Source organism: Kitasatospora sp. NPDC096204 (assembly GCF_044763205.1).
GTDB lineage: Bacteria > Actinomycetota > Actinomycetes > Streptomycetales > Streptomycetaceae > Kitasatospora.
Window position 1 is genome coordinate 57,672 of record NZ_JBIWFT010000003.1, and the last position, 57,671, is coordinate 115,342.

The following is a 57,671-nucleotide window of genomic DNA, read 5'->3' on the forward strand; positions in this document are numbered from 1 at the left end:
ACCCGGTCGGCGGCCTGGTCCAGATCCCCTGCATCGAGCGCAACGGCATGGCCTCGGTCAAGGCCGTCACCGCGGCCCGGATGGCGCTGCGCGGCGACGGGCGGCACCACGTCTCGCTGGACAAGGCGATCAAGACGATGAAGGAGACCGGCGCCGACATGAAGATCAAGTACAAGGAGACCTCGCGCGGCGGCCTCGCCGTGAACGTCATCGAGTGCTGATCGCGGCTGCCTGAAGGCCCCCGGGCGGAGTCCACCTCCGCCCGGGGGCCTTCGCGTTCCCCTGTTCCTCCGCGGGTTCTCCCTGGATCCTCCCCGGGTTCTCGCCCGCTCGGGGCTCTCCCCGGCTCAGGCCGCGAACGGGCGGGCCCGGCGGGCGTCCCGCAACGCCTGGGCCCACCAGGTGAGCTGGTCCAGCATGGTCTTGGCGGCCGCGTCGGCGGCCGGGTCGACCGCCTTGCCGTCGGCGTCGAAGCGCTGCGCGGCGTTGTGGAAGCTGACCGTGTTGCGGATCGTCGCGGCGTTCAACTCGGCCATCACCACGCGGAGTTGCTCGACGGCGCGGAGGCCGCCCGACAGGCCGCCGTACGAGACGAAACCGACCGGCTTGCCGTGCCACTGCCGGTTGTGCCAGTCGATGGCGTTCTTCAGCGGGGCCGGGAAGCTGTGGTTGTACTCGGGCGTGACGATCACGAACGCGTCGGCCGCCTCCAGTCGGGGCGACACGGCCGCCAGCAACTCGGCGTCACCCGGCGCCAGTTCACCGCCGAAGGACGGGAAGGTGACGGGCAGCGGGGTCTCCACCAGGTCGATCAGGTCGGCGGTCAGGTCGCCGCGCGCTTCGAGGTGGCCGAGCAGCCAGTCGGCGACCACCGGGCCGAAGCGGCCCTCGCGGGTGCTGCCGACGAGGACGGCGACCTTCAGGTTCTGCTCCGTGGACATGGGGATCCCCCTCCGGGATGGGCACTGGGCACGGTGTATCCGGCGAATACAACGTACACATCGACGCGTACGCCGTCTACTGTGGATACGGCGTACACAAGAGGTGCTACGGTGAGAGCGATACCGGCCGGAAGGAGCCCGCCCCATGCCCGCCCAGCAGGCCCCCAGTGGTGACAGCGACAGAACCCAGGTCCCGCTCTGGGAGCGCCTGGCCCGCCCGGCCCCCGCGCCGCGCACCACCCTGACCCCGCACCGGATCGCCGAGACCGCGGTCGCCATCGCCGACGCCGAGGGCCTGGACGCCGTCACCATGCGTCGGCTCGCCGCCGAACTCGGCGTCGCCCCGATGGCCGCCTACCGGTACGTCTCCGGCAAGGACGAACTCATCGAGCTGATGGTCGACTTCGCCTACGGCCGGCTCCCGCTCGACGCCCCCGCCGAGGACTGGCGGGACACCATGCGCACCCTGGCCGTCCACCTGCGGGCCATGCACCTGGCCCACCCCTGGACCGTCCGGGCGGCCACCCCGTTCTCCCTCAGCCCCAACCAACTGGCCGTCCCCGAGCACGCGTTCGCCGCCCTCGCCGAACACGGCCTGGACGCCGACACCACCATGGCGGTGTTCCGCACCGTCACCGGCTACGTCCACGGCTCGGTCACCACCGAGATCACCCTCGCGACCCTGCGCCGCGAACGCGGCTGGTCCGACGGCGACCAGACCCGGGCCGGCCTGGCCCCCCGGATGAGCTGGCTGATGGGCACCGGCCGCTACCCCAACTACCAGCAGTACCTCCGCCGGGCCACCCGCAAGGACGACCCCGACTGGCAGTTCGAGACCGGCCTCGACTGCGTCCTCGACGGCATCGCCGCCCACTTCGGCCTCTGACCGGCCGGCGCGGCGCGGGTGCCATGCGGGTGCCGCGTGGGCGCCGCGCCCATTGGTGCGCATACGTGTCGCCCGCTCGGCGAACGGGGATGGCGGCTTCCCCTGCGGGCGGAGAGGTTGCCTCCGGAACCGAACCGGCCCGGGCCCGGCCCTCGCTCCCAAGGAGTCGGCATGCGACGCCGCACGGGAAGTCGGCCCGTCCGACGTCCCGCGCGGCGGCCGTAGCCGGACCCGCCGGCCTACTCGCCCGCCGGCTCGCCCGCGACGATCAGGCGGTAGCCGTAGTCCATGTCCTCCCGGTCGAGCAGGTCGGCGTACCGCCGGTGCCACTCCCCCGAGGCGAGGTCGGCCCGCAGCCGCTCGACCGCCGGCTCCACCACCTCCGGCGGCAGCGTCGCGAAGGTCGAACTGGCCTGCCGGACGGTCCGGTCGAGGTAGAGCTCGGGCCGCCGCCAGTAAGCCGCCTGGTAGCCGTCGGTGAAGTCGTGCGGGATGGGGAACGGCAGCACGGTGTAGGCGTCCAGGGCCTCCACCACCTCGGCGAGCGGGGTGAAGCGGCTCTCCTCCAGCTCCCGGATCTCCGGCAGGTAGTCCTCCATCAGCCACAGTTGCGGGCGGTGCGCCGGATCCCAGGTGAACACCACCTGCCGCCGCGCGACCCGCCGAAGCTCGGCGAGCCCCTGCCGCGGGTCCGGCCAGTGGTGGACGGTCAGCACGGCCATCGCCGCATCGAACGCCCCGTCCGGGAAGGGGAGTTGCGAGGCCGAAGCCTTGACCTTCCGCCGCCCGGGGTGCTGGTCGAGCATGACCTGCGACGGATCGACGGCCGTGACCTCGGCACCCTCCGGCTCGTACGACCCAGCCCCCGCCCCGACGTTGACCACCGTACGCGCCCCCCGCAGCGCGGCCCCGATCAACGCGTGCAGCCGCGGATCCGGCCGCCGGATCCGCCGGTACCCGACACCGATGCGGTCGTAGGTCGGCGGTCCGCTCTGTTCTTCCACGTGTCCCATCCGGCCAGCCCAACAGACGGGCCCGCCGCCCACAACCGCTTCGCCCCATCGCACGGGAAGTCGGCCGGTCCGACTTCCCGCGCGAGGCGGGTGGCTGCGGGCAGGGAGACCCGCTCCTTCGGATCCTGCGGGAGCGCCTAGGCTGCCGCCATGACGGAGCCCCGTGGATTCGGCGCGATGCTGGTCCGGTTACTGGAGAACCGCGGCCTCGGCGTGCCGGAGCTCACCGACCGTGTCGGGGTGAAGGCCTCGGACATCCGGGCGGTGCTCGCCGGGGTGCCCCCGAGCGCGGGGCTGCTCCGATCACTCGCCGCCGCGTTGGGGCTGCACACCGTCGACATGTTCGTCCTCGCCGGGGCGCCCGTCCCGGACAAGCTGACGCCGCTGGACACCGGGGCCGCACGGTGGGCCCCGTCCATCGTGCAGGACGGGGTACACCTCTCGGCCGCGGGTCGACGCGAACTCCTGCGGCTCATCCGTTCCTTGCCGCAGGAAGAGCGGCCTTCTTTCCTCGAACCGGTGCGGATCGGACCCCTCTCGGACACTCCGGGCGGGAACGTCATCCGCATGCTCCGCCACCGGAACCTGAGTCTGTCCGGCCTGGCGCGGACCCTCGCGGTGGTGACGCCGAGCTACCTGGCCGCCGCCACCTACGGCGCGATCGGCGGCGGCCGCAAGGAGCTGACACCGCGCCTGGTCATGGACTTCGCCGCCCTGCTGGGCATCGACGCCCGCGACCTCTCCGTGGTGACGGGCATCGCACTCTCCGAGCCGCCCCCGCCGGCGGCGCCGGAGGCTGTGGACGCCGCCGTGCTGCTGTGGGAGGCGCGGCGCCTGTCCGCCGCCCAGGCCCGGCACGTCGCGGAGCTGGCGCGCGCGATGCGACCGGAGCCCCGCAGCCACTACTGCCTCGACCTGGCGGGATCGTGACGACCGCCGGCACCGACACCCGCCAAGGCGCCGCGCCCGGACGTCGCCTCCGCAACCCGCCCACCACGACGCCGCGCGGGAAGTCGGCCGGTCCGACTTCCCGCGCGAGGCGGGTGGCTAGCGGCGTGCCGGGAGCGCCAGGAAGGCCAGGCCTCCGGCCAGGACGGCGAGGCCGCACCAGGAGACGGCGGGGAGGCGCTCGCCGAGGGCGGCCACGCCGAGGACGGCGGCGACGGCCGGTTCGGCGAGGGTCAGGGTGGTGGCGGTCTGGGCGGTGGTGTGCCGCAGGCCGTGGCCGAACAGCCGGTAGGCGACGAACGTGGTGACCACCGCGAGGTGCAGCACCACGCCCGCCCCGCGCGCCGAGGCGAGCCACGCCAGGTCGCCGGTGAGGAGCACCGGCAGGACGATCAGCGCTCCGCCGCCGAACATGGCGCCCATCACCCCGCCCGAGGGGTGCCCGGCCGCGATCAGCCGTCCGCCGATCAGCGAGTAGACCGCGTACGAGAGCCCCGAGAGCGCCGCCAGCAGCACGCCCAGCGGGTCCACCGCCGTGCCGCGCCCGGCGAGTTCGGGGCCCAGGACGAGCACCGCGCAGCCGAGTACGGCGAGCGCCGTGGCCCCGGCCCATCGCCCGCCGGGCCGGCCCTGCCGGGCGAGCCAGCCGAGCAGTCCGGTGAACACCGGCGCGCTGCCGAGCGCGATCACGGTGGCGACGGCCACGCCGGTACGGCTCACCGCCGGGTAGAAGGTCAGCGGGTACCCGGCCACCGCGACGGCTCCGGCCGCGAGCAGCCACCGCTCGCGCGGTGCGCACACCCGGGGCAACTCCCGGGCGGTGCGGTCGGTGAGGAACAGCAGCAGTCCGCCGAGCACCAGCCCGGCGGCGCCGATCCCGGCCGCCGGGGCGCCGGAGGGCGCCAGCGAGCCGGCCGTCCCGGTGGTGCCCCAGAGGACGGCGGCGATCAGGATCGGCACCGCGCCACCGTGGGGACGGGCGCGGCGGGGGGCCTGGGGAACGGAGGGAACGGAGGGAACGCTACGGGCAGGGGAGGACAAACGATTCGGCACAGTCGTGAACTTCCGTCGTCGAAGACCGTCAGGAGAGGGGTTCCGAGAACGGGCGCACGCCACCGGCCCACGGCGGCCGCCATCGGGCCGGGCCGGGGTCGTAGGGGATCAAGCCACCGAAGCGCGCGCCCGATCAGGCGCTGAGCGGTGGCAGCACGACGTGCCAGTACAGGTTCACGGGCCCGATGCTAGCCGCCCGCGTGGGAAGTCGACAGGGCCGACTTCTCGCGCAGGCGCCCCACCTGCCCCCAGGAGGGCGTCCCGCCCCTTCCGGGGGCGCGTCGCCGCTCGCGCACACCCACTGGCGGCCCAGCGCCCGGCTTTCACCCATAGCGGATCGTCGATCAGTCCCTACGCTGAGTGTCGGCCCGTCGGCTCACCGGAAGGACCCGCTCATGCGCCGCTCCCGCCTCGTGCTGCCCCTGGTCCTGGCCGTCGTGGTCGGCTCCGGCCTGGTCGCCGCCGACGTCGCACAGGACGAGCCGTACCTGTCGGTGACCCTGCCGGTGCTCCGGGACCCGGAGGCCCAGCTGCTGCTCCACCGCATGACGGACCCGGTGCAGGACTGGGTGGAGTCCGGGGATCCGGCGGCGGCCGGCTACGCGGGGACGGTGATCGACGCGTCCAACCAGCACGCCGACATCTACTGGAAGGGCGAGGCCCCGGCCAGGGTCCGGTCCCTGTTGGAGGCGAACGCCCGCGCCGACTACACCGTCGACGTCCGCCACAGCCCGCACTCCCGGGCGGAGATGCGCGCCTCGATCGACCGGTTCACCGCCGCCGTGGCCCGCGACGCCTGGACGTCGATCGGCCCGCAGGAGGACGGCACCGCCATCGCGATCACGTACGCGCCGGATTCGGCGGCGGCGAAGCGGCTCACCGGCGCTGACGCGACCGTGCAGGCGTACTCCTCGCGGGCCGCCGAGATCGCCGGGATGCCGGTGACGGCCAGCGTCGAGGGAACCCCGGTGGCGCTGTCCGGCAGCCGGCACTCCGACAGCGCGCCGTACTACGCGGGCGCCGAGGTGAGCACGGCGAAGGCGTCGTTCTGCTCGACGGCGTTCAGCGGCTGGAAGGGCGGGACGAAGGTGGTACTGACCGCCGCACACTGCGGCGGCGGCCGGTACTACAACGGCACCGGCAGCTACATCGGCGACCTGTCCTCGGTCGGTGACGGCCTGGACGTCGGCATGGTCGCCGTCAACGGCAGCGGCGGCGGCCGGTTCTACGACGGCGCCTGGTCGGACCAGGGCGGCTCGTCCCGGCACACGTACGGGGCCGGGCGGAACAACGTCGGGGACCTGGTCTGCCTGAGCGGCGCCCAGTCCGGGTGGAAATGCGACGTGCAGATCAAGCGGGTCGACGTGGAGACGACGAACGACGAGGGCACGAAGATCAGGCCGGTGGACGTCGCCGAGTCGAAGGGCGGCGACCGCCGGGCGATCGCCGCCCAGGGCGACAGTGGCGGCCCGGCGGTGGCCAACCCGTCCGGCCCGAACGGCGACATGGAGGCCCGCGGCGTGATCGTGGCGGCGAGGTCCGAGGTCGGCTGCCCGGCCGGGTCCACGGCGCACCCGGCCAAGTGCTACTCGCAGGTGCTGTACGTGCCGATGACGCCGGTGGTCAACCAGATGGGCTTCTCACTGTCCTGACCCGGGGGTCGCCCTTTACGGCTGCGCCTCTCCACCCCCGATGGCGAGCGCGAGCTTCCACATACCGGTGGACGGATTGACCTCGTGCTCCTTCCCCGAGTCAGCCAGTTGCTCTTCATCCCCCCGCGCCGCCACGGCGCTGGCAAAATCGTCGTCGATGTACGGCACTCCGCCGTAGCTCCCGCTGAGGTACCGCCGCTCGCGGTTCTCCTCCTGGCGCGGCTTGAAGTCGGCGAGGGCGAACAGCTCCGTCTCGCCGTGTTCGTTCTTCTCCACGAACCAGACCTGGTCCCGCCGCAGGATCTCCTCCCCACCGATCCGGCCGAGCAGGCTGGAGTCGTGCGAGGTGAAGATCAACTGGGCGCCGGTCGGATTGGTGGCGGAATCCTGGAACAGCCCGATCAGGCGTGCCGTGAGAATCGGGTGGAGGCTCGAATCGATTTCGTCCACCACGAAGGTGCCGCCCCGACGGAGCGCCCCTGTGATGAGGGGCGCCTGCCGCAGCAATGCCTGTGTGCCCTCGGACTCCTCGGACAGGTCCATCCTGACGATCCCGTCGCGCCCGCGGTGTCCTATCCACGGGCGCATGACCTCGCGCGGCCCGTTCTCTTCGAGGTCTGCCAACCGCCACGGCAGAATGCGCGCACCGTAGCGCTTCCGCAGCTCCCCCTCGTCCTCCAGCACGCACTCCGTGCCGCAGTCGGCGATCCCGAGGTCCGCGGCACGCAACAGCTCGATGAACTCCGGGTACCGGTCCGGGTTTTCAAGAATTCGCGCCGCACCACCGCGCCCCGTGACCAACAGCCGCCGGCTGAACTGGAGGCTCCGGGCGAACCAGTCGTACACCGGGCGGAAGTCGTCCTGCCGGGAGCGCGCCGCAAGGGACATGAAGAGGACGTTGGGTTCGGTGATGTTCTCGACCAGCTCCAGTTCTCGTCGGTGCTGTGAGTCACCGATCTCCACCCCGTCGGCCGAACGCTCGAAGATCTTGCGCTTCCTGCCATGGGGAAAGCTGTGCAGCCACTCGTCGACCACCCGGTCGTCGTCCACGCTGAACCCGTAGGTGTAGCGGATCCCGTCGATCAGCAGGTCCACCACGTACCAGGACGGTTCCCCGCGCGCCGCCTCTTCGAGACGGAAGGGCTGCCGGGCCACACCACCGTCCGGCTCCGCGTCCCGGTGCGAGTTGACGACCATCCTGCCCATGTACGCCAGGGCATCGATCACGTTCGACTTGCCGGCGGCATTGGCCCCGAAGATGCCCGCCACGGGGACCGCTTCCCAGTGCGTCCCCGGCGGCCTGTCCGCTTCGTAGACCGGGTTGAGCTGGAGCGATTGCTCGTCTCTGATCGAGCGGTGGTTCGCGACCCTGAAGTTCAGCAACATCTGTGATCCCCCCTTCGCCGAACAGGCTGCCACGGGCCAGTGGCGCCTGCCCCGTTGCGCGGGAAGTCGGCCCGGCCGACTTCCCGCGCAACATCGGCTTCACGCCGTTCAGCCGGAGGATCCGAGAACGGTCACCGCGCAGCCGGGTGCAAGCGTCCGATCGGCCACCGGGGGCCGTCGTTCGGGTCGCCCTGCCAGGCCCACTGGGCGTCCGGGGTGACGGTGACGCCGTAGTCGTGGAGATCGGGGCGGCCGAGTTCCTCCCACTGGGACCAGGCGGCCAGCAGCTCGTCGCCGAGGCGGCGCGGCCCGCCCTGCGACAGCAGCGGCCTGCCGTCCGCGTCCGGACGGATCTCGGCCCACGAACGGGCACCGTCGTGGACCAGGGTGGCCGGCCCGGCCTGGCCGGTGGACAGCACGGCGTCCGGGATGGCGACGCGCAGCGCGAACCTGAGGTGCCAGTCCTCCAGGCCTGCCGGGTCGCGGTCCAGTGCCCGGCAGGCCTCGGGTTCGGCATCGCCGCGCACCTGCGCGTACGCGGCGGGCCCACTGCTCGGCTGGGCCGGAGCGTGCCGGTCGCCCATGAACCGGGCCAGGCCGTGGACCCAGCCGTGCGCGGCGGCGCCGTCGTCGGCGACGGTGAGGGCGACGTATCCGAGTCGCCCCCAGGGATAGACGATCCGTCCGCCCGGGTGCACCGCCTCCACCCAGGACCAGGGGACGGTTTCCACGGCGTAGGTGGCGTGGAGGCGGTCGACTCGGCCGCCGCCCGGCACCCCGCCGCCGGTGCCGTCCCCTGCCGCCGCATGGACGGCGAGCCCGGCGTCCGCGAGCCGGGCCCGAGCGACGGCGGCCAGGTGCTCGTCGACCTCCGTGGTCACCACCAGGCCCGGCCCGGCTCGCCAGGCGGCCAGCGCCGCCGTCCAGCCCTGGCCGGTGCCGACGTCCCACACCCGGTGCCCCGGCTCCACCCTGAGGCTGTCCAGCATGTCCGCCACCACGGAGGGCGCGGACAGTGAGGACGACGGGCGGCCGTCGGTGAGCTGGGTGACGGCCGACGCGTCGACGCCGGAGTACAACTCGACGGCCCAGCCGTCCGGGTCGTCGGCGCGGTCGACCGACACGTAGGCCCTGCCGTTCCACCGCCACAGCCGGTCCGGCGCGAACCGGTCGCGCGGCAGCGCGGCGAAGGCCTCGCGCAGCCACGGCGAATCCTCCGGCCACGCCCCTCGCCGCTCCATCTCCGCGTCCAGGCGTGCCCGGTGCTCGGCCAGGCGCCCGTCGTCGCTCGCCATCACTTCTTCTTGTGCTTGCCGTTGCTCGGCGGCGGCAGGGGGACCTTGCTATCGGAATTGTCCGGCGGCGGAGTCCCCTGGCCCGGGTCCTTCGGCGGCTTCGAGTGCTCTCCCATGCTGTGCTCCAGTTGATGAGACGGATGCGGCCGGTCGCCACCCTGTCCCGGCACCGCCGGAGGCGGTAGAGGCGTGCGGCAGCGCCCGGAGGGCGCGCACGAGAAGTCGGCCCACCCGACTTCTCGTGCAGTCGGTGGGGTCGGGCTCAGGCGTGGGGGTCGAGTGGGGTGGGGAGGGCGAGTTCGCACCAGATGGTCTTGCCGATGTAGCCGTCGCCACGGAGGTGGGCGCCCCAGGAGGTGGCGAGGGCGGCGACGAGTTCGAGGCCCCGGCCGGACTCGTCCTCGGGGGTGGCCTGGCGGACGGCCGGGAGGTCGGAGTTGGCGTCCGAGACCTCGATGCGGAGCACGGAAGGGGTGGGGAGGAGAACGCGCACGCCGATCATCCGGTCACGCGGGCCGCGGGCGTGGCTGCAGGCGTTGGTGACGAGTTCGCTGAGGAGGATCAGGGCGGTCTCGGCGGCGTCGACGGGCACCTCCCACTCGAAGGCCTGCCGGATGAAGCGGATGCGGGCACGGCCGGCGCTGCGGGGGAGGCGGGGGAACATCCACTCGACGAGGTCGACGGGCTGAGTGAGCATCAGAGTCCTTGGGGGTTTACGGACGGCGTCACTCGCGAGGGCTGAGTTCGGCCATTTCACCCTTCAAGCGTCGACAGGCGGGCATAGCCTCAGGAGTAACGCCGTACGTACGGCGGACGCTTTGACCGCCCTGCGACCAGGGCAGGAAGGGGTGCGGGGCCGTGAGCACGCCGAAGCAGAACCCGATGTCGTGGAGGTACTGCGGCGATCAGGTCAAGCGCTGGCGCACCCTCGCGGGCGTGAGCCGGGAGCAGCTGAGTCAGGCCGCTCACTACGACATCGAGAGCGTGCGCTCGATGGAGGCGGGGAGGCGCAAACCGACGCTCCAACTGCTTGAGGCTGCAGATGAGTTGTGCGATGCGAAGGGGATGCTGCTGGGAGCGGCTACCTTCATGACGCCCGAGAAGTTCTCGTCCTACTCGCGGGAATACACAGAGGCCGAGCGCGAGGCGATCGCGTTCCACGCTTACTCGTCCCTGTTGATCCCGGGCCTGCTCCAGACGGAGGAGTACGCCCGCGAGACAATCAGCAACTCATACCCGCCGCTGGACGACGAGACGGTCGCCGCACGCGTTGCCGGTCGGATGCAACGGCAGGAACGGCTGCGCAGCCGGCCAACCACACTTCACGGCTTCGTGATCCACGAAGCCGCACTCAGGGCTGCAGTCGGCACCAAGGACCTCATGAAACGGCAGCTCAACCACCTGATCGATGTCGGCGAACTCCGCAACGTATCCATCCAGGCTCTACCGATTGATCGGGCTGCCTACGCAGCGCTCAACGGCCCGATGATCCTGTTGGAAACCCCTGATCATGAACAACTCGCTTATGTCGAGGGGCAGGGCACAGGGATCCTGCACAGCGACCCCGAGCGAGTGAACCTTCTCGCACAACGCCATGGCATGATCCGCATGCAGGCCCTCAGCGTTGAGGAATCGAAGGCTTTCATCAGACAGAAGGCAGAAGAGCTATGAGCGCCATGCTTCAGTGGTCCAAGTCCAGCTACAGCACCACGGATGGCGGCGAGTGCGTCGAGGTGGCCTCCTGCCCCTCCGCCATCCACGTCCGCGACTCCAAGGACAAGGCCGGGCCGACCCTCACCTTCTCCCCCGAGGCCTGGTCCGCCTTCGTCGCCTTCGCCTCCGAAGCTCAAGCCACACGGGCCGAGTGACCCTCAATGGAATGGGTGGGTAACCACCTTCCAACCACCCCTGTGCGCAGCAGATATGACTTATCGTCACGACTTTTCCACAGGCGGTTTCCCCCTGTAGCGTGCGCAGCAAGAAACAACCCCCGCCGGTGTTACCAGCACCGAACGGGGGTCTGACCGGCACGATCGAATCGAGCTCGATCCTGTGGCTACCCACAACCCTACCGCCATGGCCGCCCCCGGGTACGGCAAGCAGTCCGCCCCGGAGCAACTCCCCCGCTCCGCGAGCGACTTCGCCCACCTCCCCGCCCGCGAGGCGTACCTCGCCTCGCTCGTCGACCACCTCCCCGACGGCGCCGCCATGGACGTCAAGACCCTCGCCGCCCTCCAGCCCCACTACGGGCAGATGGCCTGCCGCACCGCCCTCAACAACCTCTCCACCGCAGGTCATCTGCGTCGCATCCGGGAGCGCGTCAGCTCCAAGGAGTGCCGCTGGGTGTTCCGCACCTACTTCTCCCGCACACCCCGCTCCGACGCCTGGTGGACGCGCTTCGTCATGACCGGCGAGACGTCAACGCCCGCCGCACTCGATCCCCCCAAGGAGCGAACGCTCAACCGCACGTCCCCCACCTCGGCCGCCTACGCCGCCCTCGCGGGCCTCGGCCTCGCCGACCCCCGCCTCGCCCTCTCAGCCGCCGACTGCACCACGCTCGAACCGCTGGCCGCCGAGTGGCTGGCCCGGGGCACCTCTCCGGCCCTCTTCACGGCCGCCCTCACCGGCGGCCTCCCGCCGGACGTCCACAGCCCGGCCGCCTTCACCCGCCGCCGCCTGCTCGACAAGATGCCCCCGGAACGCCACCCCCAGCCGGTCCCACCCTCGCAACAGCACCCCGCCCGCGTCATCGAGTGCACCGCCTGCCGCACCCCCTGCCGCCCCCAGGCCCTCCTCGGCGGCCTCTGCCGCACCTGCCGCGACGGCACCCCCGGCACTCCGCCACCCCGCCGGCACCTCTCCCCCGCCGCCGTGCGCGCACACGCCGCCCGAGTCCGCCAAGCCATGGTCACATCGCCGTGATCATGAATATTCACAGGCGATGGCGTTAACCTATGCAAATTCCAAAGGTGAACTAGGTAACAGACCTTGCATTCCAAGCCATCCGGTTTGCCCACATGCTGAGATCCGTGCGATAGTCAGAGCAGCCCAACGGCGGGCGACACAGCACGCCGCCCTGGGTCGATGACTTCGGCGGGCCCGACCTGGCACTGCCGACGCCCATCGCGCGGCACGCACCCCCTTGGCCGACGCGATGACCTGCAGGGGCCCCCATCCGCCGGACCACGGCGAATCCGGGGGCCCTGCGTGTTTCCCGGGGAACACGGGGAACAGCGCTTCACCCGCCCTCAGGGCCGCTCGCGCACCTTCAGCTCGAACCACACGCCCTTGCCGCGCGGCAGCAGGTCCGCGCCCCAGCGGTCGGCGAGGTCGTCGACGATCCTCAGCCCCCGCCCGCGCTCGTTCACCGGCCTGGCCTCGGCGAGGATCATGCACGGCAGCGCCCGCGAGGAGTCCCTGACCTCGATCCGCAGCCACCCGGGCTTGCGGCTGACGTGCAGGCCGATGGTGCGCCCGGCCGCGTGCCGGACCGCGTTGCTGACCAGCTCACTGGTCAGCAACTCCCCGGCCTCCAGGTGCTGGTGGAGGTCCCAGGACTCCAGGACGGAGAGCACCAGCCTGCGGGCCACCGGGCCCGACTCGGGCCGGGACGGCAGCCGTACCTCGTTGGGGGCCGACGGGTCGCGGAGTCTGCCGGAGTACAGCTCCTCCAGCTCCTCGGAGGTGAGCCGCTCCAGTGCCGAGAGCCCACCGCTGCGGACGTCGATCCAGGATGCCTCGGCCACCACTCCGGCCCCGGGAACCACCGACTGATCTGCTTCGCCCCAACCCGCCATGCGGACCATCATTGCGGAACGCAAGCAGCCGCGTACGGACAATGAGCAAACGATCACGTCGCGTCGGCATATGCCGGATGCAAGAAGGGGTCGCCCCGGGCCGAATTCCGTCAAGCCCGGGTTGACCCCTCCCCCACCTCAGCGGCCGTTCACCAGGTGCTCCACGGCGCGTTCCAGCCGCTCAGCCCGTTCGACGGGTCGAGCGTCTCCTTCCTCGTCGAGTTCTTCACGACCATCACGTCGCCGACCAGCGTGCCGTCGTAGAACTTGCCCATCGAGGTGTTGGCGCCGCCGCCCTGGACGTCCTTGAGGCCCACGCAGCCGTGGCTGACGTTGTCCTCGCCGAAGGTGCTGCTACTGCTCCAGTAGTTGCCGTGCACGTACGTGCCGGAGTCGGTGAGCCGCATCGAGTGCGGGACCTGGAGGTCGTACGGCGCACCGGTCATGCCGGGCAGGGTGCTGGACTGCATCCGCACCACGCCCTCCTTGGACATGACCACCATCGTCCCGTTCCAGGTGGGGTGTTCGGGCGCGCCGGCACTGATGTCGATGTCACTCGTCTGACCTGCAGATACGACCGTCATCTTGTGCGTCGCGGCGTCAACCGTCGAAATCTGGGACCGCCCGATCGTGAAGGGCTCGTCCCGGTCCCCGCCGTACACCCCGGGGGCGATCTCGACGCTCTTGAGGCGGTAGTGCACGACCACCTTGGTCCCGGGCGTCCAGTACTGCTCCGGGCGGAAGTCCAGCCGGCGGTCGCCGAACCAGTGGCCCTTCACCACGGTGCCGTTGCTGGTCTCGAAGCTGATGCCCCGGGCGACCTCGTCCTTGTTCGCGACGTCCTTGCTGAAGTTCACCGAGACGATCATGCCGACGCCGTACGTCGCGTCGTTGTCCACGTTGTCCGAGGCCTTGGCGAGCGCCGTCGGGGTCAGCGTGGAGAAGCTGCTGTCCGCCGTGGCGACCGCGCCGTCGGCGTCCGCGGCCATCGCGCTGACCTGGTAGGCGGTGCCCACCTCCAGGCCGGCCGTGGGCGTCCAGGAGGCGCCGTCGGCGGAGATGGTGCCGGGGACCTCCTTGCCCGCCTTGTCGTTCACCTTGACGGTGGTGAGCTTGCCCCCGGTCGCGCCGATCTTCAGCGCGTTCGGCGCCACGTCCACCGAGCCCGGCCTGGGCTCGATGCTCACGGCCGCCTTGGAGACCTTCGGCGCCGTGCCGGTGGACGCCGCCGCGCTGGGCGCCGCCGCGGGCTTGGCACTGGCCGCGCCCGCCCCCAGATCGGCCTTGGCCGCACCGCCCGCCGCGCTCCCGCCGCCCCCGCCGCCCCCACCGCAGGCGGCCGTCAGCGCCATCGCGCCGCCGACCAGACCCACCGCCACCACTCTGCGTATCGACCTCAACGTCGATCCCTCCCTCAGAAACCCCGTGATCCCCGTGAATCCGACGGACCCGACCGTCACACGCTCCGGGCCACCGGAAAGGTTGCGCCATTCGTGGGGCTCGTCGCCCCGGAAACCGCGGCGGCCCGACCCCAACGGGTGAGGATCGGGCCGCACGACGGCAAACTCGCCGCAAGGCCCGGAACAGCCGGGCCCGCTACCGGGAAGGGCCTACCAGGCGGCCCAGTCCACGTTCCAGCCGCCCAGCCCGTTGGAGGGCGCGACGGTCTTCTCCTTGGTGTTCACGACCTTGATCGGGTCGCCGACCATCGAGTCGTTGAAGAACTTGCCGGCGACGGAGGAGTCGCTGCCGCCCTTCACGTCCTGCATCGACACGCAGCCGTGGCTCGCGTTGGTCTTGCCGAACGGGCTGGCCCAGTAGTTGCCGTGCACGAAGGTGCCGGAGGTGGTCAGCCGCATCGCGTGCGGGACGTCCTTGATGTCGTACTCGCCGCCGAGACCCACGGTCTGCGAGTTCATCCGGGTGACCTTCTCCTTGGACATGACCACCATCGTCCCGCCCCAGGACGGCGTGGCGTCAGCCCCGAGGGTGACCGGCACGGTGGTGCTCTGGCCGTCCCGCTCGATGGTCATCTGGTGCGACTTGGCGTCCGCGGTGGAGACCATCGACCGGCCGATGGTGAACGGCTCGTCCTTGTCCACGTCGCCGTAGATGCCGGGGGCGACCTCGACGTTCTTCAGCCGGTACTTGACGGTCACCTTGGTGCCCGGCGCCCAGTACTTCTCCGGACGGAAGTCCACCCGGCGGTCGCCGAACCAGTGGCCCTTGACCACGGTGCCGTTGTTGGACTCGATGCTGATGCCCTTGAGGACGGCGTCCTTGTTCTTGACGTCCTTGTTGAAGTTCACCGAGACGATCATGCCGACGCCGTAGGTGGCGCCGTCGCTGATGTTGTCGTTGGTGGAGACCTTCTTCTCCGGCGTCAGCGTGGTGAAGGTGGTGGTGGACGCGGCCACCAGCCCCTCCGCGTCCTTGGCCTGCGCGTTCACCTTGTACACCATGCCGACGGCGAGCGCCCCCGCGGGCTTCCAGCCGGTGCCGTCCGGGGTGATCGCGCCCTCGACCGGCTTGCCGTCCTTGTCGGTCACCTCGACCGTGCTGAGCTTGCCGTTGGAGACGGCCACCTCCAGCCCGTTCGGCGCGACGTCCTGGGCGCCGTCGGCCGGCTGCACGGCGAACACCGCGGCCGAGGGCTTCGGCGTCGCCGAGCCGCCGCCCGCGTCCGCCGCCGGCGCGGAGGCCGCGTTGCCGCCGCCGGTACCCCCCGAGCCGCCGCCCTTGTCGTCGTTGCAGGCGGCCGTCAGCAGCAGCACCCCGCCCATGACCAGCGCCATCGCACTCCGGCGCCCGTAGCGGTTGGTGGTGCGTATCGCTGCGCCGACCGTCGTACCCGTCTTCACGGTTTCTCCCCTCCCGGTATTTCACTCACTTGACGCGTTGAGTGCCCCCATGAGTTGCACCGTCCGGCCGATCTTTCCGGCCGGATCCCGGACGCGCCGGAGCAGGATAGCTAAGCCGTCCGAGTGAATCCTGAGAGGAGTCGGGTTGACGAGAAGTGAAGGTTCGGAGGAGGCCTACGGAACCGGCCGCAGCGCGCTCCCGGCCACCCACTGGTCCCAGGGCACGTTCCAGCCGTTGAGCCCGTTCTGCGGCGGCACGAAGTCCCCGGCGGAGGCCTTCACCTCCAGCACGTCCCCCGGGACGGTGTGCTCGAACAGCCAGCCCGCCGGGGAGTCCTTGCTCGCTCCGCCCTTGGCGTCGGCCAGCCCGATGCAGCCGTGGCTGGTGTTGGTGGTGCCGAACACCTCGGGATCCGCCCAGTAGTTGCCGTGCACGAAGGTGCCGGAGGTGGTCAGCCGCATCGCGTGCGGGACGTCCTCGATGTCGTACTCGTCGCCCATGCCGACGGTCTGCGAGCTCATCCGGGTCATCCTGTACTTCTCCGACACCACCATCACCCCCCGGTAGGTGGAGTGGTCGGGGCTGCCGCCGGAGATCTTCAGCACCCGGACCACCTGGCCGCCCCGGCCCGCCCGGACGGTCATGGTGTGGGCGTCCAGGTCGACGGTGGAGACCTGCGCCCGGCCGACGGTGAAGTGCAGGTCCCGGCTCTGCGTCCCGAACGCCCCCGGCGCCCCCTGCACGTCCTTGAGCCGCAGCGCCACCGTCACCCTGGTGCCCGCCGCCCAGTACTGCTCCGGACGGAAGTCCAGCCGCTGCCCGTCGAACCAGTGCGCGGCCACCGGCACCGGCGGGTCGGCGACGACCTGGACGGCCTTCTCCACCGCCGCCCGGTCGGTGATCGGACGGCTGAAGCGCAGCGAGACCGGCATGCCGACGCCGACCGTGGAGCCGTCCTCCGGGGTGAAGAACGCCACGAAGGTGTGCGCCCGCGCGACGGTCGTGAACGCCGAGTGCCAGGCCGCCTTGCGCCCCTGGTCGTCCTCCGCGACGGAGTCCAGCGTGAACGCCGTCCCGAGCGGCAACGGCCCGTCAGGCACCCAGCCGCCGCCGTCGGCCGCGATCGTCCCCGGCACCTCGGCGCCCTTGCCGTCCGCCAGCCGCACGGACACCAGCCGCCCCTGCGTCACCGCCACCCGGACGGCGCCCTCCGGCTGCACGTCCTGCGCCCCGTCGGCCGGCTGCACCGCGAGCACCGCCCGGGACGGCGCCGCCGGCACCGCCCGCGCACCGCCCTCGGCCGCGTCCCCCTCCGACACCCCCGCCGGACCACCACAACCCGCCAGGACGACCAGACAGCAGGCCACCGCCGCCACGCCCCGCGCCCACACCCGTCCTCGGCGCCGCATCCCGGGGCCCCTCCCACTGTTCACAACCGACGCCCGGAACAACGATGGCCCTCGACAGGGGGACACGCCGATCACCCGGAATCCCCCGACCCACAAAAACCCCCACCGCTTCTGCCGGACGCAATCCGGGAAAGAAAAGGTGAATGGACCCGGAACACCCCGCCCAGGAAGGCCACCGCCATGGCGTCGGCACCGCACCTGAACCCCGGCAACTGGCAACCCCTGGGCGCCCGCCTCCGCACCGACCGCCGAGGCCGCCGGGGCACCGACTTCGCCCTCTGGGCGGCCGGCGCCGAAGCCGTGGAACTCTGCCTGTTCGACGAGGAGGGGCACGAGACCCGCCACCCCCTCACCGAGCAGGACGCCGAGGTCTGGCACGGCTTCCTCCCCGGCGTGCTCCCGGGCACCCGCTACGGCTTCCGCGTGCACGGCCGCTGGGACCCGTGGACCGGCGCCCGCTGGAACCCCGCCAAGCTGCTGCTCGACCCGTACGCCCGCGCCGTCGACGGCTGTTACACCTCCCACGACGCCGCCTGCGCCGCCGTCCGCAACTGGCCCGAGGCGGACGTCGCCGACACCGTCCGGGACAACCGCGACTCCGCGCCGTACGTCCCGAGATCGGTGGTCGTCCACGACGACGGCCTGACCGACGGTGCCCAGGACGACGACCGGCGCCCGAACACCCCCTGGTCCGAGACGGTCCTCTACGAGCTCCACGTGCGCGGCTTCACCATGCGCCACCCGGAGATCCCCCCGCACCTGCGCGGCACCTACGCCGGCCTCGCCCACCCCGCCGCCCTCGCCCACCTCACCCGCCTCGGCGTGACGGCCGTCGAGCTGCTGCCCGTGCACCAGTACGCCAGCGAGGACCACCTCCAGGCCCGCGGACTGGTCAACTACTGGGGCTACAACACGATCGGCTACTTCGCCCCGCACGCCGGCTACTCCGCCTCCGGCTCCCGCGGCGGCCAGGTCGGCGAGTTCAGGCGGATGGTCCGCGCCCTGCACGCCGCCGGGATCGAGGTGATCCTCGACGTGGTGTTCAACCACACCGCCGAGGGCGGCGCCCTCGGCCCGTCGCTCTCACTGCGCGGCATCGACAACGCCGCCTACTACCGCCTCCCGCCCAACCACCCGCGCGGCTACGCCGACTACACCGGCTGCGGCAACACCCTGGACACCCGCCGCCCGCAGGTGGTTCGGCTGATCACCGACTCGCTGCGCTACTGGGTCACCGAGATGGGCGTGGACGGCTTCCGCTTCGACCTCGCCGCCGCCCTGGCCCGCGGCGGCCCGAGCGGCGGCGACGCCGTCGACATGGACCACCCCTTCCTCACCGCCGTCTCCCAGGACCCGCTGCTCGGCCGGGTGAAGCTGATCGCCGAGCCCTGGGACGTCGGCCCGGGCGGCTACCAGGTCGGCGGCTTCCCCCCGCTGTGGGCCGAGTGGAACGACAGGTACCGCGACACCGTACGGGACTTCTGGCGCGGCGCCCGCCCGGACGTGCGCGAACTCGGCTACCGCCTCTGCGGCTCCTCCGACCTCTACCAGCGGGCCGGCCGCCGCCCGTACGCCTCCGTCAACTACGTGACGGCGCACGACGGTTTCACCCTGCGCGACCTCGTCTCCTACGACCGCAAGCACAACGGGGCCAACGGCGAGGACAACCGCGACGGCACCGACGACAACCGCTCCTGGAACCACGGCGCCGAGGGCGAGACGACCGACCCGGCGGTCAACGCGCTGCGGCTGCGCCAACTGCGCAACCTGACGGCCACCCTGCTGCTCTCCGCCGGCGTCCCGATGCTCACCGCCGGGGACGAACTGGGCCGCACCCAGGGCGGCAACAACAACGCCTACTGCCAGGACAACGAGGTCGGCTGGCTGGACTGGTCCCTGCTGGAGCAGCCCGGCTGGCAGGAGCTGTGCGCGTTCACCGCCCGGCTGGTCCGGCTGCGCCGGGCCCACCCGGTGCTGCACCGGCGGGCGTTCTTCTCCGGCCGGGCCACCACCCCGGGCGGCCGGCCCGACCTCACCTGGTTCACCCCGCACGGCACCGAGATGACCGAGGCCGACTGGTTCGCACCCACCGCCTGCCTCGGCATGCTGCTCTCCGGCACCGCGCTGCCCGACCGGGACGAGGACGGGCCCGCGCCCGGCGACGACAGCTTCCTGCTGATGCTCAACGCGGGCCACGAACCGGTGGTGTTCACCCTGCCCGGCGAACCCTGGGCGCCGGCGGCGGCCCCGTACGAGAGCGTGGTCGACACCGCGGACCCGGGCGCGGGCGGCACCGTCGCCGCGGACGGCGCCGTCGTCCTGGGCGGGCGCTCGCTGCGCCTGCTCCGCTCCCCCGCCCAGGAGACGTAGGCATCAGCTGCCGGCGTGCCCGACCTCGACGTTCTCCAGCACACCGATCGCGTCCGGCACCAGCACCGCAGCCGAGTAGTAGGTGCTGACCAGGTACGAGGCGATCGCCTTCTCGTCGATGCCCATGAACCGGACGTTCAGGCCCGGCTCCACCTCGTCCGGGATGCCGATCTGGGTGAGGCCGACCACGCCCTGGTTGTCCTCGCCGACGCGCATCGCGATGAACGCGCTGGTCTGCTGGTCGGACACCCGGATCTTGTTGCACGGGAAGATCGGCACCCCGCGCCAGGTCGGCCGGTGCCTGCCGAGGACGTCGACCGTGGACGGGTAGACGCCGACCCGGTTGCACTCCCGCTCGAAGGCCGCGATCGCCCGCGGGTGGGCGAACAGGAAGTCGGTGTCGCGGCGCATGCTCAGCAGCTCGTCCAGGTCGTCCGGGGTGGGCGCCCCGGTGCGGGTCTGGATCCGCTGGTCGAAGTCGGCGTTGCCGAGCAGCCCGAACTCCGGGTTGTTGATGATCTCGTACTCCTGCCGCTCCCGCAGGGCCTCGATGGTCAGCCGCAGCTGCTCCTCGGTCTGGTTCATCGGCTTGTTGTAGAGGTCCGCGACCCGGGTGTGCACCTTGAGGACGGTCTGCGCGACGCTCAGCTCGTACTCGCGCGGCGTCAGCTCGTAGTCCACGAAGGCGCCGGGCAGCCCGTACTCGCCCCGGTGGCCGGCCGAGAGGTCGATCGCGGCCTCGCCGTGCTCGTTCTGCGCCTGCGCGGCGTCGGCGGCGAAGCCCAGCAGCTGCTCGCGCAGCGACTCGGAGCGGCCGATCAGCTCCTGGAGCACCGGCCAGGACAGCGCCATCGCGACCCCGGAGGTGGCCGCCTTCACGGTGTACGGCCAGGTGCCGCCGCCCTCGGTGATCGCCTCGTCGCCGAGGTGGTCGCCGTCCGCGAGCGAGCCCAGCACGGCCTGCTCGCCGTACTTGCCGGTGCCGATCCGGTCCACCTTGCCGTGCGCGATCAGGAACACCTCGTCGATCGGCGCCCCCTCCTGCACCAGCACGTCGCCCTGCGTGAAGTCCCGCTGCACGAACCGGCGGGCCATCTCGGCGAGCACCTCCTCGTCCTCGAAGCCGCGCAGCGCCGGCACCTCGGCCAGCGAGGGGGCGATCACCGTCACCGCGGAGCCGGTCTTCACGAAGCTGACCCGGCCCTGCCCGGGGGCGTAGCTCAGCCGCCGGTTGACCCGGTAGGTGCCCGCGCTGACCTGCACCCACGGCAGCATCTTCAACAGCCAGCGGGAGGTGATCTCCTGCATCTGCGGCTTCGACTTGGTCGTCGTCGCCAGGTTCCGCGCCGCGGTCGTGCTGAGGCTGAGCTGGGCCCGTACCTGCACGGTTGCGGAGCCGTGACCTGGGGTGGGCTCGGTCTCGACCGTCATCTGCGCGCTCCTGTCGCTTGCGTGTCAATGGTCATCCGTCAGGAGATGTAATCGGCCGATGAGCTGGCGCTCGCAAGAGGCGCGCGGCGCACTCGTCCCCGCACGAACGGATGTGCGCGCCCCCTGTTTCGCGCCCGCACCGCCCGTTCGGGTGGCCGGTTCTCGCCGGGCACCACCGACAGGGGCCGAAAAACCGGATGAGAAGTGACGGTCTCTCTGCCTACTCTCACCGCGATGGCCGAGAACAGACAAGACCCCGACGACCCGACCCCGGCAACCCCCCGAACCGACGCGAACGCCGCGAGAACCGCGGCCGGCCCGGCCGGGCCCGCACCGCACCACTCCGCGGTCCGCTCCCTGCTCCGCCTGTGGCCGTACGCCCGTGCCGTCCGCGGCCGGCTGGCCGTCTCGGTGACGGCCGCCTCGCTCGGCATGCTGAGCACCCTCGCCGTCCCGGTGGTCCTCGGCCTGATCGTGGACGGCCCGCTCGCCGAGCACGACCTGGCCGGCCTCTGGCCGCTGGTCGGCCTGCTGGTGGTCCTCGGCCTGGTCGAATCCGCACTGTTCTTCACCCGCCGGGTGGTGCTGGCCCGCCCGCTGGCCGGGCTGGAGACGGCCATGCGCGGGGACCTCTTCGCCAAGCTCCAGCGGCTGCCGGTCTCCTTCCACGACCGCTGGGGCTCCGGCCAGCTGCTCTCCCGGGCCACCGCCGACATGTACACCATGCGGCTGTTCCTGGCCTTCCCGCTGGTCTTCCTGGTCGTCAACTCGGTGATGTTCCTGGCCGGCACGGTGGTGATGTTCACCCAGGACTGGCGGCTCGCGCTGATCGCCCTGGTCCCGGCCGCCCCGCTGTTCGTGCTCACCCGGCGGTTCGAGGCCCACTACTCCGGCGCCTCCCGGCTCGCCCAGGACCAGAACGGGGACCTCGCCACCGTGGTCGAGGAGTCCGTCCTCGGCATCCGCATCCTCAAGGCCTTCGGCCGCCACCGCTCGATGGCCGAGCGCTTCCGCGCCCAGTCCCAGGAGCTGCGCGGCACCGAACTGCGCAAGGCGCACCTGCTCGCCAACCTCTGGGCGGTCATCGTCGGCCTGCCGGAGATCGCGCTCGGCTGCGCCCTCGCCGTCGGCGCCTACCTGGTGGCCCACGACGAGCTGAGCGCCGGCACCCTGGTCGCCTTCCTCTCCACCGCGCTCGCGCTGCGCTGGCCGGTCGAGTCGCTCGGCTGGCTGCTCGCCTACGCCAACGAGGCGGCCACCGCCACCGACCGCTTCTTCGAGGTGCTGGACGAGCCGGAGAGCCCCGACCCCGGCACCGCCACCGAACTCGCCGCCCCGGACGGCATCCGCTTCACCGGCGTCCGCTTCCGCTACCCCGACGCCCCCGAGGACGGCCCCGACCTGCTGGCCGGCATCGACCTGCACGTCCGCAGCGGCGAGACCATGGCCCTGGTCGGCGCCACCGGCAGCGGCAAGACCACGCTCACCGCGCTGCTCCCCCGGCTGTACGAGGCCACCGCCGGCACCATCACGCTGGACGGCCGGGACATCCGCGAACTGCCCCGGCAGCGGCTGCGCGAACTCGTCGCCGTCGCCTTCGAGGAGCCCACCCTGTTCTCCGCCACCGTCCGGGAGAACGTCCTGATGGGCGCCCCGGGCGCCGGTGAGGAGCAGCTGCGCACCGCCCTCGCCACCGCCCAGGCCGGCTTCGTCGAGAAGCTCCCGCAGGGCCCGGACACCGAGGTCGGCGAGCAGGGCCTGAGCCTGTCCGGCGGCCAGCGCCAGCGCCTCGCGCTGGCCCGCGCGGTGGTCGGCGACCCGGCCTTCCTGGTGCTGGACGACCCGCTCTCCGCGCTGGACGTGCACACCGAGGCGCTGGTCGAACGGGCGCTGCGCGAGGTCCTCGGCACCACCACCGCCCTGGTGGTCGCCCACCGCCCCAGCACCGTGCTGCTCGCCGACCGGGTCGCGGTGCTGGCGGACGGCCGGATCGTGGCCGTCGGCACCCACCAGGAGCTGCTGCGCGACTGCGCGCACTACCGAGAACTGATGTCGGGCGAGGCCGCCCCGGTGCCCGAACGGAGCAGCGCATGACCACCACCGCCGAACCCGTCAAGGCCGGGCCCGCCGAACCCGCCGAGGAGGAGCTGCCCCCGCCGCCCGCCGACGAGGAGGACATCCCCGTCCCGCCGGGCGCGCCCCGGGCGCTGCTGCGCTCGCTGCTCGGCCCGCACCGGGCCCGGATCGCCGTCGCGATGGTGGTGATCCTGGTCCAGCAGGCCGCGCTCCAGTCCGGCCCGCTGCTGGTCGCGGTGGCGATGGACCGCGGCATCCCGGCGCTGCGCGAGCACGACTCGGGACCGCTGATCGCGGTGGTCGCCGCCTACCTGTTCTGCGCGCTGCTCAGCCCGGTGCTGCAGTGGGTGTTCATCAAGATCAGCGCCCGGGTCAACCAGGACATCGTGCTGGAGCTGCGCGGCCGGATCTTCCGGCACGCCCAGCGGCTCAGTCTGGACTTCCACGAGCGCTACACCTCGGGCCGGATCATCTCCCGCGCCACCAGCGACATCGACGCGCTGCGCGAGCTGCTCTCCGAGGGCCTGCAGGAGCTGCTGACGGTCTTCCTGTCCGTCTGCTACATCTCGGTGCTGCTGCTGGTGCTGGACTGGCAGCTCGGCCTGGTCTCGCTGGCGGCCTTCCTGCCGCTGGCCCTGATCGCCCGCTCCTTCCGCCGCCGCTCGCGCCGGGTCTACCGGCGCTCGCGCACCTCGGCGGCCTCGCTGATCGTCCGCTTCACCGAGACCATGAACGGCATCCGCCCGGTGCAGGCCTTCCGCCGGGAGAAGGCCAACGACGCCGCCTTCGCCGTGGTCAACAAGCAGTCCGCCACCGCGACGGCGGACGGCCTGCTGGAGATCGCCCGCTACGTCGGCCTCTCCCGCGCCACCGCCAACCTGTGGACCGCCGGCGTGGTGCTGCTCGGCGCCTACCTGGTCGTGGACGACGCGCTGGAGCTGGGCGTGCTCACCGCCTTCGCGCTCTACCTGCGCCGGCTCTTCGACCCGATCGACCAGCTGGCGATGTTCCTCAACAGCTACCAGTCGGCCGCCGCGGCCCTGGAGAAGATCTCCGGCCTGCTCGCCCACGAGCCGAGCGTCGCCGAGCCGGCCGAGCCCACCGGGCTGCCCGAGTCCTCCGGCAAGGGCCGCGCCGTCTCCTTCGAGGGCACCCGCTTCGCCTACCGGACGGGCAAGGAGGTGCTGCCGGTCTTCGACCTGCTGATCCCGGCCGGGCAGACGGTCGCGGTGGTCGGCGCGACCGGCGCGGGCAAGTCGACGGTCGCCAAGCTGCTGGCCCGCTTCTACGACCCGACCGACGGCCGGATCCGGCTGGACGGCGTGGACCTGCGCGAGCTGGCCACCCCCGAGCTGCGGCGCGGGGTGGTGATGGTGACCCAGGAGTCCTTCCTGTTCTCCGGCACCGTCGCCGAGAACATCGCGATCGGCCGCCCCGGCGCCACCCGCGAGGAGGTCGAGCGGGCCGCCCGCGACATCGGCGCGTACGAGTTCATCGCCGCCCTGCCGGACGGCTTCGACACCGACGTGCGCAAGCGCGGCGGCCGGATCTCGGCCGGCCAGCGCCAGCTGGTGGCCTTCGCCCGCGCGCTGCTGGCCGACCCCTCGGTGCTGATCCTGGACGAGGCGACCAGCTCGCTGGACGTCCCCGGGGAGCAGGCCGTGCAGCGGGCGATGCGCACCGTGCTGGCCGGCCGGACGGCCGTGATCATCGCCCACCGGCTCTCCACCGTGGAGATCGCCGACCGTGTCCTGGTGATGGATCAGGGCCGGATCGTGGAGGATGGCTCCCCACAGGAGCTGATCGACGGCTCCGGCCGTTTCGCCGCCCTCCACCGGGCCTGGCGGGACAGCCTGGTCTAGGGCCCGGCTCCAGGGCCCCACGAATGTGCCCGTCCGGGTGCGCCGTCACGCACCCGGCCGGGCCACCCCACTTCCCGAACAGGGGTACGGGCGCGACCGCCCGCACGGTTCACGACCGGACGGCCGCCCTCCGCCCACGCGGACGGACGGGCGGGCGGAGGGCGGCCGTCCGGGGGATCGACTCCGGGCTCAGCGCAGCAGCCCGGCGTCCATCCCGGCCGACTCGGCCGGCAGGGCGACCAGCCCCAGCTCGGCGGGCGAGGCCAGCCGCGGGTGCGCGGGCAGCACCCGGACGGTGTAGCCGAACGGGCCCGTCCGGCACAGCTCCAGCGAGCCCTCGTAGCGGGTGCGGCCGTCCAGGTCGGGCCCGCCGACCGGCTTGAGGGCGAGCAGGCAGGCGTCCGAGATCCGGTCCCGCTCGTCCACCCGGCCGGAGACCACCTGCACCTCGACGTCGCCCGGCTCCAGCGTCCCGAGCGCGACCTGCACCCGCAGCGCCAGCGAGCTGCCCAGTTCCTGCGCCTCGGCCGGGCAGTCCGCCTCCACGTGCTCGACCCGGACGGCCGGCCACGCCTCCCGGAGCTTCGCCTTCCAGGCCGCCAGCTCGCGCGCGCCGTCGCCGTGCTGCCCCGCCAGCTCCCGCTGGGCCTGCGCCGCCGGCGCGTACAGCCGTTCGACGTACTCCCGGACCATCCGGCCGGCCAGCACCTTGGGCCCGAGGGTGACCAGGGTGTGCCGGACCATGGCGATCCACTGCTGTGGCAGCCCGTCCGCGTCCCGGTCGTAGAAGCGGGCGGCGACCTGGTTCTCGATCAGGTCGTAGAGCGCGGCCGCCTCGATGTCGTCGCGCCGCTCGGCCTCGCCGCTGTCCGGGTCGAGCGCCCCGCCGCTCTCGTCGGCGGTGGGGATCGCCCAGCCGTTGCGGCCGTCGTACCACTCGTCCCACCAGCCGTCCAGGACGGACAGGTTGAGGCAGCCGTTGAGCGCGGCCTTCATCCCGGAGGTGCCGCAGGCCTCCAGCGGGCGCAGCGGGTTGTTCAGCCAGACGTCGCAGCCCGGGTAGAGGCGCTGGGCCATCGCCATGTCGTAGTCCGGCAGGAAGACGATCCGGTGCCGCACCGCCGGGTCGTCGGCGAAGGCGACCATCTGCTGGATCAGCCGCTTGCCGCCGTCGTCGGCCGGGTGGGCCTTGCCGGCCACCACGATCTGCACCGGCCGGGTGGGGTGCAGCAGCAGGGCGCGCAGTCGCTCCTGGTCGCGCAGCATCAGGGTGAGCCGCTTGTACGAGGGCACCCGGCGGGCGAAGCCGATGGTGAGCACGTCGGGGTCGAGCACGGAGCAGACCCAGCCAAGCTCGGCCTCGCCGGCCCCGCGCCGGTGCCAGGAGGCGCGCAGCCGGCGGCGGGCCTCCTCCACCAGCTGGGCCCGCAGGGTGCGCCGCAGCTCCCAGACCTCGGCGTTGCCGATCCGCTCCAGGCCGGTCCAGCGCTTGGTCTCGCCGGTGGTCATCGCCTCCTCGGCGCGCTCGGCGCCGATCTCGGCGGCGCCGAGCCGCACCACCGCCGGGTCGATCCAGGTGGCGGCGTGCACGCCGTTGGTGACCGAGGTGATCGGCACCTCGGCGGGGTCGAAGCCGGGCCACAGGCCGTTGAACATCGAGCGGCTGACCTCGCCGTGCAGGGTGGAGACCCCGTTGGCGCGCTGGGCCAGCCGCAGGCCCATGGCGGCCATGTTGAAGAGCTTCGGGTCCCCGTCGGACCAGCTCTCGGCGCCGAGCGCGAGCACCTGGTCGACCGGCACGCCCGGGAGCGCGGCGTCGCCGCCGAAGTGGCGGGCGACCAGCTCGCGGTCGAAGCGGTCGATGCCGGCCGGGACGGGCGTGTGGGTGGTGAAGAGGGTGCCGGCCCGGACGGCCTCCAGGGCGGCGGCGAAGTCGAGGCCGGTGCGGTCGTCGGCGATCAGTTCGCGGATGCGTTCCACGCCGAGGAAGCCGGCGTGGCCCTCGTTGGTGTGGAAGACGTCGGGGGCGGGGTGCCCGGTGAGCCGGCAGTAGGCGCGCACCGCCCGGACGCCGCCGATGCCGAGCAGCATCTCCTGGAGCAGCCGGTGCTCGCTGCCGCCGCCGTACAGCCGGTCGGTGACGTCCCGCTCGGCCGGTGAGTTGGCCTCGATGTCGGAGTCGAGCAGCAGCAGCGGGACCCGCCCGACCTGGGCCTTCCAGATGTGGGCCGCCAGGGTGCGGCCGCCGGGCAGGGCGAGGTCGACCCGGCTCGGGGTGCCGTCGGCCTCGCGTAGCAGGCTGACCGCGAGTTCGTCCGGATCGAGCAGCGGATAGCGCTCCTGCTGCCAGCCGTCCCGGCTGAGGGACTGGCGGAAGTAGCCGTGCCGGTAGAACAGGCCGACGCCGACGACCGGCACGCCGAGGTCGCTGGCGGCCTTGAGGTGGTCGCCGGCCAGGATGCCGAGCCCGCCGGAGTACTGGGGCAGCGCGGCGGCGATGCCGTACTCGGGCGAGAAGTAGGCGATCGCGGCGGGCAGCGGGGCGGCGTCGGAGTGCTGCCGGTTCTGGTACCAGCGGGGGCCGGTGAGGTACTCGCGCAGGTCGTCGGCGAGGTCGCCGAGTCTGCGCAGGAAGCGCCGGTCGGTGGCGAGCGCGGCCAGCCGGGCGGCCGGGACCTCCCCGAGCAGCCGTACCGGGTCCTCGCCGGTCGCGGCCCAGACCTCCTGGTCCACGGACCGGAAGAGGTCCCTGGTCTCGGGGTGCCAGGACCAGCGCAGGTTGAGGGCCAGCTCGTGCAACGGCTGGAGTTGTTCGGGCAGGACGGTGCGGACGGTGAATCTGCGGATTGCCTTCACGGCGTGAAGCGTAGCCTCGGCGGTCGGCCCGACAGTGCGTCAAGTGGGCTATTGGGCATCCGTTCGGGCTATTGATGAGATCGCATTCGGCGCATTGGTCTGCACGGGGGGCGCGCGAGGCGCACATTTCGGGGGCCCGCGCTACCAATACGTGAACTCTTCGGTACGGCTCCATTTCCGACCGCTCATCCGGTCGGGAGGAGGCCCGAAACTACTGTCGTACCGCTGCAAAAACCTTGTCACCGGTGCGAGGATGACCGAAGGCCGTTGATGCTGTGGGGAGTGCGACGACGGGTGGCGTCCCCCGCGAAGCAGCACGTCCGAATCCTTTTCGTGTTGACCGTTCCCGCCCTTCTTAGCCCATTCGGCGCTCACCGCGCACGGACGCGTGTCCTCGCGCCCGGCCCGCTCGTTCACGGGTGGACCGGGTCGGCCGGGGACGCGCCCCGCGCAGGCGTGCGCCGGGACGCGCACGGGCTCCGGGGCGCCCCGCCGCCGGCTCGGCGGGCGTCGGGCAGGTTGCCGGGAACAGCGGCGCGGGCAGGCTTCCGGTCGCACGTCCTCCCCACCCAGCAGTCCTCCGGTACTCCCCCGGCCCGACCCCGGCCCGCGGGGAGCTGCCGCCGATCTCGGGCAGGAGCTTGGCATGCACGGCGACACGCGGGACCAGTCCACACCGGTGGCCGAAGGCCTCGACGCAGCGGTCGCGGAATCCACCGGACGGATGGATTCTGACACTCGGACAGATCCGGCGATGCCGGCGCCGAGGACGTCCGGAGCGGTCCGTGGCGGATCCTCCGAATCCGAAACCTCCCCAGCGACCCGACACCCCGGGGTCGAGGAGGACCGGACGGCGGCACCCCGCAGGCGCACCACCACCACGCGCCGCACCACCGCCACCGCCCCGAAGGCCGGCGCCGCGAAGGCCGGCGACGAGTCCGCCGCCGCGCAGCCCCCGGCCACCAGGGCGCCCGCTCGCAAGTCCCCCGCTCGCAAGCCCGCCGCCCGCAAGACGACAGAGAGCGACACCGTGATCGGCCGCATCCCCGTCCTGGACGTCAGTCCCCTCGTCGACTCCGGCCGCCGCCCGGCCAAGGCCGTCGTCGGCGAGACCTTCCTGGTCACCGCGACCGTCTTCCGCGAGGGCCACGACGCCGTCAACGCCAACGTGGTGCTGCGCGACCCGCGCGGCCGCAGCGGCCCGTGGACGCCGATGCGCGAACTCGCCGAGGGCACCGACCGCTGGGGCGCGTACGTCACCCCGACGGCGCCCGGCCGCTGGTCGTACCTGGTGGAGGCGTGGAGCGACCCGGTCGCCACCTGGCGCAGGACCGCCTCGGTGAAGCTGCCCGCCGGGATCGACACCGCGCTGGTGCTGGAGGAGGGCGCCCGGCTGCTGGAGCAGGCCGCGGCCGGGGTGCCCAAGAAGGAGGGCCGCGCCGACGTGCTCGCGGCCGCCGACGCGCTGCGCGACCCGTCCCTGCCGCCGCTGTCCCGGCTGGCCGCCGCGCTCGCGCCCGGGGTGCTCGACGCGCTGACCCGCCACCCGCTGCGCGAGCTGCTCAGCGCCTCCCGCCCGCTGCCGCTCCAGGTCGACCGCGAGCGCGCGCTGTTCGGCTCCTGGTACGAGTTCTTCCCCCGTTCGGAGGGCGCCGTGGTCGACCCGACCGGGGTCGAGCCGCCGCGCTCCGGCACACTGCGCAGCGCCGCCGAGCGGCTGCCGGCCGTCGCCGCGATGGGCTTCGACGTGGTCTACCTGCCGCCGGTCCACCCGATCGGCCGAGCCTTCCGCAAGGGCCCGGACAACACCCTGACGGCCGGTCCGCACGACGTCGGCTCGCCCTGGGCGATCGGCTCCCCCGAGGGCGGCCACGACGCCGTCCACCCCGACCTCGGCACCATCGAGGACTTCGACCACTTCGTCGCCGAGGCGCAGGCACTGAACCTGGAGGTGGCGCTGGACTTCGCCCTCCAGTGCTCCCCCGACCACCCCTGGGTGAACAAGCATCCGGAATGGTTCAGCCACCGCACGGACGGCACCATCGCGTACGCCGAGAATCCGCCGAAGAAGTACCAGGACATCTATCCGATCAACTTCGACCAGGACATGGACGGAATCGTCAAGGAAACAATCCGGATCCTCCGGTTCTGGATGTCCCACGGCGTGCGGATCTTCCGGGTCGACAACCCCCACACCAAACCCGTGGTGTTCTGGGAGAGGGTGCTCGCCGACGTCGCCCGGACCGACCCCGACGTCGTGTTCCTGGCGGAGGCCTTCACTCGCCCGGCGATGATGCACACCCTGGCGAAGATCGGGTTCCACCAGTCGTACACGTACTTCACCTGGCGCACCACCAAACCGGAACTCACCGAGTACCTCACCGAACTCACCGGTGACGCCGCCGCCCACATGCGGCCCAACTTCTTCACCAACACCCCGGACATCCTCCACGCGTACCTCCAGCACGGCGGCCGGGCCGCCTTCGCGGTCCGCGCGGTGCTCGCCGCCACCCTCTCCCCCAGCTACGGCGTCTACGCCGGCTACGAGCTGTACGAGAACGAGCCGGCCCACCCGGGCTCCGAGGAGTACCTGCACTCGGAGAAGTACGAACTGCGCCCGCGCGACTGGAGCCGCACCGACACCCTGGCCCCGCTGCTGACCGTGCTGAACCGGCTGCGCCGCCGCCACCCCGCCCTCCAGCAGCTGCGCGACCTGCGCTTCCACCCCACCGACAACGACCAGGTGCTCGCCTACTCCAAGACCGCGACCACCCCCGAGGGGCTCACCGACCAGGTCATCACCGTGGTGAACCTCGACCCGCACCACGTCCAGGAGGCCACCGTCACGTTGGACGGCGACGGCCCGTACGCGGTGCACGACGAGCTCACCGGCGCCGTCTACACCTGGGGCCGGCACAACTACGTCCGGCTCGACCCCTCAGCCGAGCCGGCTCACCTCCTCACGGTTCGGAGGAACCCAGCGTGACAGTGAACGAGCCCGTCCCCGACACCTTCCCCGAGACCTCGAAGAAGAAGCTCGACCCCGAGTGGTTCAAGCGTGCGGTCTTCTACGAGGTGCTGGTGCGGTCCTTCCAGGACAGCAACGGCGACGGGATCGGGGACCTCAAGGGGCTCACGGCCAAGCTCGACTACCTCCAGTGGCTCGGGATCGACTGCCTCTGGCTCCCCCCGTTCTTCGCCTCGCCGCTGCGCGACGGCGGCTACGACGTCTCCGACTACACCTCGGTGCTGCCGGAGTTCGGCGACCTCGCCGACTTCATGGAGTTCGTCGACGCCGCCCACGCCCGCGGCATGCGCATCGTCATCGACTTCGTCATGAACCACACCAGCGACCAGCACCCGTGGTTCCAGGCCTCCCGCTCCGACCCCGACGGGCCGTACGGCGACTTCTACATGTGGGCCGACGACGACAAGCAGTACCCGGACGCCCGGATCATCTTCGTCGACACCGAGACGTCCAACTGGACCTACGACCCGGTCCGCAAGCAGTACTACTGGCACCGCTTCTTCTCGCACCAGCCGGACCTCAACTACGACAACCCCCGGGTCCAGGACGAGATGATCGCCGGGTTGCGGTTCTGGCTCGACCTCGGCATCGACGGCTTCCGGCTGGACGCGGTGCCGTACCTGTTCGCCCGCGAGGGCACCAACTGCGAGAACCTGCCGGAGACCCACGAGTTCCTCAAGCGGGTCCGCAAGGAGATCGACGCCAACTACCCGGACACCGTGCTGCTGGCCGAGGCCAACCAGTGGCCGGAGGACGTCGTCGACTACTTCGGCGACTTCGGCTCGGGCGGCGACGAGTGCCACATGGCGTTCCACTTCCCGGTGATGCCGCGGATCTTCATGGCGGTGCGCCGCGAGTCCCGCTACCCGGTCTCGGAGATCCTCGCCAAGACCCCGCAGATCCCCGGCGGCTGCCAGTGGGGCATCTTCCTGCGCAACCACGACGAGCTGACCCTGGAGATGGTCACCGACGAGGAGCGCGACTACATGTACGCGGAGTACGCCAAGGACCCGCGGATGCGCGCCAACGTGGGCATCCGCCGCCGGCTCGCCCCGCTGCTGGAGAACGACCGCAACCAGATCGAGCTGTTCACCGCCCTGCTGCTCTCCCTGCCCGGCTCCCCGGTGCTCTACTACGGGGACGAGATCGGCATGGGCGACAACATCTGGCTCGGCGACCGGGACGGCGTGCGCACCCCGATGCAGTGGACCCCGGACCGCAACGCGGGTTTCTCCTCCGCCGACCCGGGCAGGCTCAGTCTGCCGCCCATCATGGACCCGGTGTACGGCTTCCAGGTGACCAACGTCGAGGCGCAGCAGAGCAGTTCGAGCTCACTGCTGCACTGGACGCGTCGCATGATCGAGATCCGCAAGCTCAACCCGGCGTTCGGCCTCGGCAGCTACGCCGAACTGCCCTCCAGCAACCCCGCCGTGCTGGCGTTCGTGCGCGAGTACGAGGGGGACCTGGTCATGTGCGTGAACAACTTCTCGCGGTTCGCGCAGCCGACCGAGCTGGACCTGCGGCAGTACGGCGGGCGGTACCCGGTCGAGCTGATCGGCGGGGTGCGCTTCCCGTCGATCGGCGAGTGGCCCTACCTGCTCACCCTGGCCGGGCACGGCTTCTACTGGTTCCAGCTCCGGCAGCCCCCGCGCCTGAGCGGGACCAGGCGGTCGAAGTAACGATCCGTCGCACGCCGCGCACCAGCATGGACAGCACCACCAGACCCTCCGGGGGCGCGAGTTGACCCCCGCGCCCCCGGTGTTCTCTGCACCACCGCGTACGGAGAACAGCCCAACGGCCACCCACACGAAGGCGTGACACCCGAGCCGTGCTCGCGTGCCGCGACCGCCGCGCCGCCGCAATCCGGAAGACTGACGGACCCGGCCACGACCCGTCGGGCAGTCCGCGTGCTTCCGGGGAAAGGGAGCCATGTCCGAAACCTCCCGTTCTCAACCCCACCTCCAGGGCGACGCCCCCGCCACCGCGGCGGGCCCCCGGGGCACCGGGGCCCGGAGAACCACCCTGGGCGTCAGCGAACTCGTCCAGGCGGCCCTGCCACTGATCGCCGCGTGGCTGCCCACCCAGCGCTGGTACGCCGGCAAGGGGCGGCCGATCACCGGCCTCACCCCGGTGGTCGGCACCCCGCTGCAGGTCGGGGACCCGGCCCTGCTGCACCTGCTGCTGCGGGTCGAGCACGCCACCACGGCCGGCGCCCCGCACGGCGACATCTACCAGCTGCTACTCGGCATCCGCTCCGGCGGGCTCGGGGACATCGGGCCCGGCGCCGTGCTCGGCCGGCTCAGCCAGGGCCCGTACGACGGCGCGACCCTCTACGACGCGGTGCACGACCCCGAGCTCACCGGGCGGCTACTGGAGCACCTGGCCACCGGCGACCGCTTCGGCGCGCTGTCCTTCCGCCGCACCCCCGGCTCCGGACTGCCCACCAACCTCCTCGGCCGCGCCTCCACCGCCGAGCAGTCCAACAGCTCGGTCATCTACGGCACCTCGTACATCCTGAAACTGTTCCGCCGCATCCACCCCGGCACCAACCCCGACCTCGAACTCTCGCTCGCGCTCTCCCGGGCCGGCTCCACCCGCATCCCCCGGGTCGCCGCCTGGTTCGAGAGCCGGATGGAGCGCGCCGAGCCCGCCACCCTCGGGCTGCTGCAGCGCTACCTGCCGGACGCCGAGGACGGCTGGGAGCTGGCCCTCGACCAGGTCGGCCGGCTCAAGGGCGACCGCTCCCCCGGCAACTTCGCCATCGAGGCCCACCGGCTCGGCCGGGCCACCGCCGAGGTGCACCGGGTGCTGGCCCGCTCGATGCCGGTCGCCCGGCTCGACCGCACCCAGACCGGACGGCTGGCCGGCGCGATGGCCGACCGGCTGGACAGCGCCGTCGCCGCCGTCCCCGGACTGCTGCGCTTCCGGGCCGCGCTGCGCACCGCCTTCCAGCAGCTCGCCGACGCCCACCCGGACGGCCTGCCGGTCCAGCGCATCCACGGCGACCTGCACCTCGGCCAGGCGATGCGCACCCCGCACGGCTGGGTGCTGCTGGACTTCGAGGGCGAGCCGGCCAAGTCGGTCAACGAGCGCCGCGAGCCCCAGCCGGCCCTGCGCGACGTCGCCGCGATGCTGCGCTCCTTCGACTACGCGGCCGCCCACCTGCTGGCCGGCGGCCCGGTCGACCCGGAACTGGCCCACCTCGCCGCCGCCTGGGCCCAGCGCAACCGCACCGCCTACTGCGCCGGCTACACCGCCGGCGGGGGCGCCGATCCGGCCGCCTCGCCGGAGCTGATGCGGGCGCTGGAGATCGACAAGGCGGTGTACGAGGTGGTGTACGAGGCCCGGCACCGGCCGAGCTGGCTGCCGATCCCACTGGCCGCGATCAGCCGACTGGCCCTGCCCGTCTGAGCCCCGCTTCCCGACCGCCGCTACCCGAGCCCCGCTTCCCGAGCCCAGCTTCCTGACCACCGCTTCCTGACCACCGCTTCCTGTTCCGCCCGCAGGAGTTCGCCCACCCCCGTCGCAGGAGGACCCCGCCGTGACGCCGATCGACCCGACCGGCCGCCCCACCCGCTCCGTACCGGCCACCTTCCTGGCCGGACCGCTCCCAGCCGAAGGGCGGGCAGCCGAAGGGCGCGCCGGCCGCGGGCGCGGGGCACACCGGGCGGCCGAGGAGGAGGGGGGCGCCGGCACCGGCGCGGAGCCCCCGACAGCCCTCCCACCCGCCGCCACGGGCCCCCTGGGGCCCGGGCGTCCGACCCCCGCCGGGGCGCTGCGGCTGCCCGAGGCGCCGCTGCCGCCGGCCGAGGTCGACCGGCTGGTGGGCGGGCAGCACCACGACCCGCACGCCCTGCTCGGCGCGCACCCGGTGCACGGCGGCACGGCGATCCGGGTGCTGCGCCCGTTCGCCGAGCGGGTGGTCGTCGAGACCTCCCAGGGGCCGGCCGAACTCACCCACCAGCAGGGCGGGTTGTTCACCGGACTGATGGCCGGCGGCGACCTCCCCGAGTACACCCTGCTGGTCACGTACCCCGGCGGCGAGCCGCTGCGCCAGTACGACGGCTACCGCACCCCGCCCACCCTCGGCGAATTCGACCTGCACCTGATCTCCGAGGGCCGGCACGAGCAGCTGTGGCGGGCGCTCGGCTCGCACGTGCGCACCGTCGACGGGGTGCCCGGCACCGCCTTCGCGGTCTGGGCGCCGAACGCCGTCGGGGTGCGGCTGATCGGCGACTTCAACCACTGGGACGGCACCGGGCACCCGATGCGCTCGCTCGGCTCGTCCGGGATCTGGGAGCTGTTCGTCCCCGGCCTGGCCGAGGGCACCACCTACAAGTACGAGGTGCACACCCGGCAGGGCTGGGTGCTGGACAAGGCCGACCCGCTGGCCCGGGCCGCCCAGTGCCCGCCCGGCACCGCCTCGGTGGTCACCTCCTCCGGCCACGTGTGGCGGGACGGCGAGTGGATGGCCCGCCGGGCCCGCGCCGCGCACCACCGGGCGCCGATGTCGGTGTACGAGCTGCACCTGCCGTCCTGGCGGCCCGAGCTCACCGACTACCGCGCCATCGCCGAGGAACTGCCTGGCTACCTCAAGGAGTTGAACTTCACCCACGTGGAGTTCATGCCGGTGATGGAGCACCCCTTCGGCGGCTCCTGGGGCTACCAGGTGTCCGGCTACTACGCCCCCACCGCCCGGCTCGGCGGCCCCGACGACTTCCGGTACCTGGTGGACACCCTGCACCGGCACGGCATCGGCGTGATCGTCGACTGGGTGCCCGCGCACTTCCCCAAGGACGACTTCGCGCTCGCCCGCTTCGACGGCGAGCCGCTGTACGAGCCGGCCGACCCGCTGCGCGCCGAGCACCCGGACTGGGGGACGCTGGAGTTCGACTACGGCCGCAAGGAGGTGCGCAACTTCCTCGTCGCCAACGCGGTGTACTGGTGCGAGGAGTTCCACATCGACGGCCTGCGGGTGGACGCCGTCGCCTCGATGCTCTACCTCGACTACTCCCGCGAGGGCGGCGACTGGACGCCCAACCGGTACGGCGGCCGGGAGAACCTGGACGCGGCCGCCTTCCTCCAGGAGATGAACGCCACCGTCTACCGGCGCTGCCCGGGCGTGATCACCGTCGCCGAGGAGTCCACCGCCTGGAACGGGGTCACCCGCCCCACCGACGCCGGCGGCCTCGGCTTCGGGCTGAAGTGGAACATGGGCTGGATGCACGACTCGCTGGTCTACATGTCCAAGGAGCCGGTGCACCGCAAGTACCACCACAACGAGATCACCTTCTCGATGGTGTACGCCTACTCCGAGAACTACGTCCTGCCGATCTCGCACGACGAGGTGGTGCACGGCAAGCAGGCGCTGGTCTCCAAGATGCCCGGCGACTGGTGGCAGCAGCGCGCCAACCACCGTGCCTACCTCGGCTTCATGTGGTCCCACCCGGGCAAGCAACTGCTGTTCATGGGGCAGGAGTTCGCCCAGGGCTCGGAGTGGGACCACGAGCAGGGCCCGCAGTGGTGGGTGCTCGACGAGCAGTGGCCGGCCCACGAGGACCACCTCGGGGTGCGCCGGCTGGTCCGCGACCTCAACCGGTGCTACCTCGACACCCCGGCGCTGTGGGAGCTGGACAGCGTCCCGGACGGCTTCCGCTGGCTCGACGGCGGCGCCGCCGAGGACAACCTGCTCTCCTTCGTCCGGTACGCGACCGACGGCTCGCCGCTGGTCGCGGTCTGCAACTTCTCGCCGGTCGTCCGGCACGGCCACCGGGTCGGCCTGCCCCGGCTGGCGGGCCGCGAGCAGCTGTGGGAGGAGGTGCTGAACACCGACGCCGAGGAGTACGGCGGCAGCGGCGTCGGCAACTCCCACCCGGTCAAGGCCGAGCCGGTGGAGTGGGACGGCCAGCCCCGGTCCGCCGAACTGGTCCTCCCGCCGCTCGCCACCGTCTGGCTCCGCCCCGCCCGCTGAGGACACGCCCCGCCGAACGCCCCGGGTGTCCGCCCTTCCCGGCGGGCACCCGGGCGGGACCTCCGCCCCTTGCCCGAACCCCGCCGTTCTGCTCGCGGACGGCCGTTCGGGGTGCGAAGGTATGGTCGATATGACCACTTTCCGAGACGACGGGACGGAGACACCCACGTGGCGCGCAGCGTGTACGTGACCGGCATCGACCGGGGGGACGGCCGACAGGCGGTCGAACTCGGGGTCATGGAACTGCTCACCCGCCAGGTGGACCGGGTCGGGGTGTTCCGCCCCCTGGTGCACGCGTCCGCGCCCGGGAAGCCGGGCACGGACCACGTGGTCGAGCTGCTGCGCGGCCGCTACCGGCTCGACCTGCCGAGCACCGAGCTGTACGGCCTCACCTACGAGGAGGCCGCCGCACTCCAGGCCGCCCTGGGACAGGACGAGCTGGTCTCCGTCCTGGTCGACCGCTTCCACGCGCTGGAGCGGCGCTGCCAGGCGGTGCTGGTGCTCGGCACCGACTTCGCCGACACCGGCATCCCGGACGAACTGGCCTTCAACGCCCGCCTGGCCAACGAGTTCGGCGCCGCCGTGCTGCCGGTGGTCGGCGGGCACGGCGCGGACGCCGAGACGGTGATCGCCGAGGTGCGCAACGCCCACCGGGCGTACACCGACCTCGGCTGCCAGACCCTGGCGATGGTCGCCAACCGGGTCGCCCCCGGCGCCAAGCAGCGCATCCAGCGCACCCTCACCGAGAAGCTGCCGATCCCCGCCTACGTCATCCCGGAGGAGCCGGCCCTGGCCGCGCCCACCGTCGCGCAACTGGTCGAGGCGACCGGCGCCGAGGTGCTGATCGGGGACGCGGCCGGCCTCGCCCGGGACGTGCGCGGCTACGTCTTCGGCGGCGCCATGCTGCCCACCTTCCTGGACGCGCTGACCGAAGGCGCCCTCGTCGTCACCCCCGGGGACCGCGCCGACCTGGTGATCGGCTCGCTGGCCGCGCACGCCGCCGGCGCCCCGCCGATCGCCGGCGTGCTGCTGACGCTCGGCCAGCACCCCGGCCCCAACGTCATGGCGCTGGCCGCCCGGCTCGCCCCCGGCACCCCGGTCGCGGTCGTCCCCGAGGGCAGCTGGCCCACCGCCGCCCATCTGACCCACCTGGAGGGCAAGCTCACCTCGGCCAGCCCCCGGAAGGCCGAGATCGCCCTCGGCCTGTTCGAACTGCACGTCGACACCGCCGAGTTGACCAACCTGATCGAGGTCGGCCGGTCCGAGCGGGTCACCCCGATGATGTTCGAGCACGAGCTGCTGGAGCGCGCCCGGGGCGCCCGCCGGCACGTCGTGCTGCCGGAGGGCACCGAGGAGCGGGTGCTGCGCGCCGCCGAGATCCTGCTGCGCCGCAACATCTGCGACCTCACCCTCCTCGGCGAGGTGGACGCCGTCCGCCGCAAGGCCGCGAGCCTGAGCATCGACCTCCCGAGCGAACCGCCGACCGCCGACCGCGCGCAGGTGCGGATCGTCGACCCGGCCACCAGCCCGCTGCGCCGCCAGTTCGCCGAGCTGTACGCGAAGCTGCGCGCCCACAAGGGGATGACCGTCGAACTGGCCCTGGACGTGGTCACCGACGTCTCGTACTTCGGCACCCTGATGGTCCAGGAGGGCATCGCGGACGGCATGGTCTCCGGCGCGGTGCACTCCACCGCCGCGACCATCCGGCCCGCCTTCGAGGTGATCAAGACCTCGCCGGGCGCCTCGATCGTCTCCTCGGTCTTCTTCATGTGCCTGGCCGACAAGGTGCTGGTGTACGGCGACTGCGCCGTCAACCCCGACCCGGACGCCCAGCAGCTGGCCGACATCGCCATCCAGTCCGCCGCCACCGCCGCCCAGTTCGGGGTGGAGCCGAGGGTCGCGATGCTCTCGTACTCGACCGGCACCTCCGGCTCCGGCGCCGACGTCGACAAGGTCCGCAAGGCCACCGAGCTGGTCCGCGAACTGCGGCCGGACATCCTGGTCGAGGGCCCGATCCAGTACGACGCGGCGGTGGACGCCCACGTCGCGGCCACCAAGCTGCCGGGCTCCCCGGTCGCCGGGCGGGCCACCGTACTGATCTTCCCGGACCTCAACACCGGCAACAACACCTACAAGGCGGTCCAGCGCTCGGCCGGCGCCGTCGCGGTCGGCCCGGTGCTCCAGGGGCTGCGCAAGCCCGTCAACGACCTCTCCCGCGGGGCACTGGTGCAGGACATCGTCAACACCGTCGCGATCACCGCGATCCAGTCCCAGGACCACAAGGAGCCCCAGGCATGAGTGAAGGCACCCGCGTCCTGGTCCTGAACGCCGGCTCCTCGTCGGTGAAGTACCAGCTGATCGACATGCTGGACGGGGCCAAGCTGGCCTCCGGGCTGGTCGAGCGGATCGGCGAGGCCGGCGGGCGGCTGGTGCACACCCCGCGCGGCGGCGAGGCGCGCGAGAGCGTCCAGGTCTTCCCGGACCACTCCGCCGCGCTCAAGGCCGTCGCCGAGGAGCTGTCCGCCGACGGCCTCGGGCTGGACTCCCCCGAGCTGGCCGCGATCGGCCACCGGGTCGTCCACGGCGGCCTGCGGTTCACCGAGCCGACCGTGATCACCGACGACGTGCTCAAGGAGATCCGCCGGCTGATCCCGGTCGCCCCGCTGCACAACCCGGCCAACATCACCGGCATCGAGGTGGCCCGCGCGCTGCGCCCCGACCTCCCCCAGGTGGCCGTCTTCGACACCGCCTTCCACGCCTCGATGCCCGAGTACTCGGCCCGGTACGCGATCGACAAGGCCGTCGCCGACCGGCACCGGGTGCGCCGCTACGGCTTCCACGGCACCTCGCACCAGTACGTCTCGCGGGCCACCGCCCGGCTGCTCGGCAGGGACCCGGCCGAGGTCAACGTGATCGTGCTGCACCTGGGCAACGGCGCCTCCGCCTCGGCGGTCAGCGGCGGCCGCTGCGTGGACACCTCGATGGGCCTGACCCCGCTGGAGGGCCTGGTCATGGGCACCCGCTCGGGCGACATCGACGCCGGCGTGGTGTTCCACCTGCACCGGGTCGGCGGGCTGTCCGTGGACGAGATCGACGACCTGCTCAACCGCCGCAGCGGCCTGCGCGGGCTGTGCGGCGAGAACGACATGCGCGAGATCATGCGCCGGGCCGACGAGGGGGACGAGGACGCCAAGCTGGCGTTCGACTCGTACGTCCACCGGCTGCGCAAGTACATCGGCGGCTACTACGCGGTGCTCGGCCGGGTGGACGCGATCGCGTTCACCGCCGGCGTCGGGGAGAACGCCGCGCCGGTGCGCGCGGCGGCCATCGCGGGACTGGAGGAACTGGGCATCGCCGTCGACCCGGAGCTGAACTCGGTGCGGTCCGGCGAGGCCCGGATCATCTCCCCCGAGTACGCCCGGGTGGCGGTCGCCGTGGTGCCCACCGACGAGGAGCTGGAGATCGCCCGACAGGCCTTCGCGCTGGTGCACCGGGAACGCCGGGTATCCGAGGACTGACACGGATCCGTCTCACTCCTCGGAACGTTTCGTCGGCGATTCCTCCCGGTGCATGCCGAATGCACGTATAACACGAACGGATAGACTGATCCATATGCGCCGAGCGAAAATTGTCTGCACCCTGGGTCCGGCGACGGACTCCTACGAACAGCTGAAGGCCATCGTCGAGGCGGGCATGAACGTCGCCCGACTGAACATGAGCCACGGCAACCACGCGGACCACGAGGAGCGGTACCGCAAGGTCCGCCAGGTCTCGGAGGACACCGGCAAGGCCATCGGCGTCCTGGCCGACCTCCAGGGTCCGAAGATCCGTCTGGCGACCTTCGCCAACGGCCCGGTGACCGTCGACAACGGCGACGAGTTCACCATCACCACCGAGGACGTCCCCGGTGACCAGTACATCTGCGGCACCACCTACAAGGGCCTGCCCGGCGACGTGAAGCCCGGCGACCCGATCCTGATCAACGACGGCGTCATCGCCCTGGAGGTCGTCAGCGTCGACGGCCCGCGGGTGAAGACCGTGGTGGTCGAGGGCGGCGTGCTCTCGAACAACAAGGGCATCAACCTGCCCGGCGCGGCCGTGAACGTGCCCGCCCTGTCCGAGAAGGACAAGGACGACCTGCGCTTCGCGCTGCGCCTGGGCGTCGACATGATCGCCCTGTCCTTCGTCCGCAACGCGGACGACGTCAAGGACGTCCACGAGGTCATGGACGAGGTCGGCATCCGGGTGCCGGTCATCGCCAAGATCGAGAAGCCGCAGGCCGTCGAGGCCATGGAGGAGATCGTCCTCGCCTTCGACGCCATCATGGTCGCCCGCGGCGACCTGGCCGTCGAGTACCCGCTGGAGCGGGTGCCGCTGGTCCAGAAGCAGCTGGTCACCCTGGCCCGCCGCAACGCCAAGCCGGTCATCGTCGCCACCCAGATGATGGAGTCGATGATCCACGCCTCGCGCCCGACCCGCGCCGAGGTCTCCGACGTCGCCAACGCCATCCTGGACGGCGCCGACGCGGTCATGCTGTCCGCCGAGTCGAGCGTCGGCAAGTACCCCGTCGAGACCGTCCGCACCATGAGCCGGATCTGCGAGAAGGCCGAGGAGGAGCTGCTCTCCCAGGGCCTCCAGCCGCTCAACCCGGGCCGCAAGCCGCGCACCCAGGGCGGCTCGGTCGCCCGCGCCGCGTGCGAGCTGGGCGACTTCCTGGACGGCAAGGCGCTGGTCGCCTTCACCAAGTCCGGTGACACCGCCCGCCGGCTGTCCCGCTACCGCTCGCCGATCCCGGTGATCGCCTTCACCCCGGACGCCGCCACCCGCAACCAGCTCTCGCTGAGCTGGGGCGTCGAGGCGTACGTCACGGAGCAGGTGGCCACCACCGACGCGATGGTCGCGCAGGTCGACCGGGAGCTGCTGAAGATGGGCCGGCTCGCCGACGGCGAGACCGTCATCGTCACCGCCGGTGTCCCGGTCGGCGTCCCCGGCACCACCAACATGGTGCAGGTGCACCACCTGGGCACCCGGAGCGAGTGAGCACCCGTACGGCCCGAACGCCCGTGGGGCGGTCCTCCTTCCCGGAGGGCCGCCCCACGGGCCTAGTGGCGCCGGGTACTCACTGCCGCCCGGACTACTTGTCGCTGTAGGGGGCGTTGTCGTTGAACAGGCGCATCCCGGGGATGCGCAGAGTGCCGCCGAACTGACCGGCCTGCTTGGCGGTGACGCCGGTCAGCTCCAGCTCCAGCGGGATCGGGATGGCGCCGATCAGGTCGTACAACCAGCGCGGCAGGGTGTCCGGGGTGAGGGTGATCTCGCCCAGGTCGAACACCGGGATGCCGAGCACCTTGGAGAGGTGACCGGACAGCCGCTCCACGTACATGGTGACCGGGCCGTTGCGCATGGTCGAGGTGGAACCCGGGGCGCCCTGGACGTGGAAGGTCACCCCGTTGCCCTCCAGGGTGGACATGTCGAGGTTGTCGATGTCCACGCTGTCGACCACGAACTTCAGGACGCGCTTGGTGCCGGTCGGGGTCCGCACGTCGTAGACGCCGTGGAAGGCCGCGCCGTGCAGGGCGAGCCGGCTGGTCTTCAGGGTCCAGTTCTGCTCCGGGACGACGTGTCCGGGGGCGGCCGCGGCGGCGGTCAGACCCCGGGTGTCCACATCGCAGTTCGGGTCCTCGGTCGGCGTGGCGGACGGGGTGCCGGAGGCGCCCTCGGAGGGCGTCGCCGAGGCGTCCGCGGACGGCTTCGCCGAGGGCGCCGGCTTGCCGCTCGCCCCGCCGCTCGGCGTGGCGGCGGGCGAGGGCTCGTCGGCGGTGGGCGGGGCCGTGGACTGCGCGGCCTGCGGGGCGGCGGCCTTGGCGTGCGGCTGGGCGGGCTGGGCCGGGGCGCCCGTGCCCGGGGCGGGGGCGGGGGCGGCCGGGGTGGTCGGAGCGGCCGGGCTGCCGGGCGCCGCGGGGGTGGTGGCGGGGGCGCCGCTCGGGCTCGGGCTCGGCGAACCGTTCGGGTTGAGCAGTCGGCTGACGCCGCCGACGAGGTCGTCGATCAGCCCGGCCTGGGTCGCCGTTCCGGTGCCGGTTCCGGTGCCGGTGCCGGTGCCGGTGCCCTGGAGGACCGCGCTCGACACGTCCGCGCCTCCGGTGGCGGCGGAACGGGCGGCGGACTGCTGGGCGGGCGTTCCGGTGGCCGACGGCTTGACCGGCGAGGTGGGCTGCCGGCTCGGCGCGGCGGTCGGCGTCTGGCCCGGCACCGAGCCCGGGTCGGTCGAGGGGCCGGCCGGGGGCGCGGTGGCCGGGGCCGAACCCGGCCCGCCGGACGGGCCCGGCGGCGGCTCGGGCAGCTCGCTCTTGGGCACCGGCGTCTCGACCGGCGCCACGTCCGGCACTGCGGCCGGAGCGGTGCCGCAGGGCTTGCCCGCCGCGGACTCGGCGACCGCCGGGTTGGGCGTGTAGGCGGCGGCCATCAGCAGTGCGGTCGGCACCGCCGCCATGGCCAGCGCCCGGCCCCTCAGCCGGGCCCGTACGGGCGTGCGCGGGGCCGCGTGCCGGCCGGAGCGCTGCGCGGGAACGGTCGTACCGTCGGCTTGCTCGGCCGGCCCGGTCACCGTGCCTCCTCCTGGTCCACGGTGCCGGCCTGCCGCGGCGCGGCCTGGGCGGGCAGCTCGGCGGTGGGCGCCTCGACGGCGGGCCCGGTGGCGTTCTCGGTGGCGTTCCCTGCGGCGTTCTCGGTGGCGACGCTCCGTGCCACGGCGTTGTCGGCCGCCGCGTCCTCGGCGCCGCCCTTGCCGCGGCGTCGGCGTCGGCCCCTGGCGGCCTCCGCCTGCGCCGTCTCGGGCAGCGGCGCCCAGGAGACCATCAGCCCGCCGCCGATCAGGCCCGGCAGCAGCGCCAGTCCGAAGCCCGCCAGGTTGGAGACCGGGATCGAGACCAGCGTCAGCAGGGTGGTGGCGATGCCGGCGAAGACCCGCACGGCCGGCTGGAACCAGGCCGTCAGCCCGAGCACGATCAGCAGCACGCCGATGATCAGCGCCCCGGCGCCCCCCGTGGTGGCCATGGCCACCGTCATGCCGCCCAACGAGAGGTGGGCGTAAGGGAAGTACATGATCGGGACGCCGGCGATCATGGCCAGCAGACCGCCGTAGTACGGCCGCGTCCGGCGGAACGTACGGAACACCCGGCGCAGCCACTGGGCGGGGTTCTCGTGCTCGGCGGGCCGGTAGGAGGCAAGGGCGCTGGACACGGTGCAGCTCCTCGATGGTGTGAACGAGGGATGGACGAGACGCGGGATCCGGGGACGGCGCACCCGCCGCCCCCGGTCCCGCAGGTGCCGTCACGGCGGGCGGCCCGAGGCCGGTCCGCCGCCGTCAACGGCCTAGTAGCACTCGCCGGTACCGTCGGTGTGCAGCGCGAGCTTCAGGCCGGAGAGCCTGAAGGTGCCGGCCGAGGTGGCCCAGGCGGTCTGCTGCACGTTGTACAGGTCGGCCTTCTCGGCGGCCTGGGCGAAGCCGGTCGCGCCGGTGGGCAGGCCGCCGAGCTTGGACTTCCAGCCCTGGGTGGCCTCGCCCTTGAGGGTCGAGGCGTCCTGGCCGATGTTGATGTTGCTGAACTCGGCGTCCGCGTTCAGCTGGTCGAGGTCGATCAGCAGGTTCTTGGCGTAGACCTGCTTCTTGACGTCGTCGCTGTTGCCCGCCTCCAGGCGCAGGATGATCTTGGGCAGCTTCCACGGCAGGCCGGGGATGACGTTCGGGTCGGTCACCACGGACTGGCAGAGGCCCTTGATGGTGGCCTCGTCGAAGGCCGAGACGGCGACCGGGTGCGGGGTGCCGTTCTGCTCCGCGTCGATCGAACCGAACTGGGCGAAGTTCTTGCCGTGCAGCTCCGGCGTGGTGACCTTGAAGCTCTGGCCGGACACGCTGAACGAAGCCGCCAGCGCGTTGTTGGCGATCGACATGCCGACCATCGCGGTGGCCGCGACGCTCGGGACCATCACCAGTGCGAAGCGCTTCCAGCGGGTCTTGCCGTAGGTCTGGGACATGCGAGTCCTCCTTCTAGGACGTACATCTCCGGCTCCCGGCGGTGCGTCCCGCACCGGTGGGGGCCTGGGATGGGAGAGAGCTACGTCCTCGGTAGCGGAGAGCGCCTTGGGCGTCGTCGGACGCGGGAACGGCCTGCCTGCGGCGGGCCTCCCGTCCAAGCACCGGCCGTCCTTGCGGGGCGGCGGGCAGGACCGACGACATCGGCGATCACCCCCGAGCGACAACCAGCGACCGCGCAGGGCCGCGCGGCCGGTCGAAGGACAGGAACCGCCGTGGGACCGCGGATACCCCCCTGCCCTCCCTCCCGCCGGCCGGGGCCGGCGGATCACCCGGTGGGGATCCCGCGCTCCGCGTGGCCGACCGGGTCGGCGGGTGTGGAGTCTGGGACCGGGCGTGGCCGATCGTGCTTGAATCCCGGGCGAAGCACAAGAGGTTCCTTACTGACGGGTAATGCAACATCAGGTGGCGTTGATCATGAAATCGGCCCCAGTTGCACCCTGCGTGACGCCTTGAAGGAATCGTGACGGCGAAATCCACCGGAAACAGCAGCGAAACACCCGCGGGCGGTCACACGTGGTGACCACCCGCGGGTGAAATCAAGATTTGGTAAACCTCTGTCCGGTTGACCGGATTGTCGCCAAATCACCAGGCGACACCGCAGGTCATCCGCCGTGCCAGACGGCGCGCCCCGGCCGGGCACCGAGTAGACCCGGGCCCGACCTGAAGCGGCGTCAGAACAGCACGCGCGCCAGCGCCGTACGGGCCGCGACGACCCGCGGGTCCTCGGGGCCGATCACCTCGAACAGCTCCAGCAGGCGCAGCCGGGCGGTGTCCCGGTCCTCGCCGACCGTCCGCCCGACGGTGGTCACCAGACGCCCGAAGGCGTCCTCGACGTGACCGCCGACCAGGTCCAGGTCCGCCGCCCTGAGCTGGGCCTCGACGTCCTTCGGGTCGGCCGCGGCCGCCGCCCGGACGGCCTGGAGGTCCAGACCCTCGATCCGCTTCAGCAGCTCGGCCTGGGCCAGGCCCAGCTTGGCCTCGGTGTTGCCCGGCTGCTCGGCCAGCACGTTCCGGTACGCCTGGATGGCGCCGCCCAGGTCGCCGGCGTCCAGCGCCTCGTGGGCGGCGGACAGCGCCGGGTCCTCGGGGCGCTGCGGGGCGGCGGCCTCGGCCTCGCCCGGGGCTGCCGCACCGCCGGCCACACCGGCCACGCCGAAGCGCTGCTCGGCGACCAGGATCAGCTGGTCCAGGATCTGGCGGATGTTGGCGGCGCTCTCCGCGCCCTGGAACAGCGGCACCAGCTGGCCGGCCACCACGGCCATCACGGCCGGGATGCCCTGGATGCCGAACTGCTGGGAGAGCAGCGGGTTGGCGTCCACGTCGATCTTGGCGAGCACGAAGCGGCCGGCGTACTCCTCGACCAGGCCCTCCAGGACCGGGCTCAGCTGCTTGCAGGGCCCGCACCACTCGGCCCAGAAGTCGATGACGACCGGCACCTCGGTGGAGCGCTGGACGACCTCGGTCTCGAAGGTGTCCTCGGTGACGTCGATGACGAGCTGGTAGGCGGACGGGGCCGGGGCGGCTCCGCCCGACTCGGCGGCGGCGACCTGGCGGGCCCGCTCGGCCCTGGCCTGCTCGGCCTTCTGGGCGGCTTCGCCGGCCGCCTTCACTGCGGCGAGGTCGACCGCGCCGCGCAGGGCGGAGCTGTTGAGACGCGAATTCCGTGGCTGCATGGCACCATCCTCCCCCGTCCGCGCTGCTCGCGGGCACCAACCTCAGGAAAGTCGCCCCGCGCGGGGCGCGCGGTGCGGGTTCCCCGGCGTCGTGCCCGTCCCCCGGTAGCCTGGACCGTTCGGCGCGGATCCCCACCCGCGCCCGCGCCGCTCCCGTCCCACCGGACGCGGCGCCTGGTTGTCACTGCTTTCGCTACGAGTCGTAGCGTAACTGGGGGCAGTGCCCCGCCCGCAAGCCCCACCGGCGGTTCGGGGACGTGACCTGCCCCACTTTCCCGGGCCGTCCCGCTGCCCGAACGGGCGAACAGTCGCTACCGTTACCAGCCCCACCCAAGTTACTTACCAGTAAAGCGCAAGGAGGCCCGGTGCCGGCCGCCCAGCCCCCAGCGACCCCGGACCGCACGGAGAGCACGAGCCGGGTACGGCCCGACGCGACCGGCCCGGCCCCCGAACCCGCGGGCACCGCCCGGGCCAAGGGCCGCCCGCGCAGCGCCGCCGCCGACCGCGCCATCCTCGACGCCACCCGCGAGGCGCTGGCCGAACTCGGCTGGGGCGGACTGACCATGGGCCACGTGGCGAGCCGCGCCGGGGTCGCCAAGACCACCCTCTACCGCCGCTGGCCGTCCAAGAACGAGCTCGTGGTGGACGCCGTCGCCAGCCTCTTCGACGAGCTGGTGATGCCCGACCTCGGCAGCCTGCGGGCCGACATCGAGGCCGTGGTCGCCCAGTTCGCCGACCTGCTGGCCCGCCCGGAGACCCAGGCCGCGCTGCTCGCGCTGTTCGCCGAGGGCACCCGTGACCGGCAACTGCGGTGCCGGATCCGCGAGTCCATCGTGGACCCGCAGAAACGGCTGGTCCGCCAGGGCCGGGCGGCCGCCCAGGCGCGCGGCGAGCTGGAGGCGGACAGCGACAACGCGACGGCCCACGAGGAGGTCGACATCATCTTCGACACCATCGCGGGCACCGTCGAGCACCGCGTGCTGGTCAGCGGCGAGCCGATCACCCCGGAATGGACCCGCCGCTTCACCGACCTGCTGCTCGGGCCGCTCACCACCTGCTGAGGACGCCCGGGCACGGCGCGGCCGCCCGTACGGGTTCCGTACGGGCGGCTGCTCGCCGGCCGCGGCCTCGGGGCCGCAAGGCCCCCGGGCCTCAGAAGGCGGCGTTCTCCTGGTACGTCCCCCACTCCTGGCGCAGCGCGTCGCAGATCTCGCCCAGCGTCGCCTCGGCGCGCACCGCGTCCAGCATCGGCGGGATCATCGACTCGCCCGAGCGCGCCGCCGCCAGCATGGCGTCCAGCCCGGCCCGCACGGCCGCCTCGTCCCGAGCCGCCTTGCGCTCCCGCAGCACCCGGACCTGCTCGCGCTCCACCTCGTGGCTGACCCGCAGGATCTCCAGCTCCGGGGTGACGCTGCGCGGGTGGCAGTTGACGCCGACCACGCGCTTGTCGCCCTTCTCCACCGACTGCTGGTACTGGAAGGCCGCCTCGGCGATCTCCCCGGTGAACCAGCCCTCCTCGATGCCGCGCAGGATGCCGGAGGTGATCGGGCCGATCTCGTGGTCCTCGCGGCCCTTGTCCAGGATCCGCCGGAAGATCGCCTCGGCCTGCTCCTCGATCCGGTCGGTCAGCGCCTCGACGTACCAGGAACCGCCCAGCGGGTCGGCCACGTTGGCGACGCCGGTCTCCTCCATCAGCACCTGCTGGGTGCGCAGGGCGATCTCGGCGGCCTGCTCGGAGGGCAGCGCCAGGGTCTCGTCCAGGGCGTTGGTGTGCAGCGAGTTGGTGCCGCCGAGCACCGCGGCCAGCGCCTCGACGGCGGTGCGGACCACGTTGTTGTACGGCTGCTGCGCGGTGAGCGAGACGCCGGCGGTCTGGGTGTGGAAGCGCAGCCACTGCGCCTTGTCGGTCCTGGCACCGAAGCGCTCGCGCATCCAGCGGGCCCAGATCCGGCGCGCGGCGCGGAACTTGGCGATCTCCTCGAAGAAGTCCAGGTGCGCGTCGAAGAAGAAGGACAGGCCGGGCGCGAAGACGTCCACGTCCAGGCCGCGGGACAGGCCCAGCTCGACGTAGCCGAAGCCGTCCGCCAGGGTGTACGCCAGCTCCTGCGCGGCCGTCGCCCCGGCCTCGCGGATGTGGTAGCCGGAGACCGACAGCGGCTTGTACGCGGGGATGCCCTCGGCGCAGTAGGCCATCAGGTCGCCGATCAGGCGCAGGTGCGGCTCGGGGGCGAAGAGCCACTCCTTCTGCGCGATGTACTCCTTGAAGATGTCCGTCTGGAGGGTGCCGTTGAGCACCGCCGGGTCCACGCCCTGGCGCTCGGCGGCGACCAGGTACATGCAGAAGATCGGCACGGCCGGGCCGCTGATCGTCATCGAGGTGGTGACCTCGCCGAGCGGGATGCCGGCGAACAGCACCTCCATGTCGGCGGCCGAGTCGATGGCCACACCGCAGTGGCCGACCTCGCCGAGCGACTTCGGGTCGTCCGAGTCGTAGCCCATCAGGGTGGGCATGTCGAAGGCGACCGAGAGGCCGCCGCCGCCCGCCTCCAGGATCATCCGGTAGCGCTCGTTGGTCTGCTGCGCGTTGCCGAAGCCGGCGAACTGGCGGATGGTCCAGGTGCGGCCCCGGTAACCGGTCGGGTGCAGACCGCGGGTGTACGGGTACTCGCCCGGCCACCCGATCCGCTCGAACCCCTCGTAGGCCTGCCCGGCGGGCGGGCCGTAGACCGGCTCGACCTCGTCGCCGGAGAGGGTGGTGAAGTCCGCGTCGCGCTTGCGGGCCTTGTCGTAGCGCTGCTGCCAGCGCTGCCGGCCGCGCTCGATCTCCTCGGCGTCCATGACCCCGAACTCCGCTCCGTACGGCCGCCACTGCGACGGGCGGCACAGCTAGTAGGACGTCCTAACAATTTACTCGGACGTCCTAGTACTTGTCGATGGATGATCGCCCACGCGGCCCGAAAAGCACCGGAAAACACTGGAAAGCACCCGGAAGGCATCCGGATGGCCGGGAACGCCCGCGAGGCCCGCGAGGCTCGGGAGGCTCCGGGGTCCGGGAACGCCGGAGCGCCCCTCCCCCGCGGTCGGGGAAGGGGCGCTCTCGGAACGCGCGGACGGTCGGGCTCAGACCCCGGCCGGCTGGCGGGCGCCGTCGCCCGCCGGGAGCTTCCCGGCGGCCTCGCGGGCCACCTTGCGCTCGAAGACGAAGGAGAGGAAGGGGATGCAGCCCGCGGCCAGGGTGAGCACCAGCCGGCCCATCGACCACTTCAGCTTCTGCCCGAGCATGAAGGTCACCACGAAGTACCCGATGTAGAGGTAGCCGTGCAGCATCGCGACGTACGTGGTCACGTCCTGGGCGGCGTCGAAGCCGTACTTCGCGACCATGAAGCCGCAGAACACCAGCAGTGCCACACCGGTCGCGACAGCCAGGGCCCGGTACCAGCCCAGCAGGGGGGTCGCCTTCATGATCTTCCTCGCCTCGCTCGGCAATATCGGCCGGTACGCCCGGATCCGCGCACCGCTCACACGAGGGTAGCCGCCTTCACGCCGTCCCCTTCGCAGCCCCCTCGTCGGACTCGGTGAAGTCGCCGGCGGCCACCCTCAGCGGCCGGAGCAGGTCGAAGACCTCCCGGCACTGCTCGGCGTCGTACTCCTCCAGCCCGAACTCCATCGCCATCAGCTCCCTGGTCGCCTCCTCGACCACCTCGCGGCCGCGCCGGGTGATCGTGGCCAGCACCCCGCGGCCGTCCAGCGGGTTGGGGCGGCGGGCGACCAGGCCGGCCCGCTCCAGGCGGTCGACGGTGTTGGTGACGCTGGTCGGGTGGACCATGAGCCGCTCGCCGATCTTGGAGAGCGAGAGCTCGCCGGTCCGGCTGAAGGTCAGCAGTACCAGCGCCTCGTAGCGGGCGAAGGTCAGCCCGTACGGCTTGAGCACCGCGTCCACCCGGGAGAGCAGGATCTGGTGGGCGCGCATGATCGAGGTGATCGCCGCCATCGAGGGGACTCCGCCCCAGCGGCGGGTCCACAGCTCGTCGGCGCGGGCGATCGGGTCGAAGTCGAGAGCGAGGGGCTTGGCCACCTCCTTACCGTACCGGCGGAGGGGGCACGCGTTACCAGGCGTCCCTGATGGTGGACAAGCGCGGCACGTGGCGGGAACCCGCCAATGGGACGGCCAGGTCCATACCAGGACATTGCGCCGGTGTGAACGTGCGGCAACCGTTCCCCGGCGCACCGGGGTTGGCCTCGGATCGCTCCTCCGCCCCCGCCAGCAGGCGTCGGTTCGGACGGTAACCCATTGCAAGAACGGGCGATCCACCCCCTTTGTCCGTCCGTTCACAATCCTTCGCCCTGGCGGGACTTGGCCAATTCATGAGCAAGACCTGTCATTTGAATTGCTTGATTGTCATGCTTTCGGCCAACCCCGTTCGGTAGCCACCACCCCCACCCACCGGTGGCGCAGCCGCACCGACCGCACGGGACCTGCACGTCAGCGCCCGTTCCGCCCCGCAGGTGCCGATCCCGGCCCCCCGGAGCGCGGCGCGACCGCGTCCGCTCGCGGTTTCCCGGAAGGACTCGTTCGTGAAGCGAAAGCTCGCCGCAGTCGCCGTACTCTCCGCCACCGCCCTGCTCACCGGTGTCGTCCAGGTGAGCGCCGTGGCCGTCGCGGACCCCGCCCCGCACTCCTCCGCCGCGCAGCGCGCCGACCTGCTGGCCCTCGCCAACGGGCAGGCCGGCAAGGTCGCGCACACCCTGGCCCTGGGCGGCCAGGAGCAACTGGTGGTCAAGGACGCGCAGGTGGACGCCGACGGCACCCGCCACCTCCGCTACGAGCGCACCTTCGCCGGCCTCCCCGTCCTGGGCGGCGACCTGGTGGTGCACCAGAAGGCCGACGGCACGACCACCTCCGTGGACAAGGCCACCGGCGCGACCATCGCCCTGCCGAGCCTCGCCCCGCAGATCCCGGCCGACCAGGCCGCCGCCCAGGCGACCGGCGCCGTGCAGTCCACGGTGGGCATCGCCGCCGACAAGGACGAGTCCCCGCTGACCGCCGTCCACCAGACCGGCAAGGCCGAGCTGGTCGTGTGGGCCGCCGACGGCAACCCGCGCCTGGCGTACCGCACCACCGTCGAGGGCGAGCGCGCCGACGGCACCCCGAGCCGCCAGCTGCTGGTCACCGACGCGGCGAGCGGCGAGGTGCTCTCCAGCCACGAGCAGGTGCGGACCGCCGCCGGCACCGGCAAGGGCGTGTTCGTCGGCACCGTCCCGCTGACCACCACCCAGAGCGGCACGAGCTACCAGCTGAAGGACGCCACCCGCGGCGGGCAGGCGACCTACACGCTGAAGGGCAAGACCTCCGGCTCCGGCACGCTGGTCGCCAACACCACCAACAGCTTCGGCAACGGCCTGGCCTCCAACGCGGAGTCCGCCGCGGTGGACGCCCAGTACGGCGCGGCGGCGACCTGGGACTTCTACAAGAACACCTACGGCCGCAACGGCATCAAGAACAACGGCGTCGGCGCCGCGAGCCGGGTCCACTACGGCTCCAACTACGTGAACGCGTTCTGGGACGACTCCTGCTTCTGCATGACGTACGGCGACGGCACGAGCAACACCCACCCGCTGACCGCCCTGGACGTGGCCGGCCACGAGATGAGCCACGGCGTCACCTCGGCCACCGCCAACCTCAACTACTCCGGTGAGTCCGGCGGCCTCAACGAGGCCACCTCGGACATCTTCGGCACCATGGTCGAGTGGTACGCCAACCTGCCCGCCGACAAGCCGGACTACCTCATCGGCGAGCAGATCAACATCAACGGTGACGGCACCCCGCTGCGCTACATGGACAAGCCCTCCAAGGACGGCGCCTCGGCCGACTACTGGTCCTCCACCGTCGGCAACAAGGACGTCCACTACTCCTCGGGCGTCGCCAACCACTTCTTCTACCTGCTCGCCGAGGGCAGCGGCGCCAAGACCGTCAACGGCGTCAGCTACAACAGCCCGACCTCCAACGGCTCGACCCTCGCCGGCATCGGCCGGGACAAGGCCGCGGCCATCTGGTACCGCGCCCTGACCACCTACTTCACCTCCACCACCAACTACGCGGGCGCCCGCACCGGCACCCTGAAGGCCGCCGCCGACCTGTACGGCGCGACCAGCGCCGAGTACAGCGCCGTCGCCGCGACCTGGAGCGGCGTCAACGTCAACTGACGCACCGCGCAGGCGCACCGGACGCCCGGGTCCTCCCCTCGGAGGGCCCGGGCGTCCGCCCGTTCCGGGCCGCGGGGGCGGACGGCACGGGACGGACGGCGGGGACGGACGGGCGGGGGCGGAGCGCTGTCAAGGCCGTCCGGCTGGCGGAGTCCCGCCAGGGGGACGAACCGCCGAAACCGGGCAGCGGGCGGCAACCGAACCATCCGTACCGGGACTGGCGGTTCCTGGCCAATCCCCGGAGACGCCCTGTCCATCCCTGCCAACGATTGTCATGCTTCTGACCAAGTCCCGTCCGACGCGGCGCCGCCCCACCCGTTTCCGGCGGAGCGTCAGGAACCGCACGGGACCGGCACGTCCGCGCCCTACCGCCCCCAAGGTGCCAACCCCGGCGCCCCGGTACGCGGCGCACCCGCACGCACCCGCGGGTCTCGTGGAAGGAACCCCGTACGTGAAGCGAAAGCTGACTGTCGGAGCCGTACTCTCCGCCACCGCCCTGCTGGCCGGCGTCATCCAGATCGCCGCCGCCCCCGCCCAGGCCGCCGCCCCCTCGCCGGCGCAGCAGCAGTCCGCGCTGCTCGCGCTGGCCTCCGGGCAGAGCGCCCCGGTCGCCCGGGCCCTCGCCCTCGGCGGCCAGGAGCAGCTGGTGCCCAAGGACGTGGTGGTCGACAAGGACGGCACCCGGCACCTGCGGTACGACCGGACCTTCGCGGGCCTGCCGGTGATCGGCGGCGACCTGGTCGTCCACCAGAAGGCCGACGGCTCGGTGAAGTCCGTCGACCGGGCCTTCGCCGGGCAGCTGTCGGTGCCCAGCCTGACCCCGGGCCTCGCCGCGCCCCAGGCCGCCGAGGCGGCCACCGCCGCGGTGCGGGCGACCGTCGGCATCGCCGCCGACGCGGACGGGGCGGCGCTCAGCCGGGTCGACGGCGCCGGCGCGCCCGAGCTGGTCGTCTGGGCCGCCGACGGCAGCCCGCGGCTGGCCCACCGCACGGTGGTCCAGGGCCAGCGCGCGGACGGCACCCCGAGCCGCCAGGAGGTGATCACCGACGCCGCCACCGGCCGGGTGCTCGCCACCGACGAGAAGGTGCAGACCGCCACCGGCACCGGCAAGGGCGTCAACGTCGGCACCGTCACGCTGACCACCACCCAGAGCGGTACGAGCTACCAGCTCAAGGACGCCTCCCGGGGCAACCAGTCCACCACCGACCTCAAGGGCGGCACCTCGGGCAGCGGCACGCTGTTCGCCAACACCACCAACAGCTTCGGCAACGGCCTGCCGTCCAACCGCGAGTCCGCCGGTGTGGACGCCCAGTTCGGCGCGGCGGCCACCTGGGACTACTACAAGAACACCTTCGGCCGCAACGGCATCAAGAACAACGGCGTCGGCGCCGCGAGCCGGGTCCACTACAGCACCAACTACGTCAACGCGTTCTGGGACGACTCCTGCTTCTGCATGACGTACGGCGACGGGGCGAGCAACACCCACCCGCTGACCGCGATCGACGTCTCCGGCCACGAGATGAGCCACGGCGTCACCTCCGCCACCGCCGGCCTGATCTACTCCGGCGAGTCCGGCGGCCTCAACGAGGCCACCTCGGACATCTTCGGCACCATGGTCGAGTGGTCCGCCAACCTGTCCGTCGACCCGGGTGACTACCTGATCGGCGAGAAGCTCAACATCAACGGCAACGGCACCCCGCTGCGGTACATGGACAAGCCGTCCAAGGACGGCGCCTCGGCCGACTACTGGTCCTCCACCGTCGGCAACAAGGACGTCCACTACTCGTCCGGCGTCGCCAACCACTTCTTCTACCTGCTGTCCGAGGGCAGCGGCGCGAAGGTCGTCAACGGGGTCAGCTACAACAGCCCGACCTCCAACGGCTCGACGGTGACCGGGATCGGCCGCACCAAGGCGGCCGCGATCTGGTACCGCGCGCTGACCGTCTACATGACCTCCACCACCAACTACAAGGCGGCCCGCACCGCGACCCTGAAGGCGGCCTCCGACCTGTACGGCGCGACCAGCACCGAGTACAACACGGTCGCGGCGGCCTGGAGCGCGGTGAGCGTCAACTAGCCACCCCCGGTAAGAAACGGCGACAGGCTGCCGCGGCCCTTTGGGAGAGGAGGCCGTGGCAGCCTGTCGACCGTCCACGATGGGGCCCGGATCAGGCGGTGGCGGGATCAGGCGGTGGCGGGCTTCGGCTCGCCCCGCTCCTCCTTGGCCAGCATCCGCTCGGCGAAGAAGCCACCGGTGGGGAGCACCGCGAGCACGAACAGCAGAACGCCGCGCTTGGCGTCCCACTTCTGCGCCTGCCAGGCCTGGATCCAGAAGACCACGTACAGGATGAACAGGACGCCGTGGACCATGCCCATCACCGGGACGGCGTCGAACGAGGTGGTCCGCTTCAGCACCGAGCAGATCAGCAGCAGGATGAAGGAGACCCCTTCGGGGCCGGAGACCAGGCGCAGGCGGTGGACGGCGCTGCTGTTCACGATGGATACCTCGATACGGGGGTGGGCGGCGCGGGCGCGCTTGTGAAGCGACTCACAAGCATTCGGGCCATTATCGCCGAGCGGACGTTCGGGCCCCCGGCCGGGGGTGGCCACCGTGCCCGATCTCACAGCGTTCCGGCCGCCCTGTCACAGCTCTGTGCCGGAACGCCACCGAGCGCGACCGCCCGTCCCCGCGAACCCCTATCCTGCTGCCCGCGCGCCCACCGATCCGGACGCGCGACGCAACGCACACGGGGGTGCCACCACATGTTCAAGCGCGACTGGGACCGCAGGACCTGCGCCAAGCGCGGGCACATCACCTACGCACCGACGGAACCCGACCTCGCCTCCCGGCTGCACGCCTCGACCGCCCTCGGCGACGCCTGGCGCTGCCTGCGCTGCGGCGACTTCGCGCTGGGCGCCCCGCACGGCTCCGGCCCGGCCGAGGACGCGCCGCTGGTGCCGCGCGGCAAGGCGCTGCGGGACCTGTTCATCCTGCGCTTCCTGGCCGTCGAGCGGGTGCTGCGCGGACTGCTGATCATCGTGATCGCCTGGGCGGTGTGGAAGTTCTCCAACAGCCAGGACGCGGTGCACCGGGTGTTCGACGAGAACCTCACGGTCTTCCGGCCGGTCACCGACCACTTCCACTGGGACCTCGAACACGCCCCGATCGTGGAGACGATCCGCAAGACCTTCGACTTCAGGAAGAGCACCCTGCTGATCGTCGCCGGCGCCCTGGTCGCCTACGCGGTGGTCGAGATCGTCGAGGCGGTCGGCCTCTGGCTGAACAAGCGCTGGGCCGAGTACCTGACGGTGGTCGCCACCGCGGCCTTCCTCCCACTGGAGGGCTACGAGCTGAGCCACCACGTCAGCGCGCTGAAGATCTGCACCCTGGTGCTGAACATCGCGGCGGTGCTCTGGATCATGCTCTCCAAGCGGCTGTTCGGGCTGCGCGGCGGCGTGGTCGCCTTCGAGGCGGAGCGCCACTCGGCCTCGCTGCTGGAGGTCGAGCAGGCGGCCGGCACCGTTCCGCGCCCCGGGCACGGGGCGCACGCCCGGGCCTGACCGGGGGCGCGCGCGCCGGTCCGACCGGCGCGTTTGTCGCAGGCTGGTACCAGTTGGCCCACGCGCTCTCCCCCAGCCACGGCCGCAGCGGCTAGATTGCGGCCGTGGCACAGTTCAGACTCCAGGGATCGCGCGTGCTCGCCGTCGAGTTGGGCGGGGACGCCGTCAAGGCACGACACGGTTCGATGGTCGCCTACACCGGGCAGATGGCCTTCAAGAAGCTGACCGGCGGCGGGGACGGCCTGCGCGGCATGGTCACCCGCCGGTTGACCGGCGAGAAGATGACGGTCATGGAGGTGAAGGGACAGGGCACCTGCTACTTCGCCGACAAGGCCACCGAGATCAATCTGGTCCGGCTGAACGGCGAGACGCTGTACGTCGAGTCGGACAACCTGCTCTGCACCGAGGCCACCCTGCACACCGGCACCAGCTTCACCGGGCTGAACGGCATGTCCTCCGGCAACGGCCTGTTCACCACCAAGGTGGAGGGCCACGGCTGGGCGGCCGTCACCTCCAACGGCCCGGCCGTCATCCTGCGGGTCGACAAGAGCATGCCGCTGCGGGTGGACCCGGGCGCGTACGTGGCGCACACCGGCACCCTGCAGCGCAGCCTGAAGTCGGGCGCGGGCTGGACCACGTTCATCGGTGAGGGCGGCGGCGAGGCCGTCCAGATCGAGTTCACCGGCGAGGGCCTGGTGTACGTCCAGCCGTCCGAGAAGGTCACCGTCGGGGGTGACGTCTGATATGGGCTTCACGAAGATCAACGGCAAGATGGTCGAGGCCCAGGTGGTGCCCGGCCAGCGGCTGTTCAGCCAGCGCGGCGCGATGCTCGCGTACAGCGGCGACGTCCGCTTCACCCCGAACATCACCGGCGGGCAGGGCGGGGTGATGTCGATGATCGGCCGCCGGGTGGCCAACGAGGACACCCCGCTGATGACCGTCGAGGGCCAGGGCCGGGTGATGTTCGGCCACGGCGGTCACCACGTCCACGTGATCGACCTGTTCGGCGACACCCTGTACGTCGAGGCGGACCGGCTGCTCGCCTTCGAGGGCACGCTGCGGCAGTCCACCATGTTCATGGGCTCGCAGGGCGGGGTGATGGGCATGGTCCGCGGCCAGGTCACCGGGCAGGGCCTGTTCACCACCAAGCTGGAGGGCCAGGGCTCGGTCGCGGTGATGGCCCACGGCGGCGTCTTCGAGCTGCCGATCGGCCCCGGCCAGTCGGTGCACGTCGACCCGCAGGCGTATGTGGCGCACCGCGGCGACGTGCGCAACAAGCTGTCCACGGCGCTGGGTTGG

The 57,671-nt window shown here is 72.2% G+C and carries 43 protein-coding genes (2 of these 43 cut by a window edge); 23 read left to right on the top strand and 20 right to left on the bottom strand.

From position 1 onward, the window contains the following. A protein-coding gene (locus tag ACIQ87_RS03745) for an L-serine ammonia-lyase (RefSeq protein WP_402401040.1) crosses the window boundary here: on the top strand, window positions 1-221 show its 3' end. The gene continues 1,147 nt to the left of window position 1, outside the view; 221 of the gene's 1,368 nt are visible here — the last part of the coding sequence; its start codon lies beyond the left edge, outside the window; the stop codon is at window positions 219-221. 126 nt (window positions 222-347) lie between these two features. Here the strand turns inward: ACIQ87_RS03745 and ACIQ87_RS03750 are convergent, their stop codons facing one another. After that, window positions 348-941: an NADPH-dependent FMN reductase gene (locus ACIQ87_RS03750; protein WP_402401043.1), complete on the bottom strand. Its 594-nt coding sequence runs from the start codon at window positions 939-941 to the stop codon at window positions 348-350. A gap of 145 nt (window positions 942-1,086) precedes the next feature. On the opposite strand from ACIQ87_RS03750, the gene ACIQ87_RS03755 reads away from it, so the two are divergent. Beyond that, complete coding sequence (locus ACIQ87_RS03755) at window positions 1,087-1,827, top strand: TetR/AcrR family transcriptional regulator (RefSeq protein ID WP_402401045.1); 741 nt, start codon at window positions 1,087-1,089, stop codon at window positions 1,825-1,827. 239 nt (window positions 1,828-2,066) lie between these two features. Here the strand turns inward: ACIQ87_RS03755 and ACIQ87_RS03760 are convergent, their stop codons facing one another. Further along, window positions 2,067-2,831 (bottom strand): class I SAM-dependent methyltransferase, encoded by a 765-nt coding sequence (locus ACIQ87_RS03760; protein ID WP_402401047.1) that lies wholly within the window; start codon window positions 2,829-2,831, stop codon window positions 2,067-2,069. A 159-nt stretch (window positions 2,832-2,990) separates the two neighbouring features. Between ACIQ87_RS03760 and ACIQ87_RS03765 the strand changes: the two genes are divergently transcribed. Further along, window positions 2,991-3,770: a hypothetical protein gene (locus tag ACIQ87_RS03765; RefSeq protein WP_402401050.1), complete on the top strand. Its 780-nt coding sequence runs from the start codon at window positions 2,991-2,993 to the stop codon at window positions 3,768-3,770. A 117-nt stretch (window positions 3,771-3,887) separates the two neighbouring features. On the opposite strand, the gene ACIQ87_RS03770 is transcribed toward ACIQ87_RS03765, so the two are convergent. Next, window positions 3,888-4,748: a DMT family transporter gene (locus tag ACIQ87_RS03770; RefSeq protein WP_402401053.1), complete on the bottom strand. Its 861-nt coding sequence runs from the start codon at window positions 4,746-4,748 to the stop codon at window positions 3,888-3,890. A 488-nt stretch (window positions 4,749-5,236) separates the two neighbouring features. Between ACIQ87_RS03770 and ACIQ87_RS03775 the strand changes: the two genes are divergently transcribed. Further along, entirely contained in the window at window positions 5,237-6,493 is a 1,257-nt protein-coding gene (locus tag ACIQ87_RS03775; protein WP_402401055.1) for a hypothetical protein, read from the top strand. Window positions 6,494-6,508: 15 nt separating this feature from the next. On the opposite strand, the gene ACIQ87_RS03780 is transcribed toward ACIQ87_RS03775, so the two are convergent. The 3 genes from ACIQ87_RS03780 to ACIQ87_RS03790 all read right to left on the bottom strand — a co-directional run bounded on the left by ACIQ87_RS03780 (window position 6,509) and on the right by ACIQ87_RS03790 (window position 9,871). Continuing rightward, complete coding sequence (locus ACIQ87_RS03780; protein ID WP_402401058.1) at window positions 6,509-7,879, bottom strand: ATP/GTP-binding protein; 1,371 nt, start codon at window positions 7,877-7,879, stop codon at window positions 6,509-6,511. Window positions 7,880-8,010: 131 nt separating this feature from the next. Next, window positions 8,011-9,174, bottom strand: a complete 1,164-nt coding sequence (locus ACIQ87_RS03785; protein ID WP_402401061.1) for a protein-L-isoaspartate O-methyltransferase — start codon at window positions 9,172-9,174, stop codon at window positions 8,011-8,013. A 262-nt stretch (window positions 9,175-9,436) separates the two neighbouring features. Further along, window positions 9,437-9,871, bottom strand: a complete 435-nt coding sequence (locus ACIQ87_RS03790) for an ATP-binding protein (RefSeq protein ID WP_402401063.1) — start codon at window positions 9,869-9,871, stop codon at window positions 9,437-9,439. 161 nt (window positions 9,872-10,032) lie between these two features. On the opposite strand from ACIQ87_RS03790, the gene ACIQ87_RS03795 reads away from it, so the two are divergent. From ACIQ87_RS03795 to ACIQ87_RS03805, 3 genes are all read left to right on the top strand, one after another. Continuing rightward, a complete protein-coding gene (locus tag ACIQ87_RS03795) occupies window positions 10,033-10,845 on the top strand; it encodes a Scr1 family TA system antitoxin-like transcriptional regulator (RefSeq protein WP_402401066.1) in 813 nt (270 codons plus the stop codon). Continuing rightward, on the top strand, window positions 10,842-11,042 hold the full coding sequence (locus tag ACIQ87_RS03800; protein WP_402401069.1) for a DUF397 domain-containing protein: 201 nt from the start codon (window positions 10,842-10,844) through the stop codon (window positions 11,040-11,042). Before ACIQ87_RS03795 ends, ACIQ87_RS03800 begins: the two co-directional genes overlap by 4 nt. A gap of 208 nt (window positions 11,043-11,250) precedes the next feature. Next, window positions 11,251-12,096, top strand: coding sequence for a hypothetical protein (locus ACIQ87_RS03805; RefSeq protein ID WP_402401071.1), 846 nt, complete (start codon window positions 11,251-11,253; stop codon window positions 12,094-12,096). 326 nt (window positions 12,097-12,422) lie between these two features. On the opposite strand, the gene ACIQ87_RS03810 is transcribed toward ACIQ87_RS03805, so the two are convergent. The 4 genes from ACIQ87_RS03810 to ACIQ87_RS03825 form a co-directional block, all read right to left on the bottom strand. After that, window positions 12,423-12,971: an ATP-binding protein gene (locus ACIQ87_RS03810; RefSeq protein ID WP_402401074.1), complete on the bottom strand. Its 549-nt coding sequence runs from the start codon at window positions 12,969-12,971 to the stop codon at window positions 12,423-12,425. Between the two features lie 149 nt (window positions 12,972-13,120). Continuing rightward, a complete protein-coding gene (locus tag ACIQ87_RS03815) occupies window positions 13,121-14,371 on the bottom strand; it encodes an Ig-like domain-containing protein (protein ID WP_402401077.1) in 1,251 nt (416 codons plus the stop codon). A gap of 210 nt (window positions 14,372-14,581) precedes the next feature. Next, window positions 14,582-15,832, bottom strand: a complete 1,251-nt coding sequence (locus ACIQ87_RS03820; protein ID WP_402401080.1) for an Ig-like domain-containing protein — start codon at window positions 15,830-15,832, stop codon at window positions 14,582-14,584. A gap of 174 nt (window positions 15,833-16,006) precedes the next feature. Beyond that, entirely contained in the window at window positions 16,007-17,242 is a 1,236-nt protein-coding gene (locus tag ACIQ87_RS03825) for an Ig-like domain-containing protein (RefSeq protein ID WP_402401083.1), read from the bottom strand. A gap of 180 nt (window positions 17,243-17,422) precedes the next feature. On the opposite strand from ACIQ87_RS03825, the gene glgX reads away from it, so the two are divergent. Beyond that, window positions 17,423-19,612 carry a glycogen debranching protein GlgX gene (glgX, locus tag ACIQ87_RS03830; RefSeq protein ID WP_402401086.1) on the top strand — a complete coding sequence of 730 codons (2,190 nt, stop codon included), beginning with the start codon at window positions 17,423-17,425 and terminating at the stop codon, window positions 19,610-19,612. Window positions 19,613-19,615: 3 nt separating this feature from the next. Here glgX and ACIQ87_RS03835 read toward each other — a convergent pair whose 3' ends face one another. After that, window positions 19,616-21,043 carry a family 2B encapsulin nanocompartment shell protein gene (locus ACIQ87_RS03835; protein ID WP_402401090.1) on the bottom strand — a complete coding sequence of 476 codons (1,428 nt, stop codon included), beginning with the start codon at window positions 21,041-21,043 and terminating at the stop codon, window positions 19,616-19,618. A 234-nt stretch (window positions 21,044-21,277) separates the two neighbouring features. Between ACIQ87_RS03835 and ACIQ87_RS03840 the strand changes: the two genes are divergently transcribed. Continuing rightward, complete coding sequence (locus ACIQ87_RS03840) at window positions 21,278-23,137, top strand: ABC transporter ATP-binding protein (RefSeq protein ID WP_402401093.1); 1,860 nt, start codon at window positions 21,278-21,280, stop codon at window positions 23,135-23,137. Beyond that, window positions 23,134-24,981 carry an ABC transporter ATP-binding protein gene (locus tag ACIQ87_RS03845; RefSeq protein ID WP_402401096.1) on the top strand — a complete coding sequence of 616 codons (1,848 nt, stop codon included), beginning with the start codon at window positions 23,134-23,136 and terminating at the stop codon, window positions 24,979-24,981. Before ACIQ87_RS03840 ends, ACIQ87_RS03845 begins: the two co-directional genes overlap by 4 nt. 189 nt (window positions 24,982-25,170) lie before the next feature. On the opposite strand, the gene glgP is transcribed toward ACIQ87_RS03845, so the two are convergent. After that, on the bottom strand, window positions 25,171-27,837 hold the full coding sequence (gene glgP, locus ACIQ87_RS03850) for an alpha-glucan family phosphorylase (RefSeq protein WP_402401099.1): 2,667 nt from the start codon (window positions 27,835-27,837) through the stop codon (window positions 25,171-25,173). A 1,030-nt stretch (window positions 27,838-28,867) separates the two neighbouring features. On the opposite strand from glgP, the gene ACIQ87_RS03855 reads away from it, so the two are divergent. The 7 genes from ACIQ87_RS03855 to pyk all read left to right on the top strand — a co-directional run bounded on the left by ACIQ87_RS03855 (window position 28,868) and on the right by pyk (window position 41,876). After that, window positions 28,868-30,823, top strand: a complete 1,956-nt coding sequence (locus ACIQ87_RS03855) for an alpha-1,4-glucan--maltose-1-phosphate maltosyltransferase (RefSeq protein ID WP_402401824.1) — start codon at window positions 28,868-28,870, stop codon at window positions 30,821-30,823. After that, window positions 30,820-32,544, top strand: coding sequence for a maltose alpha-D-glucosyltransferase (treS, locus tag ACIQ87_RS03860; RefSeq protein ID WP_402401102.1), 1,725 nt, complete (start codon window positions 30,820-30,822; stop codon window positions 32,542-32,544). Before ACIQ87_RS03855 ends, treS begins: the two co-directional genes overlap by 4 nt. Window positions 32,545-32,794: 250 nt before the next feature. Further along, the gene (locus ACIQ87_RS03865) at window positions 32,795-34,276 is read left to right on the top strand and encodes a phosphotransferase (RefSeq protein ID WP_402401105.1); all 1,482 of its coding nucleotides are present in this window, start codon (window positions 32,795-32,797) and stop codon (window positions 34,274-34,276) included. A 130-nt stretch (window positions 34,277-34,406) separates the two neighbouring features. After that, window positions 34,407-36,836: a 1,4-alpha-glucan branching enzyme gene (gene glgB / locus ACIQ87_RS03870; protein ID WP_402401108.1), complete on the top strand. Its 2,430-nt coding sequence runs from the start codon at window positions 34,407-34,409 to the stop codon at window positions 36,834-36,836. 168 nt (window positions 36,837-37,004) lie between these two features. Continuing rightward, window positions 37,005-39,134 carry a phosphate acetyltransferase gene (gene pta, locus ACIQ87_RS03875; RefSeq protein ID WP_402401110.1) on the top strand — a complete coding sequence of 710 codons (2,130 nt, stop codon included), beginning with the start codon at window positions 37,005-37,007 and terminating at the stop codon, window positions 39,132-39,134. After that, a complete protein-coding gene (locus tag ACIQ87_RS03880) occupies window positions 39,131-40,354 on the top strand; it encodes an acetate kinase (RefSeq protein WP_402401111.1) in 1,224 nt (407 codons plus the stop codon). Before pta ends, ACIQ87_RS03880 begins: the two co-directional genes overlap by 4 nt. Window positions 40,355-40,448: 94 nt before the next feature. After that, entirely contained in the window at window positions 40,449-41,876 is a 1,428-nt protein-coding gene (pyk, locus tag ACIQ87_RS03885) for a pyruvate kinase (protein ID WP_402401114.1), read from the top strand. 94 nt (window positions 41,877-41,970) lie between these two features. Here the strand turns inward: pyk and ACIQ87_RS03890 are convergent, their stop codons facing one another. The 4 genes from ACIQ87_RS03890 to ACIQ87_RS03905 all read right to left on the bottom strand — a co-directional run bounded on the left by ACIQ87_RS03890 (window position 41,971) and on the right by ACIQ87_RS03905 (window position 46,607). Next, window positions 41,971-43,443, bottom strand: a complete 1,473-nt coding sequence (locus ACIQ87_RS03890) for a hypothetical protein (protein WP_402401117.1) — start codon at window positions 43,441-43,443, stop codon at window positions 41,971-41,973. Continuing rightward, window positions 43,440-44,078, bottom strand: coding sequence for a DUF6114 domain-containing protein (locus ACIQ87_RS03895; RefSeq protein WP_402401119.1), 639 nt, complete (start codon window positions 44,076-44,078; stop codon window positions 43,440-43,442). The genes ACIQ87_RS03890 and ACIQ87_RS03895 overlap by 4 nt, the downstream gene beginning before the upstream one ends. A gap of 132 nt (window positions 44,079-44,210) precedes the next feature. Continuing rightward, window positions 44,211-44,873 carry a DUF6230 family protein gene (locus ACIQ87_RS03900; protein ID WP_402401122.1) on the bottom strand — a complete coding sequence of 221 codons (663 nt, stop codon included), beginning with the start codon at window positions 44,871-44,873 and terminating at the stop codon, window positions 44,211-44,213. A 732-nt stretch (window positions 44,874-45,605) separates the two neighbouring features. Then, entirely contained in the window at window positions 45,606-46,607 is a 1,002-nt protein-coding gene (locus ACIQ87_RS03905; RefSeq protein ID WP_402401124.1) for a tetratricopeptide repeat protein, read from the bottom strand. Window positions 46,608-46,972: 365 nt separating this feature from the next. Here ACIQ87_RS03905 and ACIQ87_RS03910 point away from each other — a divergent pair, with 365 nt between their 5' ends. Then, window positions 46,973-47,668, top strand: a complete 696-nt coding sequence (locus tag ACIQ87_RS03910) for a TetR/AcrR family transcriptional regulator (RefSeq protein WP_402401127.1) — start codon at window positions 46,973-46,975, stop codon at window positions 47,666-47,668. 91 nt (window positions 47,669-47,759) lie between these two features. Here ACIQ87_RS03910 and ACIQ87_RS03915 read toward each other — a convergent pair whose 3' ends face one another. From ACIQ87_RS03915 to ACIQ87_RS03925, 3 genes are all read right to left on the bottom strand, one after another. Then, on the bottom strand, window positions 47,760-49,445 hold the full coding sequence (locus ACIQ87_RS03915; protein ID WP_402401129.1) for a methylmalonyl-CoA mutase: 1,686 nt from the start codon (window positions 49,443-49,445) through the stop codon (window positions 47,760-47,762). 282 nt (window positions 49,446-49,727) lie between these two features. Continuing rightward, window positions 49,728-50,069, bottom strand: coding sequence for a DUF3817 domain-containing protein (locus tag ACIQ87_RS03920; protein ID WP_402401132.1), 342 nt, complete (start codon window positions 50,067-50,069; stop codon window positions 49,728-49,730). Between the two features lie 76 nt (window positions 50,070-50,145). Beyond that, complete coding sequence (locus tag ACIQ87_RS03925; RefSeq protein WP_402401135.1) at window positions 50,146-50,682, bottom strand: MarR family winged helix-turn-helix transcriptional regulator; 537 nt, start codon at window positions 50,680-50,682, stop codon at window positions 50,146-50,148. A 500-nt stretch (window positions 50,683-51,182) separates the two neighbouring features. Here ACIQ87_RS03925 and ACIQ87_RS03930 point away from each other — a divergent pair, with 500 nt between their 5' ends. Together ACIQ87_RS03930 and ACIQ87_RS03935 are read left to right on the top strand one after the other, a co-directional pair. Next, complete coding sequence (locus ACIQ87_RS03930) at window positions 51,183-52,811, top strand: M4 family metallopeptidase (RefSeq protein ID WP_402401138.1); 1,629 nt, start codon at window positions 51,183-51,185, stop codon at window positions 52,809-52,811. A gap of 451 nt (window positions 52,812-53,262) precedes the next feature. After that, a complete protein-coding gene (locus ACIQ87_RS03935) occupies window positions 53,263-54,888 on the top strand; it encodes a M4 family metallopeptidase (RefSeq protein ID WP_402401140.1) in 1,626 nt (541 codons plus the stop codon). 107 nt (window positions 54,889-54,995) lie between these two features. Here ACIQ87_RS03935 and ACIQ87_RS03940 read toward each other — a convergent pair whose 3' ends face one another. Next, window positions 54,996-55,307: a DUF3817 domain-containing protein gene (locus ACIQ87_RS03940; RefSeq protein ID WP_402401142.1), complete on the bottom strand. Its 312-nt coding sequence runs from the start codon at window positions 55,305-55,307 to the stop codon at window positions 54,996-54,998. A gap of 267 nt (window positions 55,308-55,574) precedes the next feature. Between ACIQ87_RS03940 and ACIQ87_RS03945 the strand changes: the two genes are divergently transcribed. From ACIQ87_RS03945 to ACIQ87_RS03955, 3 genes are all read left to right on the top strand, one after another. Next, a complete protein-coding gene (locus tag ACIQ87_RS03945) occupies window positions 55,575-56,372 on the top strand; it encodes a DUF2127 domain-containing protein (RefSeq protein WP_402401145.1) in 798 nt (265 codons plus the stop codon). A gap of 104 nt (window positions 56,373-56,476) precedes the next feature. Beyond that, complete coding sequence (locus ACIQ87_RS03950; RefSeq protein ID WP_402401147.1) at window positions 56,477-57,115, top strand: AIM24 family protein; 639 nt, start codon at window positions 56,477-56,479, stop codon at window positions 57,113-57,115. 1 nt (window position 57,116) lies between these two features. After that, window positions 57,117-57,671, top strand: the 5' portion of a protein-coding gene (locus ACIQ87_RS03955; RefSeq protein WP_392873034.1) for an AIM24 family protein. It continues 96 nt past the right edge of the window; only the first 555 of its 651 coding nucleotides appear in the window; its start codon is at window positions 57,117-57,119; its stop codon lies beyond the right edge, outside the window.

Bases quoted from the DNA above. Each gene is read 5' to 3' on its own strand.
- ACIQ87_RS03845 (WP_402401096.1), top strand. From the start codon at position 23,134: ATGACCACCACCGCCGAACCCGTCAAGGCCGGGCCCGCCGAACCCGCC.
- ACIQ87_RS03750 (WP_402401043.1), bottom strand. From the start codon at position 941: ATGTCCACGGAGCAGAACCTGAAGGTCGCCGTCCTCGTCGGCAGCACC.
- ACIQ87_RS03755 (WP_402401045.1), top strand. From the start codon at position 1,087: ATGCCCGCCCAGCAGGCCCCCAGTGGTGACAGCGACAGAACCCAGGTC.
- ACIQ87_RS03825 (WP_402401083.1), bottom strand. From the start codon at position 17,242: ATGCGGCGCCGAGGACGGGTGTGGGCGCGGGGCGTGGCGGCGGTGGCC.
- ACIQ87_RS03840 (WP_402401093.1), top strand. From the start codon at position 21,278: ATGGCCGAGAACAGACAAGACCCCGACGACCCGACCCCGGCAACCCCC.
- ACIQ87_RS03915 (WP_402401129.1), bottom strand. From the start codon at position 49,445: ATGGACGCCGAGGAGATCGAGCGCGGCCGGCAGCGCTGGCAGCAGCGC.
- ACIQ87_RS03865 (WP_402401105.1), top strand. From the start codon at position 32,795: ATGTCCGAAACCTCCCGTTCTCAACCCCACCTCCAGGGCGACGCCCCC.
- ACIQ87_RS03880 (WP_402401111.1), top strand. From the start codon at position 39,131: ATGAGTGAAGGCACCCGCGTCCTGGTCCTGAACGCCGGCTCCTCGTCG.
- glgX (WP_402401086.1), top strand. From the start codon at position 17,423: ATGGCGTCGGCACCGCACCTGAACCCCGGCAACTGGCAACCCCTGGGC.
- ACIQ87_RS03905 (WP_402401124.1), bottom strand. From the start codon at position 46,607: ATGCAGCCACGGAATTCGCGTCTCAACAGCTCCGCCCTGCGCGGCGCG.
- ACIQ87_RS03900 (WP_402401122.1), bottom strand. From the start codon at position 44,873: ATGTCCCAGACCTACGGCAAGACCCGCTGGAAGCGCTTCGCACTGGTG.
- ACIQ87_RS03920 (WP_402401132.1), bottom strand. From the start codon at position 50,069: ATGAAGGCGACCCCCCTGCTGGGCTGGTACCGGGCCCTGGCTGTCGCG.
- pyk (WP_402401114.1), top strand. From the start codon at position 40,449: ATGCGCCGAGCGAAAATTGTCTGCACCCTGGGTCCGGCGACGGACTCC.
- ACIQ87_RS03790 (WP_402401063.1), bottom strand. From the start codon at position 9,871: ATGCTCACTCAGCCCGTCGACCTCGTCGAGTGGATGTTCCCCCGCCTC.
- ACIQ87_RS03780 (WP_402401058.1), bottom strand. From the start codon at position 7,879: ATGTTGCTGAACTTCAGGGTCGCGAACCACCGCTCGATCAGAGACGAG.
- ACIQ87_RS03810 (WP_402401074.1), bottom strand. From the start codon at position 12,971: ATGGCGGGTTGGGGCGAAGCAGATCAGTCGGTGGTTCCCGGGGCCGGA.
- ACIQ87_RS03835 (WP_402401090.1), bottom strand. From the start codon at position 21,043: ATGACGGTCGAGACCGAGCCCACCCCAGGTCACGGCTCCGCAACCGTG.
- ACIQ87_RS03785 (WP_402401061.1), bottom strand. From the start codon at position 9,174: ATGGCGAGCGACGACGGGCGCCTGGCCGAGCACCGGGCACGCCTGGAC.
- ACIQ87_RS03775 (WP_402401055.1), top strand. From the start codon at position 5,237: ATGCGCCGCTCCCGCCTCGTGCTGCCCCTGGTCCTGGCCGTCGTGGTC.
- ACIQ87_RS03945 (WP_402401145.1), top strand. From the start codon at position 55,575: ATGTTCAAGCGCGACTGGGACCGCAGGACCTGCGCCAAGCGCGGGCAC.
- ACIQ87_RS03765 (WP_402401050.1), top strand. From the start codon at position 2,991: ATGACGGAGCCCCGTGGATTCGGCGCGATGCTGGTCCGGTTACTGGAG.
- ACIQ87_RS03805 (WP_402401071.1), top strand. From the start codon at position 11,251: ATGGCCGCCCCCGGGTACGGCAAGCAGTCCGCCCCGGAGCAACTCCCC.
- ACIQ87_RS03800 (WP_402401069.1), top strand. From the start codon at position 10,842: ATGAGCGCCATGCTTCAGTGGTCCAAGTCCAGCTACAGCACCACGGAT.